Source organism: Rhizobium sp. NFACC06-2, assembly GCF_900101425.1.
GTDB lineage: Bacteria > Pseudomonadota > Alphaproteobacteria > Rhizobiales > Rhizobiaceae > Agrobacterium > Agrobacterium leguminum.
The window spans coordinates 55192-111064 of sequence record NZ_FMVA01000001.1 but is presented as its reverse complement, the minus strand read 5'-3'; the positions used below and the strand labels follow the sequence as shown (position 1 = coordinate 111064).

Below are 55873 nucleotides of genomic sequence, written 5' to 3'. Positions count from 1 at the left end.
TCCTCTACCAGGACTTTCTGGTGCGCGCCCGTATGCGCCGCATTCCCGGAACGCCGATGACGCTGCCGGAATTCCGCCGGCAGGTGGCGATTGCTCGCTCCGGCGTGGATGCGGAGATGGCGGCAAGCGAAGGCTGGCAAAAGGCGCTGCAGCTTTCGACCTCGGTTTCCGATGACCTGCAGGGTGTTTTCCTGTTGCTGGTCAAGGCGGCGCTTGGTGAAGAGCCTTGCCCGTCGGATGCCCGGATCGCCCGCGCCTATGGCACCCACTCCGCCCGCCGCGCGCGGCGTCTGCTCGGTTATTTCGAGGAGAAGGAGCTTGTGGTGGTCCATGCCGATTTCTCCGGCAAGCGCATCGTGGCATTTCCCGATCTCGACGCAAAAACCGCACCCGGTGATGCGGATGCGGTTGAGGATGATACGCGGCTTGCGGCGGAGTGAGGTTGCGGCAGGTTTGTTTGCGTCGATATCTTTACTCGTCATGCCGGACTTGATCCGGCATCCAGCCACGGCGCTTCTGCGCCGTGAGTAGGGTCTTTTGCGATCAAGGACTTGATCGCGCTGGACCCCGGATCAAGTCCGGGGTGACGGCGTATATATTATGTGGCGGTGGCAAATTTATCCGTCAGCGGAAACTCTGAAAGAGGTTAAGGAGGCGTTTCCGCCTCCTCCGTGCTCATCATTACTCAATGGCCTTTGCTTCCTTTCGCGTCGCAATCAGCGAACCGATGATGCCGGTTGCGAGGATGGCGACGGTGACGCCGAGAGAGACGGCAGGCGGGATCTTGGCGATGCCGAGCATGTCGGCGACGAAAATCTTCGAACCGACGAAGACCAGAACCGCAGCCAGCGCGTATTTCAGATAAGCGAAGCGGTGGATGAGGGCGGCGAGCGCAAAGTAAAGGGCGCGCAGACCGAGGATCGCGAAGATGTTCGAGGTGTAGACGATAAACGGATCGGTGGTGATCGCGAAGATCGCCGGGATCGAATCGACTGCGAAGATCAGGTCGGCGATTTCGACCATGATGAGCGCCAGGAAGAGCGGCGTGACGAAGGTCTTGAGTTTGCCGGTGGTCTCATCGGTTTCCTTGACGAAGAATTTCTCGCCATGCAGCCTGTTTGTCACCGGAAGGTGACTGCGCAGGAACTTCAGGATGCGGTTATTGCCGATATCGGACTCGTCATGGTCGGACGAGAACAGCATCTTGAGGCCGGTGAAGACGAGGAAGGCCGCGAAGAGATAAAGCACCCAGTGGAAGTTTTCGACGATGGCCGCGCCGCCCGCGATCATGATGCCACGCAGGACGATCACGCCGAGGATGCCCCAGAGCAGCACGCGGTGCTGATATTGGCGGGGAATGGCGAAATAGGAGAAAATCATTGCGATGATGAAGATATTGTCCATCGCCAGGCTTTTTTCGACCACGAAGCCGGTGACATATTCCATCGCCGACTGTTCGCCGGACTGGTACCAGATCCAGCCGCCGAAGGCCAAGCCGATGACAATATAGAAGCCCGACATCAGCAGGCTTTCACGAACGCCAATTTCCTTGGAGTTTTTATGCAGCACGCCTAGATCGAGCGCGAGAAGGCCAAGGACGAGGGAAATGAAGACCGCCCACATCCATGTGGGGGTGCCGAGAAAATCCGATAGAAGAAAGTCCATCAGTCAACCTTTAGCCGGACGAGGTTGGCTTTACGGATGGGGGACGTGAAACAGACATGTACGTGGCCCCAACCTTAACAAACTCGACATCACGTGTTGTCCGGTAACACGCCAGAGGGGCCCGAGTTCTGATCACGATGGAGAGATGGGTGGGCACTTTCGCTTTTCAAGAGGAGACTTCAGAAAAAAGCGAAAGGCCTTGTTTGACAAATTCGTGAAAGCTCTGTAGAAGCCGCCCCAACGCCGGGCAGTGATGTCCGGTGTGTTTTGTTGACTGCCCTGCAGTTTAAGAACTGACGTTCGGCGGTCAATATCACCGACATGTCCCGTGGTTTCTCCATTTGCATGTGAGAAGCCTGTCAGAGGCCCTGAAACGGGCTTCAGAGGAGGGCGTGTTTCCTTGAACCGGTTTGGTAACAGACCGGCATAACCTTTTGAGAAGGAAATACGATGAGCAAGCGCGAATCGGCTAAGTATAAAATTGACCGCCGCATGGGCGAAAACATCTGGGGCCGTCCGAAGTCCCCGGTTAACCGCCGCGAATACGGCCCGGGCCAGCACGGCCAGCGCCGCAAGGGCAAGATGAGCGACTTCGGCACGCAGCTGCGCGCCAAGCAGAAGCTCAAGGGCTACTACGGCGAACTGCGCGAAAAGCAGTTCCGCGCCACCTTCGACGAAGCAAACCGTCGCAAGGGTGACACTTCCGAAAACCTCATCGGCCTGCTCGAGTCGCGTCTGGACGCCATCGTCTACCGCGCCAAGTTCGTTCCGACCGTTTTCGCATCGCGCCAGTTCATCAACCATGGCCACGTCACGGTTAACGGCGTTCGCGTCAACATCGGTTCTTACCGCTGCAAGCCGGGCGACGTTATCGAAGTTCGCCAGAAGTCCAAGCAGCTCGTAACCGTTCTGGAAGCCGTTCAGCTCGCTGAGCGCGACGTTCCGGACTACATCGAAGTTGACCACAACAAGATGGTTGCGACCTACGCCCGCGTTCCGGCTCTCTCCGACGTTCCGTACCCGGTCGTCATGGAACCGCATCTGGTCGTCGAATTCTACTCGCGTTAATCGACGCGTTTCAGTATTCAGGAAGCCGCCCTTCGGGGCGGCTTTTTTGTTTGCGGGGAAGGCTTTGCATGCAGGACATTCAGGCGATCGTCGATTCCATTTACGACAGCATGGCGCCGAGGCTCGGCGAGGGGAAGGTTGCGGATTACATTCCCGAACTCGCCAAGGTCGATCCCAACCAGTTCGGCATCGCCATCACCACTGTCGATGGAACCACCTATACGGCCGGCAATGCGCTGACGCCGTTTTCGATCCAGAGCATCTCCAAGGTTTTCATGCTGACGCTCGCGCTCGGCAAGGCGGGGGAAACGGTGTGGAACCGGGTGGGGCGCGAGCCTTCGGGCTCCTCCTTCAACTCCATTGTCCAGCTGGAGCATGAGCACGGCATCCCACGCAATCCCTTCGTCAATGCCGGCGCGATCGTGGTCACCGATATCGTGCTTGCCGGCCATCAGCCGCGCGAGGCAATCGGTGAGCTTCTGCGTTTCGTGCGTTACCTCGCGGACGATGACACGATCAGCATCGACGACACGGTGGCGAAATCCGAGCAGGCGACGGGGTTCCGCAATTTCGCGCTCGCCAATTTCATGCGCTCCTTCGGCAATCTGCACCATCCCGTCGAATATACGCTCGGTGTTTATTTCCACCAGTGCGCGCTTTCCATGACCTGCGCCCAGCTTTCCCGTGCCGGGCTTTTCCTTGCCAATCGCGGCCGCAATCCGCTGACCGGCCACACGGTCGTTTCGGACCGGCGGGCGCGACGCATCAATGCGCTGATGCTGACCTGTGGCCATTATGACGGATCGGGTGATTTCGCCTATCATGTCGGCCTGCCGGGCAAGAGCGGCGTGGGCGGCGGCATTATGGCGGTGGCGCCAGGCAACGCGTCGATTGCGGTCTGGTCGCCGGGTCTCAACAAGGTCGGCAACTCGGCGCTCGGGTCACAGGCGCTGGAAATGCTGGCGACGAAAACCGGCTGGTCGGTATTCGGGGCTTGATATTGCCGGCGGATGGGGGCATTGCCTGCATGAAGAACGGCAGTCGTGCCGGAGCGAGCGGATGATGAACATTCTCACCAGGATCGATGACATCGCGGAGAAGGTCGGGGCAGATCAGGAACCGCCGGAAGAGAGCGGTAACTCGCACCCGCTGTTCGACAACGCGCCGCGCTCGGTCTCGTTCAACAAGCTGCGCAAACGGCTGCTGCGTAATGTGCGCCAGGCCTTTGAAGATTTTGACATGCTGAAGGGCCAGACGCGCTGGCTGGTCGGCCTTTCCGGCGGCAAGGACAGTTACGGTCTTCTGGCGCTGCTGCTCGATCTCAAATGGCGCGGCCTTTTGCCGGTGGAACTGGTCGCCTGCAATCTCGATCAGGGCCAGCCGAATTTTCCAAAGCATGTCCTGCCGGAGTATCTGGCGAAGATCGGTGTGCCCCATCGCATCGAATATCGCGACACCTATTCCGTGGTGAAGGAAAAGGTGCCGTCCGGCGGCACTTACTGTTCGCTCTGTTCGCGGCTCAGGCGCGGCAATCTCTACCGCATCGCGCGGGAGGAGGGCTGTGACGCGCTGCTGCTCGGCCATCACCGCGAGGATATTCTCGAAACCTTCTTCATGAACTTCTTCCATGGCGGCCGTCTGGCCGGCATGCCGGCGAAGCTTTTGAATGATGAGGGCGACCTGATGGTCATGCGCCCGCTCGCCTATTGCGCCGAGGAAGATATGGCGAAATTCGCGGCGGCGATGGAATTCCCGATCATTCCCTGCGACCTCTGCGGCTCGCAGGACGGGCTTCAGCGCAATGCCATGAAGGAGATGCTGGCCGACATCGAGCGGCGTATGCCGGGCCGCAAGGACGTGATGCTGAGGGCGCTTGCCCATGTCAATCCGTCGCATCTGCTCGATCCGAAGCTTTTTGATTTTTCGGCGCTTTCTGTCACCGGGGCGTCACCTGAAGAGCGTAGGGAGGCCAACTCCCCCTTATGAAGAAGTGCCCCGCCCGATGACCCTTTCCGACAAAGATATCGACTTTCTCGTTTCCACCGTTGCCGCTGCCGGCGCAAATGAAATTCTTCCCCGCTTCCGAAACCTGAGCGCCGGTGCGATCTCCGAAAAGACCTCTGCCGTCGATCTGGTCACCGAGGCCGATGTTCTGGCGGAAAAGGCGATCACCGCCGCTCTCCTTCAGCGATTTCCGAAGGCCCATATTGTCGGCGAAGAGGCCTATGAGGCGGACCAATCCGTCATTCCCGCACTTGCCGATGCGCCGCTTGCCTTCGTGATCGATCCCATCGACGGCACTTTCAATTACGCTTCCGGTTTTCCCGCTTTCGGCACGCTGCTTGCGGTCACCGTCAAGGGCGAGACGGTGGCGGGCATCATCCACGATCCGGTGATGGGCGATACCATCGTTGCCCTTAAAGGCGAGGGCGCGTTTCTCAACCGCAGGAACGGTTCGCAGGCGAAGCTCAGAGTCGCCGATCCCGCGCCATTGTCCGACATGGTCGGCATCTTTTCCTGGGGCCATAGCCATCAGGATCGCCGGCCGGTGATCGCCGCCAATATGGCGAAGATCAAGATGGCGCTGTCACTCAATTGCTCGGCACATGAATATTGGCTCGCCTCGGCCGGCAAGCTGCATTTCATCGGCCATGAAAAGCTGATGCCGTGGGATCATCTCGCCGGCGTGCTCATTCATCAGGAGGCGGGTGGTTACACGGCCCGTTTCGACAATACGCCCTATCGGCCGGGGCAGACGGAGGGCGGCATTCTGTCTGCTCCCGACAAGGAAAGCTGGAAGATGCTGCGACGGGAAATCGTCGCCTTATAACATCGCGCTCAAATAGAAGGATATCGCCCATGGCTCTCGAACTCGACATCGCCTCTCTTGCCAATGCGCTTCAGGAGGCGGCGGCAGTGGAAATCCTGCCGCGGTTCCGTAATCTGGGCGAAGGCGATGTGCGGATGAAGACCGAGGCGATCGACCTCGTCACCGAGGCCGACGAGGCCGCAGAGCGGCTGATCCGTGCGCGTGTGCAGGACATCATGCCTGATGCACTGTTCATCGGCGAAGAGGCGGTGGCGGCGGATGCCTCGCTGCTCGGCAAGCTTGCCGATGCCGATCTTGCCGTGGTGGTCGATCCTATCGACGGCACCTATAATTTCGCTTCCGGCCTGCCGCTCTTCGGCGTGATGATGAGCGTCATCTCCAAGGGTGAGACCGTTGCCGGCCTTGTCTTCGATCCGATGGGCAATGATTGGGCGATTGCCGAAAAGGGCTCCGGCGCGTGGCTTTGCAGCGCCGACGGTTCGCAGACGCAGATGTCGGTCGTGCCGGGCCCGGAATTGTCGCAGATGGTCGGCATCGCCAATACCGGCTATTTCGACGTGGAGACACGGCGCAAGATCCTGACGAACCTCGCCGATGTGCGGCTCTTCACCAGCTATCGCTGCGCGGCGCATGAATATCGCCTGTTCTGCGGCGGCCACATGCATTTCCTGATGTATAACAAGCTGATGCCCTGGGACCATCTGGCCGGCACGTTGCTGTCGCAGGAGGCGGGCGCCTATGCGGCACGCCTCGACGGTTCGCCCTATCTGCCGAGCCATGTGGATGGCGGGCTGCTGCTCGCGCCGGATCAGGAGACGTGGGAACTGCTGCGGGAGAAGATTTTTACGGTTTGAAGCTTCGGATTCGTGGGGACGGGCGCGCAACACCCTCCACCGTCATGCCGGACTTGATCCGGCATCCAGCCGCAGCGCGTCTGCGCGGCGGAAAGACTTTTCTCAGCCCAAGGACTTGGGCTGGCTGGACCCCGGATCAAGTCCGGGGTGACGGCGATGGGTGAGGGCAGTTCGCACCATAAAAAAGGGCGCGGAACAGAATTCCGCGCCCTCTTCTTTTTCAACCGTTGTTACCGTGTCGGCTTGTTATGCGCCTGAAACAACACGCCCTTTTCACCGATCAGCACGAAGATGAGGCCGACGATGGAGACGGCGAAGAAGCCCGCCACCATGGGCAGCGCCGTGCCGTCGAAAGACTGGCCGATGGCCGCGCCGATCAGCGAGCCGCCGACGGTTCCCATGAAGCCCATGACGGACGATGCGGTGCCGGCGACGTGGCCGAGCGGTTCCATCGCCAGCGAGTTGAAGTTCGAGCCGATCCAGCCGAACTGGAACATGGCGAGTGCAAAGAACACGATGAAGATGGCAAAGGGCATCGGTTCCGGCCCCAGCACCTGCACCAGCAGCCAGACGAAGGTGATGGCGATGAAGCCGAGCAGCGAGCCGTGCGACAGCTTGCGCATGCCGAACCGGCCGACCAGCCTTGCATTGACGAAGGACGAGAAGGCCATGAACAGCGCCACGCCCGCAAAGGCCGCCGCAAACCATGCGCCGAGCCCGTAAATGCCCTTATAGACCTGTTCGACCGAGTTGATGAAGCCGAACAGCGCCCCGAAGATGAAGGTGCTGGAGAGCGTATAGCAGAGCGCGATACGGTTGGTGAGCACGATCTTGAAACCGCCGAGGATGGAGCTTGCTGTCAGGGGGCGGATATCGTCCGGATGCAGGGTTTCCGGCAGGCGGAAATACATCCAGGCCGTCACCACGGCGGCAATGGCCGCCATGAAAGCGAAGATCAGGTGCCAGTCACCGAAAAACAGCACGATCTGGCCGGTGCCGGGCGCGATGACCGGCACGACCATGAAGACCATCATGATCAGCGACATGACTTCCGCCATCTGCCGTCCGCCATAGATGTCACGCACGATGGAGACCGTGATGACACGTGTGGCCGCCGAACCGATGCCCTGAATGAAGCGCAGCATCAGCAGCCCTGAGAAGGACGGTACGAAGACCACTGCGATGGCTGAAACGATGTAGATGGCAAGCCCGACGAACATCGGCTTGCGGCGTCCGAAACGGTCCGAAATCGGTCCGTACAGAAGCTGGGCGATGCCGAAGCCGAGAAGATAGGCGGAAATCACATATTGGCGGTGGTTTTCGTTCTCCACGCCCAGCGAGGCGCCGATTTCCTGAAGACCGGGCAGCATGATGTCGATGGCGAGCGCGTTCAGCGCCATCAGCATCGCGGCAAGCGCGATGAATTCCGTGCGCCCCATCGAGCCTGCTCGCGAAGCGGTGGATTGTGAAAGATTTGTCACAGGATTGCCCCAAAAAGAACGGCAAAGGCGTTGCATGAAGCAACGCCTGGCATAAATTTCTGACAATCAGGGTGGGCCGGATGAACCGGCCGAAATCAGGCCGCGCCGCGGACGCTGATACCCTGTTCTTGGAAGTGGTTCTGCAGTTCGCCGGACTGGAACATCTCTCTTACGATGTCACAGCCGCCGACGAATTCGCCCTTGACGTAGAGCTGCGGGATGGTCGGCCAGTTGGAGTAGTCTTTGATGCCCTGGCGGATATCTGCATCGGCAAGCACGTTGATGCCCTTGTAGTCGACGCCGAGATAATCGAGGATCTGTACCACCTGGCCGGAAAAACCGCACTGCGGAAATTGCGGGGTGCCCTTCATGAAAAGAACGATGTCGTTGCTCTTCACTTCGCTGTCGATCATGTCGTGAATGCCGCTCATAGGCCTATTCCTTTCACATGCGGTTCAAGGCCGCTGCTTTCTGTTAGCCTCTAAATAACATGTCGCGGCGCGATTTCCACCCGGAAAGCGTAAAAAATCCGTCCCTGATGCGGTGCACGACATGTCAAATATCGGCCTGTGGCGGTTCAGCGATATCTCTGCCGGCTGCGGGCGGCGGCTGTGCGCCTTTTACTCACCTGCTTCTTGGCTGGCTTGGGTTTAACTGCGGCGTTGATCGCGGCTTCCAGAACGGAGCCGACGATGCCGCCGGCCAGCGAGCCGGTGCTTTTCGTCCGACGCGTGCGGCGGGTCTTGCGGATGCCGGTCTTGGTGAGGATTTCAGACAGCGCGCCCTTGACGACGCCGTTGAGTACTTGATCGACGATGCCAGACAAATTTCCCTCACCGATAAATAAATCACATTTCCGTCGCGATTTTTACTATACGTGCATCGCCCGCTGTATCAAGCGATCCTTTCGGGTGTCTCTAGCGCGCATTTGCTTTTCTCCGAAACGCAAAAGCGCGCTATCTCTTTGTTTTTACGCATTGTCCTGACGTAAAAGCGATTGCGCTTTTACTGGAAATGCTCCGGCCGAAGGTTCATGCATGCCAGCCGTCAAGTCACGACTTGTTCTTTATTTCCCCGGTTTCGATCCGCTCGATGCGGCCGCCCATCATCTGCGTTACCAGCGGGCGGCGGCGCTCTCCGGCAAGACATGGGATGTCGATTATGCCGTGGGACCGCTGGAGAATGCACCCGGGGGCGAAACATTCACGGTTGAGGCCTCGGCGGGCGACTGGCGGACCCGCTCCGACATTTTCGTCTACGACCATAATGCCGTGATATCGCAATTGCGGGATGAGCCCGTCTGGCGGCAGATCTGGCTCGGTTTCAAGGCCGGAGCCGGCATCATCGCCGAGGGCGGTGCGGCGCGTTACTTCCGCCACGCCTGGCGTTTTGGGCTGTTCTTCATCTTTCCGTTCCTGCTGATGCTTGTCGGCGGCGCCGTTGCGGCGGCTATTGCCTTGGTGCCCCTAATTTTCGCTCTACCTCTCTGGTTCTTGGCGATCAGCCTTCCCGTCGCCGCCCTGTTTTTCGTGAAGGCGTTCCTGCCGTTTGCGGAGCGGTTTCACACCCTGCATCTTTATGCGGACTGGCGGTTCGCGCTCGCAGTCGGCCGCGATGAACCGATTGCCCGTGACTGGATCGAGGAGAGGGCAGCACTCGTTCTGACGGCGCTGGAGCAGCCCGCGGACGAGGTTCTGGTGGTTTCCCACAGCATGGGCGCCAGCCTTGCGCTCGCCGTGATCGGCCGCGTGCTGGAGCTGAAGCCGAATGCGCTGGATGGCCGAAAACTGTCCTTTGCGACCTTGGGCGGGGCGGCGCTGCAATGTGCGTTCCTGTCGAGTGCCGACCGGCTTCGCCAAAGCGTCGGCACGATCGCGCGTCACCCAGAGGTGACATGGTTCGATATCCAGTGCCTGACCGATCCTATTCATCTCTACCGGTGCAATACCGTTGGCCTGACTGGTCACAGGGATGCGCCGCAGCCGAAGATCGTGCCGATCCGTTTCAAGCATTCGCTCTCGCCGGACCGTTATAAGAAGAACAAGCGCAACTTCCTGCGCATGCACCGGCAATATGTTCTGGGGCCGGACCGCAGATCCGGTTACGATTTTACCCTGCTGACGGCGGGGCCTTTGCCTGCGGCCTCTTTCGCCGCTCTGGATTCACAGACGCCGCCCGTTTTGTAAGCGGCGACGACCCATTCGGCCGGACATGAAAAAGGCCCGCGTGAGAGTATCACGCGGGCCTTGATTTATTCCGCAGGTTTCACGCTCTGCCGCAGGCGGGACAGAGACGGTCTGTTGCCGGAACCGCTTTCACGGGCGTTATCATTCGGGAGCCGAGGTCTGCAGGGCAAGAGCATGCAGAACGCCGCCCATATTGCCCTTCAGCGCGTCATAGACCATTTGGTGCTGCTGCACGCGGGTCTTGCCCTTGAATGCTTCCGCAACGACTTCCGCCGCGTAATGATCGCCGTCACCGGCCAGATCGCGGATCGTGACCTTTGCCCCGGGAATTCCCGCCTTAATCATGTCTTCAATGTCGCCGGGTTTCATGGGCATGGTGTTTCTCCTTAATTCATTCTGCGGCGAGCAAAGTTTCGCCGTCCATGAATTGAGGGAACCACGATTCATAGGCCAAGTGCAATTCTTTAATCTCGACAGCCCGCGCCGTGCCCAGCTTTACGGTGGAACCGCCGGTAACGCCGATGACCGGGCAGGAAACGCCCGCCGCCTTCGCCGCAGTCTGCACCTCGTCGAGATCGGCCTTTTTGACCGTCAGAACGTAACGGCCCTGATCTTCGCCGTAGAAGGTGAGGACCGGGTTGTGGCCTTCGACCGCGTCGATGGTCGCGCCGATGCCCGACGAAATCGCCATTTCGGCGACTGCAAGCGCCAGACCGCCCGAGGAGCAATCGTGAACGGCAGTGGCAAGACCGTCGGTGATGAGGCTGCGGACGAAATCGCCGTTGTTCTTTTCAGCGGCCAGATCGACATGCGGCGCCGGACCATCGATGCGGCCATGAATGTCACGCATGTAAACCGACTGGGCGATATGTGTGCCGAGACCGGCAGGGGCGCCGACGAGCAGCACCACTTCGTCAGCGGCGGCGAAACGGATGCGCGCCATGCGGCCCCAATCCTTCAGCAGGCCGACGCCGCCGATGGTGGGGGTGGGCAGGATCGCCTGGCCGTTGGTCTCGTTATACAGCGAGACGTTGCCGGAAACGATCGGGAATTCCAGCACGCGGCAGGCTTCGCCGATGCCCTTGATGGCATGGACGAGCTGGCTCATGATCTCGGGCTTTTCCGGATTGCCGAAATTGAGGTTGTCGGTGGCCGCCAGCGGCAGAGCGCCGGTTGCTGTGATGTTGCGCCAGCATTCGGCCACGGCCTGCTTGCCGCCTTCGAAGGGATCGGCCTCGACATAACGCGGTGTGACGTCGGAGGAGAAGGCGAGCGCCTTCTTGTCATGGCCTTCAACGCGCACCACACCGGCATCGCCGCCCGGCAGCTGCAGGGAGTTGCCCTGGATCAGCGTGTCATACTGTTCGTAGACCCAGCGGCGCGAGGAGTTGTTGGCCGAACCGACCAGCGATACCAGCGCATCGGCGATATCGGCGGCGGGGACGTCGTTTTCCGAAAGCGGTGCGGGCACCTTGGCGGGCGTCCACGGGCGGTCATATTCCGGGGCCTGATCGCCCAGTTCCTTGATCGGCAGGTTGGCGACCTCCTCGCCATTGTGCAGCACGCGGAAACGCAGATCGTCGGTGGTCTTGCCGACGATGGCGAAATCCAGACCCCATTTGACGAAGATCGCCTTGGCGACTTCCTCCTTGGAAGGTTCGAGAACCATGAGCATGCGCTCCTGGCTTTCCGACAGCATCATTTCATAAGCCGTCATGCGTTCCTCGCGCACCGGCACGGCATTGAGGTCAAGCTCGATGCCGAGGTCGCCCTTGGCGCCCATTTCAACGGCCGAGCAGGTGAGGCCGGCCGCGCCCATGTCCTGAATGGCGATGACCGCACCTGTTTTCATCAGTTCAAGGCAGGCTTCCAGCAGGCACTTTTCGGTGAAGGGGTCGCCGACTTGAACGGTCGGGCGCTTTTCCTCGATGGATTCGTCGAATTCGGCAGATGCCATGGTCGCGCCGCCGACGCCGTCGCGGCCGGTCTTTGCGCCGAGATAAACCACCGGCAGGCCCACACCCTTGGCTTCCGAGAGGAAGATCGCGTCTGACTTGGCAAGACCGGCGGCGAAGGCGTTAACAAGGATGTTGCCGTTATAACGCGGATCGAATTCCACTTCGCCCCCGACCGTCGGCACGCCGAAGGAGTTGCCGTAGCCGCCAACACCGGCAACGACGCCAGCCACGAGGTGGCGGGTCTTCGGATGGTCGGGCGCGCCGAAACGCAGCGCGTTCATGGCGGCGATCGGGCGTGCACCCATGGTGAAGACGTCGCGCAGAATGCCGCCGACTCCAGTCGCCGCACCCTGATAGGGCTCGATATAGGAGGGGTGGTTGTGGCTCTCCATCTTGAAGACGACGCAGTCACCATCGTCGATATCGACAACGCCGGCGTTTTCGCCGGGGCCCTGAATGACGCGTGGTCCCTTGGTCGGCAGGGTCTTCAGCCACTTCTTGGACGACTTGTAGGAGCAGTGCTCGTTCCACATGGCCGAGAATATGCCAAGCTCGGTAAAGCTCGGCTCCCGTCCGATCAGGTCGAGGATACGCTGGTATTCGTCGGGCTTCAGCCCGTGGGATGCAACGAGTTCCGGGGTGATCTTGATGGAGTTTGAAATCGACATAGGTCTCACGCGGTTCGAGCCGAGGAAAGTTTCCGGTTCTTTAGCGCAAGAGGCTCGATGGTGCGACAGGAAAATGCGCGGTTTTACCCGCAAAACGCTGCTTTCTTGGCTTCTTCAGAACCTGTAGCCGACCATAAGGCCTACGCGCGTGAGCCCGTCATTCGGGCCGTTGCACAGATTGGCGTGTGATGCATGCTCGATCTGGGTCGAAATATTCCAGTTATTATCGAAACGATAGCCGATCGCCGCATATTCGTGGAAAAGCAACCGGCAGCCAAATTCCGCACCGGTTTCGCCGGCGCTGTTTCTCAGCTTGCCATCGTGCCAGAGGCCGCCAAAACCGAAATCGAGAAAGATCTTCGGGTTGAGATCGAAGGTCCAGTTTACGCCGCCGTAAATGGTATTCGCCGAGCCCTCAGTGCCGATCTCGCCACCGATATGCAGCCGGGGGCGGGAGAGTTTCTGGCCGAGCGTCACCGCAGATGCACTGGCGAAGGGATCAAAATAGGCGGTGAAGGCCGGGAAGACGCCATCCTCGCCGCCATTGTCGTGATTGGAAATCGAGGTGATTGCGCCGAAGCGCAATTCGTCGAAGACGGTGCCTTCCGCAGCAGTGGCGGGCATGATGCCGATGAAGACACATGCCGCGAGGAGGATCGCCAGCGCGAAACACGCCCTCATACACGTGGAATCGAATGCTGCCATCGAATCATTCCCCACCTCGAATTGCGGAAAGGATGGCAGGTTTGTCGGCGTGGTAAATGATAAGTTACTGAATTAGGCCGGGTGTTGCAGGAAAGAGTCTCTGCCCTCTAGGCAACGCTTTCGTAACCGGCGGAGCCGTTGTCGAGAAGGTGGCGCAGGATGCCGAGGGCATGGGTCAACTCTTGCTGGTTCGATGGACCAGAAAGGCTGACGCGCACCCGATGGAAAACCTTGTCGGTGCGGCCGGCCTTGAACTCATCCTCGTCATCTATCAGCACGCCTTCTTTCATCGCCGCATTTCGGAACGTGCCGGAAAGCCAGGGTTCGGGCAGTCTCAGCCACAGGAAGGCGATATCGGGCAGCGAATTGAAATCCAGTCCGGCGAAGGCCCGCCGGGCAATCGCCTCCCGCTCATTGATCTCGGCGATACAATCCTTGCGAATGGCGTCGGCGTCGCCACTATTGACGAGGCGCGCATTCAGTTCGGCCAGCATGAAGGGCAGGCCGCCCGTCATCATCGAGTGGGAAATACGGATGCGCGAGGAATATTGCGCCGGACAGGCGACCCAGCCGCCGCGCACGCCGGCGGCGACGGATTTCGACAGGCCGCCGACGACGAAGGTAATGTCGGGCGCAAATTCTGCGATCAGCGGGATCGCATCGCGCGTCATCGCGCCATAAAGATTGTCCTCGACAATCCACACGCCGTAACGACGGGCGATATCGGCAATCGCGCGGCGGCGCTCTTCCGGCAGGGTGGCGCAGGTCGGGTTCTGGCCGGCCGACATCAGGAAGATCATCTTGGGGTGCTGCTGGGCGCAGACGCGTTCGAAATCATCCGGGACAATGCCGTTCTCATCCGCCTCCACAAGCGTCACCCGCCGTCCGGCAAGTGTGGCGCTGCGGCTGATGTGGGAATAGGTGACGGGTTCGAAGACGATGCGGTCGCCCGGCGCGGTCATCGCGGACATCACGCTCATCACCGCCGCATGCGCACCAAGCGTCGAAACGATGTTTTCCGGCTTCGGCGACCAGCCGTTCTGGGAAAGCCAGCGAACGCCAGCCATGCACCAGTTGTCGGGAAAAGAGCGGGCATAATTGGTAATGTCCTGGGGATGCTCTCTGGTCACCGCCTCGATGTGCCTGGCGATCAGCACGCTCTGGCCGACATCCGGCGCAGCAGTGGTGTTCAACCGGAATTCGGCGATGGTATCGACGGCGTGGCGCGTGCTGCCGAAGGCGGCCGTTGCCGGCTCCATGGGCAATGACGGGGCAGGGGTCTTGCGCTCATTGACATAGGTGCCGCGCCCGACCTCACCGCTGACGAGGCCGCGCTCATGGATGAGCGCATAGGCCCGGCTGATTGTGCCGATTGTCACACCGAGATCGTAAGCAAGATTGCGCTGCGGCGGCAGTTTCGAGCCGGCCTGCAGGGTGCCGTCGGAAATCGCGCCTTCGATACTGTCGGCGAGGCGCAGGTAAATCGGGCCGTCGCCCTCGGTAATGTCGGGAAGCCAATTTGTCATGGTGACAATTTATGCATTGTATCCATCCCCAAGTCAATTGTATTTATTGTCTGCATTGAATGAGGCTAAACGCACGGAGACAATAGGTGCAATATGCGCAAGATGGATCAATACCTTTCGACAGCGGATACACTCTATCCTGATGGCTACGAACGGGAACGCGTGTTCCGCGATGCCGGCGACATGGTCGCACCGGCGCCCTTTCCGGCCAAGATCGCCCGCACGCTTATTGGTCGCCTGATTGCGGGCATATCCTCATGGCAGCGGAAACGTCAGGGGCGCTTCGCCCTGCGGGAGCTTTCGGACGATCTGCTGGACGATATCGGCGTTACGCGGGATGAAGCCTTGAGGGAGGCGGCAAAATCCCGGCTCTTTTCCTGGCCGCCGCGGCCGCTTTGATTTTTTGTCGGAGAGCGGCGCCTTCTTTCCCCGGCGCCAAGCAGCCATTCGGCAACCCGCCACGCTAATCCCAACCGGCGCTGGCGGGTTTTTTTATGCCGACCGCGTTCTCACGGGGTGCCGGTACCTGTCGATCAGCAGCCCTTGCCGCCGTTCGCCCAGCGCTTGACGTCGGTTGCGATGCGGCCGGAAAGGGCTTCGTTCATCACGGGGCCGAAAGCATCGAGCTTTGCCGGGTTGCCTTCTGCCTGAACCACCAGCATGGGGCGCGATTCCGGGCTGTTGCGCGGCACGAGCAGGATGCGCGGACGGCCGGAGAAGGAGTTGAGTTCCGGCGCCAGGCGATAGGCCTTGAACGCCGCGTCGCCCGATTTGAACCAGCAGGCATTCGCGCCAAGCGCGATCCGTTCCATGGTCGGCAGGGCTGCGCGGGAGACGGAGGAGGAAGGCTGCGGTTTCGGCTGGCAGGCCGCGAGTGCGGCGGCAGCGAGGATCAGTCCAGTGGCTTTAAAGGCATCGTATCGAAGAATGCGGGGCATCAGGTCATCCAGAAGAAAAGCCGAAACATAGCCGGAAGCCGGCATCAAAAAAGGCGGGCTTGAAACCCGCCTTGGTCTATCAGGCTGCGATGACGCCAAGCGCCGAAGCGAAGAGGCCGCGGCCGTCATTGCCGCCATGGGCGGCTTCGATCAGGTTTTCCGGGTGTGGCATCATGCCGAGAACGTTGCCCTTGGTGTTGATGACGCCGGCAATGTCGTTCAGCGAGCCGTTGGGATTGGTGCCCTCGGCATAACGGAACACCACCTGTCCGTTGCCTTCAACCGACTTCAGCTCATCCGCATCAAGGAAGTAGTTGCCGTCGTGATGGGCGACGGGGCAGCGCAGGATCTGGCCCTTGTCATAGGCGCGAGTGAAGTCCGTGTCGTTGTTGGCGACTTCGAGCTTCACTTCACGGCAGACGAATTTCAGCGAGGCGTTGCGCATCAAGGCACCCGGCAGCATGCCCGCCTCGACCAGAATCTGGAAGCCGTTGCAGACGCCGAGAACCTTGACGCCCTTTTCGGCCTTTTCACGAATGGCCTGCATGACCGGCATGCGGGCGGCAATGGCGCCGCAACGCAGATAGTCACCATAGGAGAAGCCGCCCGGGATGACGATCAGGTCGACGTCGGGAATATCCGTTTCCGTCTGCCAGATGGTGACGGGCGCGCTTCCGGAGATTTTCGTCAGCGCCGCGATCATGTCGCGGTCGCGGTTGAGGCCGGGAAGTTGGACGACAGCGGATTTCATCGGAGCGGCTCCTGGGCTTCAGAGGATGGCTATGGCGTAGTTTTCGATGACCGTATTGGCCAGAAGCTTTTCGCACATTGCCTTCAGGTCGGTCTCGGCCTTGGCCTTGTCTGCGCCTTCCAGCTCCAGATCGAAGACCTTGCCCTGACGGACATGGCCGACGCCACCGAAACCGAGGCTGCCGAGCGCGCCTTCGATTGCCTTGCCCTGCGGATCGAGAACGCCGTTCTTCAGCGTAACAGTCACCCGTGCCTTGATCACCTGATCTTCTCCTGATTTTACCTTGTTAGGCCAATATTACTTCACGAGGCCGATATTACTTTACCAGGACTGGACCGGTGCCGCGGATCGGTTCGTTTTCATTGATGATGCCGAGACGGCGCGCGACTTCGGAATAGGCTTCGAGAAGCCCGCCCATGTCGCGGCGGAACAGGTCCTTGTCCATCTTTTTCTGGGTCTCGATGTCCCACAGGCGGCAGCTATCGGGCGAAATCTCGTCGGCGAGGATGATGCGCATCATGTCGCCTTCGAAAAGGCGGCCGCATTCGATCTTGAAATCGACGAGCTGGATGCCGACACCGAGGAACAGGCCGGACAGGAAGTCGTTGACGCGGATGGCGAGCGCCATGATGTCGTCAAGCTCGGCGGGGTTGGCCCAGCCGAAAGCCGTGATGTGCTCTTCGGAGACCATCGGGTCTTCGAGCTCATCCGACTTGTAATAGAATTCGATGATGGAGCGCGGCAGAACCACGCCTTCCTCGATGCCGAGGCGCTTCGACAGCGAGCCGGCAGCGACATTGCGCACGACGACTTCGAGCGGGATCATCTCCACTTCCTTGATCAACTGCTCGCGCATGTTGAGGCGGCGGATGAAGTGCGTGGGAATGCCGATCTTGTTCAGATGCGTGAAGACGTATTCGCAGATACGGTTGTTCAGCACGCCCTTGCCGTCAATAACTTCATGCTTCTTCTTGTTGAAGGCGGTCGCATCGTCCTTGAAGAACTGGATAAGCGTGCCTGGCTCCGGACCCTCGTAGAGGATCTTGGCCTTGCCTTCGTAAATACGGCGGCGACGGTTCATAATTGCAGGTCTCTTGGTTGACGCCGATTCTGGTGGCGTTGCGTTTGGTCTTTGAAGCGGTCCCATAAAGGAAAAGAGTGCATTCTACAATGCGGCTCGCATATTTCCCTTCAATTCTTGTGACAGGCCGGGGAAACCGCTGCGCCCCGAAATCAGGCTTCCGGGGCCGATCGAAGGGGAGGCGGTCCGCAGGGCCGGTGCCGTCAGGGCTCGACAGCCTTCAGCCGGCTCAAAAACTGCGCGAAGACCATACCGCCTTCCGGCCACGGACCATGGCCCGACTCGGTGTTGATATGGCCGGACATGCCGGCGTCGATCAAAAGCGAGCCCCAGGCGGCGGCAATGTCATCGGCATGTTCATAAGAGCCGAAAGGATCGTTGCGGCTGGCGATGGTGATCGCCGGGAAAGGCAGCGGATCGCGCGGGTAAGGCCCGAACGTCATCAGGTGCTTCGGCCGGATATCGGGATTGGCGACATCGGGCGGCGCGACGAGCAGCGCGCCGGACACTTTCCTGCCGATTTCCGGCAGGGCATGGATGACGGTCGGCACACCGAGCGAATGGGCGACGAGGACGATGGGCCTGGTGGAGGCATTGACCTCTTCCACCAGCCGGGCGACCCAGTCTTCCTTCACGGGTTTGGACCATTCGGCCTGCTCGACGCGGCGTGCGGTGGAAAGCTTGCGCTCCCAGCGGCTCTGCCAGTGGTCGGGGCCGGAATTGGTATAACCGGGGACGATCAGGATATCTGCTTCTGAAACTTTCATGCGCCCATATCTGTGTTGCGATGCCGCCGCGATCAAGGTCGCGGCGGCATTAACTTCAAGGTCTCAAACTTAGCTCAAGTCTCAGGCGTTGCCGAAGACGCGGGTGAAGATCGTGTCGACATGCTTGGTGTGGTAACCGAGGTCGAACTTTTCGCGGATCACCTCTTCGGGAAGTGCGGCGCGCACTTCCTCGTCGCCCAGCAGTTCCTCAAGGAAATCGGCGCCCTGTTCCCAGACCTTCATGGCGTTGCGCTGTACCAGACGATAAGCGTCCTCGCGGGAGACGCCGGCCTGCGTCAGTGCCAGGAGAACGCGCTGCGAATGCACGAGGCCGCGGAACTTGTTCATGTTCTTCAACATGTTGTCCGGGTAGATCACCAGCTTCTCGATGACGCCGGCCAGACGGTTCAGCGCGAAATCCAGCGTGACAGTGGTGTCGGGGCCGATGGCGCGTTCGACGGAGGAGTGGCTGATATCGCGCTCGTGCCACAGCGCTACGTTTTCCATAGCCGGGACGACGGACATGCGTACCAGACGGGCAAGGCCGGTCAGGTTTTCGGTCAGAACCGGGTTGCGCTTGTGCGGCATGGCGGACGAGCCCTTCTGGCCCGGCGAGAAGAATTCTTCCGCTTCCAGAACCTCGGTGCGCTGCATGTGGCGGATTTCGATGGCGACGTTTTCAATCGACGAAGCGATGACGCCGAGGGTTGCGAAGAACATGGCGTGGCGGTCACGCGGGATGACCTGCGTGGAGACCGGCTCGGGGATGAGGCCGAGCTTGGCACAGACATGTTCTTCGACGCGCGGGTCGATATTGGCGAAGGTGCCGACGGCGCCGGAGATCGCGCCCGTGGCGATTTCCGCACGGGCATTGACGAGGCGCTCGCGGTTGCGGTGCATCTCGGCATAGAAGCGGGCGAAGGTCAGGCCCATGGTGGTCGGCTCGGCATGGATGCCGTGGCTGCGTCCGATGCGCACCGTGTTCTTGTGTTCGAAGGCGCGGGTCTTCAGCGCGGCGAGCACCCGGTCCATATCGGCGAGCAGCAGATCGGCGGCGCGCACGAGCTGGATGTTGAGCGTGGTATCGAGCACGTCCGACGAGGTCATGCCCTGATGCACGAAACGGCTGTCGGGACCGACAAATTCGGCAAGATGGGTGAGGAAGGCGATGACGTCATGCTTGGTGACGGCTTCGATCTCGTCGATGCGGGCGACGTCGAAGGTGGCGCTGCCGCCCTTTTCCCAGATGGTCTGGGCAGCGGACTTCGGGATAACGCCGAGTTCGGCAAGCGCGTCACAGGCATATGCCTCGATCTCGAACCAGATGCGGAACTTTGTTTCCGGCGACCAGATGGCGACCATTTCCGGCCGGGAATAACGAGGGATCATGGCAATGACTTTCTTTGTGGAGGAATTTTGCTGCCCGTTTAGCAAAGTGTTCCGGTAATCTCAATCTATCAAGCTACATGCCTCTGTTGCTCGTTGCGCACGTCGGCAGAGGATCGCGCCCGCAGGCAGGAGCGGAACGATGGCAAAGGGAAAATATAAGCCAGGGCCGAGAATGCAGAACTGGTAAATCGCGCCGAGCGATGTGAAGAGCTGCTGAAAAAACCAGATGCGGGAGAATGCCGGCGCGTGCCATTGCGCATAAAAAATACGGTACTCGAAAGCGAAAAACGCCGCCGCAACTGCCAGCGTGAAAAAAGCGATGGCAAGACAGGCCGCCACGAAACGCAGCGGCAGGGCGGCGGAAGCAGGGAGAAGGTGCAGCGCCGCCATGGCCAGCAGCCAGCCGAAGAGGCCGCCCGCGAAGAAAAGCATGATGATGTCGGCGGCATGATCGGTTTCCAGCCGGTTCCTGACATAGAGGCCGATAGCGGCGGCGGCGCTGGAACAGGCGGCCCAGACAAGCGCGCCGAGCAGCGGAAACAGCGCTGCCGAAGCCGTGTCACGGAAACCCCGCCTGTCGCTTTCCATGCCGATCCCCCAACGCCTTGCGTGCGCCCTTCGGCGGCGGCGGTTATGTCCGCGCGGCTTCCGCTGCGTGGCGCAGTTGCGCGACCGTCTTGCGGTAGTCGGCGACGCCGTCGCCCTTGAAGATGGCCGAGCCGGCCACCAGCGCATTTGCACCGGCGGCAACGATCGCGCCTGCGGTTTCCGCCGTCACGCCGCCATCCACTTCGAGTTCTATCGGCCGGTCGCCGATCATGGCCTTTGCCGCGCGGATCTTGTCCAGCATGGCCGGAATGAACTTCTGCCCGCCAAAACCGGGGTTGACGCTCATGATCAGGACGAGATCGACGTCATCAAGCACGTTTTCGATAACTGAAAGCGGTGTTGCGGGGTTGAGCGTCACGCCGGCCTTTCTGCCGAGCCCGCGGATCGTCTGCAGCGAGCGGTGCAGATGAGGCCCGGCTTCGGCATGCACGGTGATGCTGTCGCAGCCCGCCTTGGCGAAGGCTTCGAGATAGGGATCGACGGGTGCGATCATCAGATGGCAATCGAAGAAGGCCATGCTGTGCGGCCGCAGCGCCTTGATGACATCCGGCCCGAAGGAGATGTTGGGGACGAAATGGCCATCCATCACATCGAGATGAATCCAGTCCGCGCCCGCTTCCGTGACATCGGCGACTTCCTGTCCGAGCTTGGCGAAATCGGCAGCCAGAATGGACGGGGCTATGCGGATGGGCAGGGACATGGGGCAAACTCCTCTCGACGCGTTGCGTAAGCTGCCTTTAACACCAAGTATCGGGGTTTGAAACGGCCGGTCGCGCGGTTGCCGGCGGTTTTCAGCTGCGTTTCCTCGAATTTTCGGCGGCGCGGGTTTCGCCTATTGTCTTTCAGCCTTATCCGCCGGTTCGAAGCGCTGGCCGTTCCATCGCTGCAGGCGATAGGGATTGTCCGAAAGGTCATGCGACGGGTTGAAGCCGAGATCGCCGAGAACGGTTTTGAAAAGGGTGCCGCCCGCCAGTATCTCCGGCGCGGGTTTCGACTGCGCCTGTGTGGCTTCCGCGAGGGCGGCGGTGAGTTCCGTTGCCGCATAGGCCGGCAGGACGTAACCTTCCGGCTCGATGCCGGCGGCGCGCAGTTCGCCGGCAACGGCCTGGGCCGATGGCAGGGTATCATAGGCCGGGCGGGTGACCGCCAGCACATTCGCGGCCAAGGGGACCGGATTGTTGGCCGCATTCATGGCATCGCCGCCCATGACGGTGAGGGGAATGTTCTCCGACCCGGCGTCTCTGGCAATGATGGCGACGTCGTTGCGTTCCGCGCCGACGAAGACATGGGAAATGCCGGTGCGCGCCAGCCGGCGCACCAGCGCCACCTGCTGTTCCTGGTTGGGACGCATCGTATCGGCAAGGGTGGGCTTCAGACCATTTTCCTCGAGCGACGAGCGGATGCGGTCGACCAGCTCGCGGCTGTAGATCGTGCCGTCATCCACAAGTCCGATGGAATGTCCCTTCCAGTCGCGCAGGATGATCTCCGCGATCCTGTCCGATTCGGCCCTGTCTGACGGGGCGAGGCGAAAGAGTGGCCAGCCATATTTCAGGGCGTCTTCCATCAGGATCGGCGCGCGGCTGGAAAGCGTGATGGCGGGAATGGCGGCCGCTTTCAGCGGCGGCAGAACATCCTGAAGCGTTTCGGTGCACAAGAAACCGATTGCGGCGCTGACCTTGGCGGCCACGAGGCCATCGGCAATGGCGCCGCCGCTGCCATCTTCGCAGCTTTCATGGATTTCGACGACATCCAGTCCGAGCTTTGCCGCCGCCGCCTTCGCACCCTGCCGTACCTGCTGCCCCAGGAGTTCGTAAGGACCGCTCTGGGGCGCAACAATGCCAATCGATGCCGCGCTTGCTGAGCCCGCGAGGGCAAAACCGGCGATGATCGTTAGCAGGCGAAGTGAAAGCATGACGTGATAGAAATCCTGTTGTCCCGGCTTGATGTTTATCGGCAACAACCGGTTTTCCAAAGGAAAAATACGCGCGCTTCACGGACATTCCCGCAAAACCATCATATTGCCCCGTGTGTCTGCATTGTTTGTGAGGATCAGCTTGCCGATCTTTTGCTGGTTTCCGGGCTTGTGCGCCTGGAGAGCAACTCCTCTCCAAGGCTTTGCTCCACCCACGGCAACTGGGACATAAGATCGTTCCAATCGAAGGATGAGCCGGCGCGGCGGGTCAAATTATTATGCCATCTGGTCAACTCCGCGAAGCGCTGATCGTCGGTTATCCTCACCTCATGGTCACGGTAAACTTTGTTTATCAATCTTCCGAGCGGATTGATCAGATCCACTAAAAGCTGATGTGAGCTATAGTCTGCGCTGGCCGATTGCCCACCTTCGAACATATCTCCATGTCCCGTCACCAGCCATGATATGTTCACGCCAAATTCCCTGTGGTACGCGGAAAGCAGTTCGGCATCGGGCACGCGTTCGCCCCGCTCATAATGCGCCAGCCCGCTTTTGCTGATTGCCAGTCGGTTGGCGAAGACATCCCGGTCATCGATATCGAACGCCGCCCTCACAGCTCGAAGGCGTTTTCCTAGGGCTGTCTTGGGCTCGACTTCTTTCCTGGCCAAATTCCTTTAAATTAAATCACAAATGGAGTTTACAAAAATCCAAATGTAATTTAATCCTCTCTGTGTTCGCATGTCATTCATTGGGAGCGCGTCTGCCAGGACGCACTTGTTTTAATAGGTTATTTAGCACTGTGTTAAAGGCATCAGCAAGATAGAGAGCACGCTTCGTGCCATTGCATAGAATCAAATATCTCGCCGTTGAATGCTTGATGAGTAGTTCGCGGTCTTCAAGACGATTCGATTGTGAAGCGGTGATGACAATTTCTGGAGACACAGATCTCTAAAAAGGCGGCCACGATGCGCGTTGAAAGGTCAGGGTTGCTACGCAAAGTATTCAGTTCTGCGGCTAAGGGCCTTGCTGTGCTCGTTTTGTGCCCATTTATTTTGTTGTTCGCGATTGTCGTGATGGCGATGGTCGTGATTTCCCCCGCGATAAAGCCAAGGGAAGAAAGACACCACTGATCGGAATTTCTTCCACGCCAAATGTATTTGGCAGCAAATGGCGTACCATCATGGAAAGAAAATGGAGAATATTGCAAAAAAAATCATACTTTATTTTAGGTGCAGGTTTTTATTATTGGTTTTAATCGTCTCCATTTTTATGTGGGGGCTTATCATTCTTGGCATCCGACTGATTATATCGAAGCTGTAAGTGCATGAATTCGTGGATTTAACGTCGCCAGGGAATGTTGCCTCCTTGCGGCCTCGAGTCTGCATCGGAAAAAACGCCAGATGCGTCAATTTTAAGTTGTTTTTACCGTCACAGGCTGAAGATGATCGTTGTCGTTGATTTTCCAAGGAATCTTAGCCATCTACCCTTTTCCAAGGCGGGAAGGCGTCAGCGAGGTTGAACGACTGTATTGCTTTATAAAACTATTATATTTGTGGAGTAGAGATGCAATTTGGGAAACGTGCGCTATTAAGTCTGCCTTCTAGAGTGCAGCCCACAAAAATGCACATTTTATTCCCACTTTCCTAACTTGCTGATATATATTCGAAATATATAAACCTTCATGGCGCACACAAGTTTTTCCTCGCGGTTTTTTCGCATTTGCGAGAAGATTTGCTTGACGGAAAGTAAATGATTAGCTTAGATGTAACTGTTTCAGGGGACGACTGAAATTGGCTGTAACAGGCCTCGGAAAGTGTTCCGATTATAAGCACTGCCAGACTATATTGCGTTTCATATTCTATTTTTTTCATTACGCATAAACCGCTTCGGGAAACTGGGGCGGTTTTTTACGTGGAGCTAATTTAATCAATTTAAAATTGAATTAAAAAACTCCTGCGCAAAGACGTTCTTTCATTTTCGAATTGATGGAAAAGATATCGCGCGGAGAGGGTGAGGCCGGCTCCGACGTACACATCAACATAACTGCTTGAAAATGCCCGTTGACGGCCATTGTTGCCGGCAATCGGGTTCTGTCGGCCGCCGGTGCGGCTTTATTTCAGGGCGGCCAGGGCGTCCCTGGCAAAGGCGGAGATGGGTTCGGGAAGCTTATCCGGATCGAACCAGCCGATGGCGGAAAGCTTGTCGGGTTCGGTCAGTGCCGGCTCACCCTGCGCATCGTGGGTGACGAAGATCAGCGAAACCCAGTGGTGGCGATCGTCCGTATCGATGAATTCGCTATGGCAGAGAAATTCGACGTTGCCGATCTTGAGCCCGGTTTCTTCTTCGGCCTCGCGGCGTGCCGCGGCGAGGGAGGTTTCAAGGTGATCGACCTTGCCGCCCGGAATGCTCCAGTATCCGGCTTCCGGCGCCTTCAGGCGCCGGCATAAAAGCACGCGGCCGTCACGCATGATGGCGAGGCCGACGCCGACACCCGGAAAATCGAGACCTGGCCTCGCGGTCGGCTTCATGCTGTCCATTCCCGCGGTCAGGCCTTGGCGTTGGCCACAATCAGCATGAAAGCGGGGATGTCGTCGCCGAAACCAACCGGTGTCGGGCCATCGTCATGGTCGCGATAATGGCGGCGGCGGTCGCGGTTGTCGTCATTGGCGTGCAACGGATTGCGGCTGTTGCGGTCGGAATTGCGCGGGGTCTTTTCCTGCTTGCGTTCTGCTTTCACCTTGTCGTCTCCATGAGCCGCGATGTCCGTGTCCGCAGCGGATTGTGCACCCTGATTGATGTTTTCGACCGGCGCTGCGTCGCGACGGTTGCGGTCGCGGCCCCTGCCGCCCCGTTCCTTGCCCCGGCGGCCGGAATTGCTTTCAAAGCTTTCCATGGGCGCGGGAAGGGTGGAGAGGTCACCGTTCTGCCACTCGATCTTTTCGCCGATCAGCTTTTCGATCGCGTCGAGATACTTCGTGTCGCTCCTGGTGACGATGGTGAAAGCCTTGCCCGAGCGGCCGGCACGACCGGTACGGCCGATGCGGTGGACATAGTCTTCCGAGTGAATGGGAATATCGAAGTTGAAGACGTGGCTGACATCGGGGATGTCCAGGCCGCGTGCGGCAACGTCGGAGGCGACGAGCAGCTTCAGATTGCCGTCCTTGAAGTTCTGCAGCATCGTGGTGCGCGAACGCTGGTCCATGTCGCCATGCAGCGCGCCGACGGAAAAACCGTGACGGTCGAGCGAGCGGAACAGGTCGGCCACATCTTTCTTGCGGTTGCAGAAGATGATGGCGTTCTTCAGTTCGGCTTCTTCGGCGCGGACGAGATCGCGCAGCACGGCGCGCTTTTCATAGTCCTTGTTATGCGCGGCAACGATGCGCTGGGCAACGGTCTTTGCCGTGGAGGAGGGCTTGGCGACCTCGACACGCACGGGGTTCTGCAGGAAGCGATCAGCAAGCTTCTGGATTTCCGGCGGCATGGTGGCCGAGAAGAACAGCGTCTGCCGGGTGAACGGAATCATCTTGGCGATACGCTCGATATCGGGAATGAAGCCCATATCCAGCATACGGTCGGCTTCGTCGATGACGAGGATTTCCACGCCGGTCATCAAAAGCTTGCCGCGCTCGCAATGGTCGAGAAGGCGGCCGGGGGTGCAGATCAGCACATCGGCGCCGCGCTCAAGCTTGCGGTCCTGGTCTTCGAAGGAAACGCCGCCGATGAGAAGGGCGACGTTCAGCTTGTGATTCTTGCCGTATTTCTCGAAGTTCTCCGCCACCTGCGCTGCCAGCTCACGGGTCGGCTCAAGGATCAGCGTGCGCGGCATTCTGGCGCGAGCGCGGCCCTTCTCAAGCAGGGTGAGCATCGGCAGAACGAAGGACGCGGTTTTGCCCGTGCCGGTCTGTGCGATACCGCAGATATCACGCTTTTCCAGCGCCGGCGGAATGGCGCCAGCCTGAATGGGTGTCGGCGTCGTGTAGCCGGCATCTGCAATAGCGGAAAGAACTTTTTGGCTCAGGCCAAGATCAGAGAATGTTGTCAAAGGAAGAACTTTTTCCGTTCTGGTTCGGTAAGAACACCTGCGTGCCGCGACGGCACTTGCAAAGACTTGGCGCGGGGATATGCCCAAATTGCCGGAAAGTCAAGGAAACAACGGGAAAAGCGCGCGAAACAGCGGGGTTCGGGCGGGGCTTCTGGGCCTTGGGCGCGGATTTCAGCGATTTATCGTAAAAAGCGCAAAAAAAGCATTAAAATCGGGCTGCTATTTTAAGTAGGTTTTGAGTTCCGTTCCGGCGATCAGGAACCGCATCGGATCGACTGGCGTATCGTTGCGGCGCACCTCGTAATGCACATGCGGACCGGTGGAGCGGCCGGTGCTGCCGGCGCGGCCGATGACGTCGCCGGCCTCGACCCTGTCGCCGGCTTTCACCAGAATGGCGGAGAGATGGCCGAATCGCGTCGACACGCCCTGGCCGTGATCGATTTCGACCATATTGCCGTAGCCGCCGGAATTCTCTGCCACCGTCACCTTGCCCGCGCCGGTGGATTTGACGTCGGCACCGGTTTCGGCGCGAAAATCGATACCGGTATGCAGGGCCGGGCGGCCGAGAAACGGATCCATCCGGTTGCCGAATCGGCTGGTGATCGCCCGGCCGGGGGCCGGGTTGCCGAAGGGCAGGGTGGTCGCGGTTTCCTTGACGATGTCGAGCCGGTTCAGCGCATTGTCGAGATTGGTGAGCGACAGGTTGAAAGGATCGGTATCCCCGCGCTCGGGGTCGGCATAGGGGCCGCCTATGTCGTCATTACCGTTCTCTTCGATTTTCAAGCCCGCCTGCCGGATGATGTCCTGCATCGCATTCGCCTTGTCCTCGGCGTCGCTGGTCAGTCTGGCGATGCGCGATATCTGCTGGCGTTCGATGTCCTTCAGCGACAGGGTCACCTTGGAAAACACCCGGTCGGCCCGGTCGGATGGTGTTTCGCCGGCTTCGGGCACATAGGCGGCGCGTCTGTCCGATGTGGCGCGCTTTTCCGCCTGCGGCCTGCGGGGTGTCATCAGCTTTTCAACGGCCGAAAGGCCGCCGGAGAGGTCAGCGCGTTTTTCCGGCGCCAAGGCGTTCGAAAGAGACGAGGGCGCGGCCGGGGAGGCGGCGATGCCGGAGTTCTCGGCGCGCTCAAGCAATTCGCTCATGCGGCCGTGCCGCGAGGTCAGCGCCGCCTGCTGTTCCAGCAGCTTTTCCACTTTCTTTTCAACAACCTGCTGATCGAGCAATTGCCGGGAGGTGACCCGGTCCACCTGGGCTCTCAGCGCTGCGATGCGGTCTTCATAGTCGTTCTGCATGCGGGTCTGGCGGGCCATGGTCGCGCCGATCAGGTCGTCACGCAAAATGAGATAGCCTGTGGCTCCGAGATAACCGAGCGAGAAAAGGCCGATCGTGCAGCCGGCAAGCGCCGCCATCCACGGACGGATGGTCATGTGCCGCACCCTGTCGCCGCGCGCGAGAATGAGCACGTGCGGCTCACGCTTTTTGCCGAATACCCGGTTTTCCGCCGTATCAGTCACAATCTCTCTCCGGACTGGCCGATTTCTTAGGGGAAATCATAATTCGTTAAGGTTAACGAAGTTTTGCCGGAGAGGCCTTTTGGCGGTGTCGGCTATTGGCTGACGGATGTGAGCGAGCGGTAAAAGGAAGGCGTCAGGCCGGCCTCGGCGCGGGCAATATCGTTGAACGGCGGTTTCAAAGGACCGCGGAAATTCGCGCGCACGAGTTGCCTGAAGGTCGCGGCCGGGTCCTTCTTTTCACGCGCGCACAGGAACCGGAACCATTTCGCGCCGATGGCGACATGGCCCTTTTCGTCATTATAGATGACATCGAGAACGGCGGCGCTTTCAAGATCGCCCGTCTCACGCATCTTCGCCTGCAGGGAAGGGGTGACGTCTAGCCCGCGCGCTTCAAGGATGAGCGGCACGACGGCGAGCCGTGCGGTGAGATCGTTGCGGGTGGAATGCGCGGCCTGCCAGAGCCCGTCATGGGCCGGCAGATCGCCATAGTCGGCGCCGAGGCTTCTCAGCCTGTCCCGCACCAGCCGGAAATGTTTCGCCTCCTCGAAGGCGACCTGCATCCAACCGTCGAAAAAGGAATGCGGCACCGGCTCGCTGGCATAACGCGCGACGATATCGAGCGCGAGATCGACGGCATTGAGCTCGATATGGGCGATGGCGTGCAGCAGCGCGATGCGGCCCTTGATGCTGTGAAGGGAGCGGCGTTCCACGGCGGTTGGCGGCACGAGTTCCGGCTTCTGCGGCCTGCCCGGCCGCTCAGGCAGCGGCGGGTCGAGAGGTGAGCGCAGCGACAGGCGGCGCTCGAACCAGCGTGTCGCCGTTTCCTGCGCGAGTGCGGTCTTTCTGTCGAGATCGGCGCTCACGATGGCATCCGTCGCGCCGCCTCGCAGCGAGATGATTTTGAACGGGGGCGTCACGACGGGTTGGTCCCTCAGAGCTTCTTCACAGCCTCGAGAACGGCCTGGGCGTGGCCCGCGACCTTCACCTTGTTCCAGATTTCCGCGATTTTTCCATCCGGGGCAACGAGGACGGTCGTGCGTTCGACGCCCATGTATTTTTTGCCATACATGCTTTTTTCCTTCCAGACGCCATAGGCTTCCAGAACCTTCCTCTCCTCGTCGGAAGCGAGCATGACGGAAAGGGAATGTTTTGCTGCAAACTTGTCGTGGCTTTTGACGCTGTCGGGCGAAATGCCGATGACGACGGCGTTGGCTGCCTCGAATTCGCCGCCCAGCGCGCTGAAGTCGATGGCTTCTGCGGTGCAGCCGGAAGTATCGTCCTTCGGATAGAAATAGAGGATGACGGCCTTGCCTTGCAGTTTGGACAATGTCACCGTCCCTTCACCGTTGCGGGGCAAAGTAAAATCGGGAGCCGGGCCGCCAATCGTCAAGTCTGTCATAATCTACCTTTCTTTCGCCGGGATGTTGAGGAAAAGTCGCCACATTCGATATATAGCGAAACCGCGCGTCGTCCAGATCACTATTTAGATTTCAGGTCGAAACGATCTTAAATCTCAATCGTTATCCGGGCTAAAGAATTAGAGCGGGATTCCGGACGAAAACCGCTTACACTTTTCGCCATCCCGCTTCGGTGTTGCGGCGAAACAAAGCTATTCAAGGGCAAACACGGGCGTATGGCTGAAGTCAGGGGTGAAAAGGTCAAGTTCGGCAGACGCGATATCATTGCGCTGCACGATCTTCCTTCGGCGCAGGCCGAAGATCCCATCATCGTGCATTGCCCGGCGCCGCGCTCCATGGTGCGTGCCTTCATCAAGATTTTCGCAGCCCTTTTCGTGCTGGCCTTCCTGTCCATCGGCGGCATCATTCTTTCCGTCGAGACGGGATCGATCGACGCGACGCTTTCCAGCCAGGCGCAGCAGGCGCTGGAAAGGGCGCTCGGCCCCCATTACAGCGCGCGGATCGGTTCTTCGGCGATCAGGTTTTCCACCGGGCTGCGCCTTGCGCTGGTGGCGGAGGACGTGGATATCATCGAGAAGGAATCCGGCCAGCACATGAGCCGGGCGCGGGCAATCGGCATGGCGCTCGATCCGCTTGCGCTTCTGACCGGCCGTGTCTCGGTGGAGAGCCTCGAGGCGGACGGGATGGAGCTCGATACGGCGCTTTTGCCCAAGGGTAACGGGTTCGATCCCGCCAGTGTCAAGCTCGACGCCGTGCCGCAGCAATTGCAGGAAGCCTTCGGGCAGCTCGACAAGCTCGCTCAGGCTTTTCTGAGCAGCGGAACCGAGGAAATCGATATTTCCAGCGTTTCGGTTCACCTGCCGCCCGGAGAGTTGGGCAAGCCGCGCACCGTCGAAGTGCGTGAACTGTCGCTGACGCCCGATCAGCAGGGCGGATATTCGCTCGATGGAGAAACGCTGTTTAACGGTGAAATTGCCAGCGTGTCGCTGCAGACTTCGGGATCTGGTGGCCGGATAGACGGTTTTGAAGCCCGCATCGACGGTTTCGATATCGGCCCGTTTCTTGAGAAATACGATCCCGACGGAAATCTCCATGAAGGCCTGAACGTCAAGACGGGTATCAATATTGTCGCTCGGCGCGCCATGGAAGGGCAGGAGCCGCAGCTGGAGATTGCGCTCGGCCTCGGCAATGGAACGCTGATGATCGGCGGTGAGTCCCAGACCTTTACGGCTGGCAACGTCCACGCGCGTTATGACTTTGCCAAAAGCACCCTTGTCATCGACAATTCGCGGCTGGAGCTCGGGCGGACAATTCTTCCGGTCGCCGGTGAAATCAGCGATACGGAAGACGGTTTCGGCCTTTCGCTGCGGATCGACAACGCCGTTGCTTCGTCCGAAGCTTCGGGCGAGGCCCCGGTTCCTTTCAGCCTGAAGGCGGACGGGCATTTTACGGCGGCGACGAAGCAGCTCGACGTTCCCTCGCTTTATGTGACAGGCCCGCTCGGAGACATGGCGGGATCGCTGAAAATCCGGTTCGGCCAGGGGTCGCCGGAAATCAGCTTCGGCGGGCAGATTCCGAAGATGGAGGCCACGGCGGTCAAGCAGCTCTGGCCGTTCTGGATGGCGCACAAGCCGCGCGACTGGGTGGTCTCCAATCTCTACGGCGGCACCGTGACCAATGGTTCAATCGCGATCTTCATCCCGCAGGGGCGGATGTGCGGCCCCGGCTGCCCGCTGGTGCTCGGCGAAAGCGAAATGCAGATCCGTTTCGATATAGACGATACGCGTCTCAATACCACCGGCGACATTCCGCCGCTGCGCGATGTCGACGCCCATTTCGATCTCGTCGGCGGCAAGATGGCCGTCGATATCAAACGGGGGACATCCTATTTCCCGTCGAACCGGTCGCTTGCGCTGGAGAACAGCCGTTTCCTCATTTCCGCTGTTTACGACAAGCCGCTGCTCGGAAATCTCGAACTGAACGTTTCGGGCTCGGCCGATGCCGTGGCCGAGCTTGCGGCGCTCAAACCCATCAATGCGCTCAAGAATACGCAGTTCAAGCCGGAGGATTTCACCGGCGATGTCAAAGCCCATGCTAACCTGACCGTTGGCCTGCTTTCCAGCCACAACCCGCCTCCGCCAGTGTGGACGGCCGATCTCGATCTGAAGAACCTGTCGCTGACCAAGCCATTTGCGGGCCACAAGGTGACTGCGCTCGACGGTTTCATGACGCTGGACGACCGCCAGCTCAAACTGGAGGGCAGGGGCCGCGTGGACGACGTGCCGATGGACATCGTGATGACGGAGCCGGTGAGCAAGAACAGCGATATCGCGCCGACGCTGTCGCTGAAGGCAAGCCTGAACGAAACGCAGGTTGCCAAGCTCGCTCCGGAACTTTCCACGGTCCTCGGCGGCACGACGGCGATTGAAATCGACGGCGCCGACCCGAAACGCCAGGATATCCGGCTCGATCTGACCAAGGCGTCGATCATTCTGCCGGGGCTCGGCTGGAGCAAGGGCATCGGCATTCCCGCCAGCGCCGCCTTCACCATGGAAATGGGAGACGGGCGCACGACGATCAGCGACTTTTCGCTCGACGGTGACGGCTTCGGCGCTGCCGGCGATATCGCCTTCAGCAAGAACGGGCTGATTTCAGCCGATCTCAGCCGCGTGCAGCTTTCGCCCTCCGATAATTACGCCGTTTCGGTCGCCGCTTCGAAGAACGGCTATATCATCAATGCATCGGGGAAATCCGCCGATGTCAGGCCTTTCCTCTCGAAGCTTCGCAGCTCTTCCGGCAGCGGCGACGGGACGTCGCGTTCGCAGCCATCCCTTGCCATCAAGACGCAATTCGACAAGGTCTACGGGTTCAACGATGAAATCCTTGCCAATGTCAGTTCCGATGTCAGCGTGCGGGATGGCAAGGTTCGCTCCATCGATTTCCGTGGCGTCACCGGCAACGGCCAGGCGGTGGTGGCGCAGACCGTCAATCGCGGGGCGACGGGAACCGTGACGCTGACCAGCAGTGATGCGGGTTCGCTCGCCCGTTTCGCCAATATCTACAGCCGCATTCGTGGCGGCCTTCTCAATCTTGCGCTGACGACCTCCAATGGCAGCGACTGGAGCGGATCGCTCGACCTGCGCAATTTTGCCGTCGTCAACGAAGCCAAGCTGCAGGACATCGTCGCCACGCCGACGGGCGAGGACGGCAGGAGCCTCAACAATGCGGTGCGCCGCAATATCGATGTCAGCTCGGAAAAATTCCAGCGCGGTTTTGCCCGGGTCGTTTACGTCAACGGTTCGGTGGCGGTGGAAAACGGCGTCGTGCGCGGCGAGCAGATCGGCGCGACCTTCCAGGGGCTTTTGAAGGACCAGAGCGGCCGCATGGACATGACCGGCACCTTCATGCCCGCCTATGGCCTGAACCGGCTGTTCGGCGAATTGCCCTTCATCGGCATCTTCCTCGGCAATGGCCGCGACCGCGGCTTGCTCGGCATCACCTTCAAGCTCTCCGGCCAGACGGACCAGCCGAAGCTGACGATCAATCCGCTGTCGCTGATCGCGCCGGGCGTCTTCCGGCAGATTTTCGAATTTCAGTGAATGGAGCGTCGCAAAGCTTGACGCAAGCGGCTGTTTGGCGGGAATGGGTGCACCCCGCACTCCGTCACCCCGGACCTGATCCGGGGTCCAGTGCGATCAAGTCCTTGATCGCGCGAGAGCCCTTTCACGGCGCAGACGCGCCGTGGCTGGATGCCGGATCTAGTCCGGCATGACGGAAGTGGGGGTATCGGCGCATCGAGGACCGCGTTCGCAGTCCTCGACACGATGTTTTTGTAAGTCTTACGCCGGGCGAACCAGAACGTGCTTCTTCTTGCCGACCGACAGCTTGATGACGCCATCGCGGGTGATTTCGCTGGAACCGACCGTCTGGCGCTCATCCGAAACGCCAATGTCGTTGATCTTTACCGCACCGCCCTGAACGTGGCGGCGGGCCTCGCCGTTCGAGCCGGCGAGACCGGCGCGGACGATGAGCGAGAGAACGCCGAGGCCGGCTTCGAGTTCGGATGCCGGAACCTCGATGGAGGGCAGGTTTTCGGCGAGCGCACCTTCTTCGAAGGTCTTGCGCGCCGTCTCCGCTGCTTCTTCCGCCGCTGCGCGGCCGTGCAGGATGGCCGTCACTTCGGTCGCGAGGATCTTCTTCGCCTCGTTGATTTCCGATCCGCCAAGGGCGGAGAGACGGGCGATCTCATCCATCGGCAGCGTGGTGAAGAGTTTCGCAAAGCGAACCACGTCCGCATCTTCCGTGTTGCGCCAGTATTGCCAGAAATCATAGACCGGCAGCAGGTCCTTGTTCAGCCACACGGCGCCGGAAGCCGACTTGCCCATTTTCGCACCGGAGGAGGTGGTGAGCAGCGGCGAGGTCAGCGCGTAAAGTTGCGGTGTCCCCATGCGGTGACCGAGATCGATACCGTTGATGATGTTGCCCCACTGGTCGGAACCGCCCATCTGCAGGCGGCAGCCGGTGCGCTGGTTCAGCTCCACGAAATCGTAGGCCTGCAGGATCATGTAGTTGAATTCGAGGAAGGACAGTGACTGTTCGCGGTCGAGGCGCGTTTTGACGCTGTCGAAGGACAGCATGCGGTTGACCGAGAAATGGCGGCCGACATCGCGCAGGAATTCGAGGTAGTTCAGACCACGCAGCCAGTCGGCATTGTTGATCATCAGCGCCGGGTTATTGGCGCGGTCGTAATCGAGGTAGTTGGCGAAGACATGCTTGAGCGAGGTGATGTTGTCCTCGATCATGTCGATCGTCATGAGCTTGCGGGCTTCTTCCTTGAAGGAGGGATCGCCGACCATGCCGGTGCCGCCGCCCATCAGCGAGATTGGCTGGTGGCCGGTCTTCTGCATCCAGTGCAGCATCATGATCTGGGTGAGGTGGCCGACATGCAAACTCGAAGCCGTCGGGTCATAGCCGATATAGGCGGTCACGGTTTCCTTGGCGAACAGTTCGTCGAGACCTGCCTCATCGGAGATCTGGTGAATGAAGCCGCGCTCATCGAGCGTGCGGAGGAAATCGGACTTGAACCTGGACATAACCTTTTACTTTCTGGTTTGATCTTTGCGGCCATCGAAAACCAATGACCGTCGCGGCTTTATCATTGTTTTTTGAAATGTGCACCCGTTTCGGCCATGAATGTCAGGATTCACTCCATGATGATTCGTGATTGCAGGGGAGCGGCAGGTGGGCGAGGTCAAAACGGCAATCGGGCTGATGAGCGGCACATCGATGGACGGCATCGATATCGCCCTGTTGCGCACGGATGGCGAAAGCGTGGTGCGGCATGGGCCGAGCGGGTATTTCCCCTATGATCCGGGCCTGCGCGCCATCTGGCAAAACGCATTGGTCACAGCCAAAGCCATTCGTGAACGACGCGAACGTCCCGGCGATCTGGGTGAGGCCGAGCGCAAGCTGACGCTTGCCCATGCGGCGGCGGTCAAATCCTTCCTCCATCGTCACCGGCTCCAGCCCGGCGATATCGATGTGATCGGCTTTCACGGTCAGACGGTGCTGCACCGGCCGGACGAGGCGCTGACCGTGCAGATCGGCGACGGCGCGCTTCTGGCATCCGAAACCGGCATCGATGTGGTTTACGACATGCGGGCAAACGACATGGTGCATGGCGGGCAGGGCGCGCCGCTGATCCCGGCCTATCACATGGCGCTTTCCGCCAATCTGCCCGATGGGTTCGAAACGCCGGCCGTCTTCGTCAATATCGGCGGCATCTCCAATCTCACCTATATCGGTGAGGCGGGGCGGCTTGCCGCTTTCGACAGCGGCCCCGGCAATATGCTGATCGACCAGTGGATCGAGGCGCATACGGGCAAGGCTTTCGACAAGGGCGGCAAGATGGCGGCGGGCGGCAGCGTCGTCGCGTCGCTGGTGGCGCGTTATATGGAAAGCCCGTTTTTTTCAGCCAATATCCGTCGGTCGCTGGACCGCAGCGATTTCGTGCCGCCGAAAAAGGGGGAGGTCTCGCTGGCGGATGGGGCGCGGACGCTGGCGCATCTGACGGGGGCGGCGATTCTGAAGTCGGCAAGTTATCTGCCCGAAGCGGCGAAGACCTACGTGGTCTGTGGTGGCGGGCGGCTCAATCCGGTGATCATGGCGGAGTTTGCAGACCTTGCCGCACGGTCCGGAGCGCAGGTGATCGCGGCGGAAGAGGCGGGTTTCGATGGCGGGGCGATGGAGGCGGAGGCCTGGGCCTATCTGGCCGTGCGCTCGCTGAATGGGCTGCCGCTAACCTATCCCGGTACGACGGGGGTGAAGGAGCCGGTGACGGGTGGGGTTTTGGTGCGATGCTGATGACGAAGGAGGGTGTGGCTTACCCCCCTCTGCCCTGCCGGGCATCTCCCCCACAAGGAGGGAGATCGAATCGCGGCGACCGTCCGGTTATCTTTAACGCAGAGGCTCAGGCGAGGAGCAGTCGTCTAGCTGATCTCCCCCCTTGAGGGGGAGATGCCCGGCAGGGCAGAGGGGGGTAAGCCGCACCCTCTGGCGATAATTGTAGAAAAATCGAGCCGCCCGCCAGGAGGTGCAGCCAATCACCGAATGCGCTTGGCCGCCGGTTCCGGCACGAGTTCGCCATTGAGGCGGCGGTCGAGATAGTCCTCGCATTCGCCCATCAGGTCGTCCACCTTGCCGTTGAAGAAGTGGTTGGCGCCGGGAACGGTGCGGTGGGTGATGAGGATGCCCTTCTGGGTCTTCAGCTTCTCCACCAGGCCGTTCACATCCTTTTCAGGCGCGACCTTGTCGGAATCGCCGTTGATGATGAGGCCCGACGACGGGCAGGGGGCGAGGAAGGAGAAGTCGTAGGTGTTGGGCTGCGGCGCAATCGACATGAAACCTTCGATTTCCGGGCGGCGCATCAGGAGCTGCATGCCGATCCAGGCGCCAAAGGAATAACCGGCGACCCAGCAGCTCTTCGAATCGGGATGCAGGCTCTGCACCCAGTCGAGTGCGGAAGCGGCATCGGAAAGCTCGCCCGCGCCGTGGTCGAATTCGCCCTGGCTGCGGCCGATGGAGCGGAAATTGAACCGGAGCGTCGTGAAACCGCGCTTCTGGAAAAGATAGAAGAGCTGATAGACGATCTGGTTGTTCATCGTGCCGCCAAACTGCGGGTGCGGATGAAGGATGATCGCGATCGGCGCGCTCTTTTCCTTGGAGGGTTGATAACGGCCTTCGAGGCGACCCGCAGGGCCGTTAAAGATGACTTCGGGCATTGGTACTCCGGTCGTGTTTTTTCATTCTCCAACCGCATTCTTCCGATGAGAAGACTTGACGAACTGTGTCATCTTTTCTAGAACGCAGTTTAGAATAATTCGAAACTTTGCGTGTGCTAAAGCACTCGGGTGGTGTCATAAGGCAAGCGCAACTGTAATTTCAAGAAAAATGCGTTTTGGCGCATTGAAGATTGGATGAAGCCTCATCGTTATGACGGTTTTGACGCGGACATATATGGACTGGAACGCGACGGCGCCGCTTTTGCCCGCCGTGCGCGATGTTCTCGTCTCCGCGCTCGATCTTGCCGGCAATCCATCTTCCGTCCACCGGGAAGGGCGTGCCGCCCGCGCCGCCGTTGAGGGCGCCCGCCGCGAGGTTGCGGCACTTGTTGGCGCAGAGGCTGCTCATGTCACCTTTACCAGCGGCGCGACGGAGGCCGCCAATCTGGTGCTGACACCGGATTTCAGGATGGGGCGCGCTCCCGTGCGCTATGGCCATCTTTATGTTTCAGCCATCGAGCATCCTGCCTTTCGCGAAGGCGGCCGGTTCGGCAAGGCTGACGTTACGGAAATTCCCGTTACGTCAGCGGGTGTCATCGATCTTGCGGCACTTCAGACGCTTCTGTCGTCGCACGATGCTTCCGCCGGCCTGCCGATGGTTGCCTGCATGCTGGTAAACAATGAGACCGGCATCCTCCAGCCGGTGGCGGAAGCGGCGCGGCTGGTGCATGCGGCGGGTGGATTGATGGTGGTTGATGCCGTTCAAGGGGCTGGCCGGGTTCCGCTCGATATCAATGCGCTCGATGCCGATTTCCTTGTTGTCTCGTCCCACAAGCTCGGTGGCCCAAAGGGGGCTGGCGCTCTCATCTCGCGCGGCGAGGTGATGATGCCGAAGCCGCTCATCCATGGCGGCGGGCAGGAGAAGGGGCATCGTTCCGGCACGGAAAATACCCTGTCGGTTATCGGTTTTGGTGCCGCTGCCGCTGTTGCTGCCAAGAATCTCGAGATTGAAGCGGCGCGTCTTGCCGCTCTGCGGGCGCGGCTGGAAGACGGCATGCGGGCGAGTGCGCCGGATGTGATCATCCACGGCGAGGATGTCGCTCGCGTCGGCAATACGACGTTTTTCACCCTGCCTGGCCTGAAGGCGGAAACGGGGCAGATCGCCTTCGATATCGAAGGCATTGCGCTGTCGGCCGGTTCGGCCTGCTCATCCGGCAAGGTGGGGGAAAGCCATGTGCTGACGGCTATGGGGCGTGATCCCAAGCTTGGCGCACTCCGGATTTCCCTTGGCCATGCGACGGACGAGGCGGACATAGACAGGACGCTTGCAGCGTTTGCGAAAATTGCCGGGCGGCGCAAGCTTTCCGGTCAGGCCGCGTAAAATGCGGCAAAGAATTGCGGATTAGCAATTTTCCGCTTGCCGGGATGTGTGAAAAGCGCCATCCCGCACTTACATGGGTATAAGCTCCGCCCCGCTTAACGGCGCGGTGACACTGCCCGAAGATGGATAAGGCGGCTTTCCGCCTTGATACGTTGACAAGCCACCGGACCTTGGCTCCGGCGAGATTGGAGAACGACATGGCAGCGGTTCAGGAAACGATCGATCAGGTCCGCCAGATCGATGTGGACCAGTATAAATACGGCTTCGAGACAAACATCGAAGTCGACAAGGCCCCGAAGGGCCTTTCGGAAGAGGTGATCCGTTTCATCTCGGCCAAGAAGCAGGAGCCGGAATGGATGCTGGAATGGCGTCTTGAGGCTTACAAGCGCTGGCTGACGATGGAAGAGCCGACCTGGGCGCGCGTCAGCTACCCCAAGATCGATTTCAATGATCTCTATTATTATGCCGCGCCGAAGACCGCGCCCGGCCCGAAGTCTCTGGACGAAGTCGACCCGGAGCTTTTGAAGGTCTATGAGAAGCTCGGTATTCCGCTGAAAGAACAGGAAATCCTCGCCGGTGTTGAAAAGCGCCAGGTCGCCGTGGATGCCGTGTTCGACAGCGTCTCGGTCGTCACCACCTTCAAGGCGGAACTGGCGAAAGCCGGCGTTATCTTCATGTCGATTTCGGAAGCCGTGCGCGAGCATCCGGAACTGGTGAAGAAATATCTGGGCTCTGTCGTTCCGACGACGGACAATTTCTACGCGACGCTGAACTCGGCCGTCTTCACCGACGGTTCCTTCGTCTTCGTGCCGAAGGGCGTGCGGTGCCCGATGGAGCTTTCCACCTATTTCCGCATTAACGAGAAGAACACCGGCCAGTTCGAGCGCACGCTGATCATCGCCGAAGAGGGTGCTTACGTCTCCTATCTGGAAGGCTGCACCGCGCCGCAGCGCGACGAGAACCAGCTTCACGCCGCCGTTGTCGAACTGGTGGCGCTTGATGATGCCGAAATCAAATATTCCACCGTCCAGAACTGGTATCCGGGCGACAAGGAAGGCAAGGGCGGCATCTACAACTTCGTGACCAAGCGTGGCGATTGCCGCGGCAACCGTTCGAAGATTTCGTGGACGCAGGTGGAAACCGGCTCGGCCATCACCTGGAAATACCCGTCCTGCATTCTGCGCGGTGACGACAGCCGCGGCGAGTTCTATTCGATCGCGGTTTCCAATGGCCATCAGCAGATCGATAGCGGCACCAAGATGATCCATCTCGGCAAGAACACGTCGAGCCGCATCATCGCCAAGGGCATCGCCGCCGGCTTTTCGGAAAACGTCTATCGCGGCCAGGTGTCGGCCCACCGCAAGGCGACCAACACGCGCAACTTCACGCAGTGCGACTCGCTCCTGATCGGCGACAAGTGCGGCGCGCATACCGTGCCCTATATCGAGGCGAAGAACTCCTCTGCGCATTTCGAGCACGAGGCGACGACGTCGAAGATTTCCGAAGACCAGCTGTTCTATTGCCTGCAGCGCGGCATCCCGGAAGAAGCGGCTATCGCGCTGATCGTCAACGGCTTCGTGAAGGAAGTCATTCAGGAACTGCCGATGGAATTTGCCGTGGAAGCGCAGAAGCTGATCGGCATTTCGCTGGAAGGTTCGGTCGGCTGATCGTCACCCAAACACGCATTTGAGTGCGCGATGTTCGCGCACCTTCGCTCACACAATTCTTAGGATACATCCATGCTTGAAATCATCGACCTGCACGCAAAGATCGCCGATACCGAAACCGAGATCATCAAGGGCCTCAACCTGAAGGTTGCCGCCGGTGAAGTTGCCGCCATCATGGGGCCGAACGGTTCCGGTAAGTCGACACTGTCCTACATCCTGTCGGGCCGCGAAGATTACGAAGTCACCTCCGGTGACATTCTCTATAACGGCGAAAGCATTCTGGAACTGGATGCTGCCGAGCGTGCGGCCAAGGGCATTTTCCTTGCTTTCCAGTATCCGGTCGAAATTCCCGGCGTCGCCACCATGCAGTTCCTGAAGGTTGCGATGAACGAGCAGCGCAAGGCGCGTGGCGAGTCCGAGCTGACGACGCCGGACTTTATCCGTCGCGTCAAGGAAGCTGCCGGCGATCTGAAGATCGACATGGAGATGCTGAAGCGTCCGCTGAATGTCGGTTTCTCCGGCGGTGAGAAGAAGCGTGCTGAAATCCTGCAGATGGCGCTTCTGGAGCCCAAACTCTGCGTTCTCGACGAAACCGATAGCGGTCTCGACATCGACGCGCTGAAGATCGTGGCTGACGGCGTCAACGCGCTGAAGTCGCCGGATCGCGCTACCGTCGTCATCACCCACTATCAGCGCCTGCTGGATTACATCGTGCCTGACAGCGTTCACGTTCTTTACAAGGGCAAGATCATCCGCTCGGGTGACAAGGCTCTGGCGCTGGAACTGGAAAACAACGGTTACGCCGACATCATCGGTGAAGCGGCCTAAGTCAAAGGCCAGGAGGTGATGTCCATGAACATTCAAGCTACCAACCGGCTGACGCCAGCGGAAACCGCGCTGGTCGACGCTTACACCGCCAAGTTCAGCGAATTGCCGGGCGACGGCGCTGTTGTTGCCGCCCGTGACGTGCTGTTCGACGATCTGAAGACCGGCGGTCTTCCGACGCGACGCATCGAGGCGTGGCACTATACCGATCTGAAAAGCCTGCTGCGCGCCCTTCCGGAAGACCGGCCCGCGCCGGTTATCGAGAAGCAGGCGCCGACGGTTGCCGGCTCTCTGGTTGCCTATGTGCAGCATGGCGCGGCCGATATCGGCAAGATCGAGGACGTCCGTGTTTCGCGCTTTGCAGAAAGCCTGCTCGACGGTTCGGCTGCCGCCGGCCTCGCTGAAGCCAGCAAGGATGACGCGATTGGCCGCATCAATGGCAGCTTCGTGCGCGATGGTCTGGTGCTCGAAATCCCGGCCGATGCCGAGATCGAGAAGCCGATCGAATTGCAGGCGATCCATGGCGCAGGCCAGGTTCACAGCCGCTTCCCGGTCCGTTTCGGCAAGGGTTCCAAGGCAACCGTCATCGAACGTCACCTTTCGGTGACTTCGGATGCGGCCTTCGTTTCCTCCGTCAGCGACATCGTTGTCGAGGATGGCGCGGAAGTGACCTGGATCATCCTGCAGCAACAGGGGGCCGCCGATATCCATCTTGGCCAGCTGCGCATGAAAATCGGCGCGGATGCCAAGATTCGCCTGTTCATTGTCAATGCCGGCGGCAAGCTGGTGCGGCAGGAACTGCGCATCGACGTGGAAGGTGAGGGCACGGACCTCATCGTTCGCGGCGTCAACCTTCTGGGTGGCGAAACCCATACCGACGTGACGATGGTTCTCGGCCACAACGTGCCGAACACGACCTCGACGGAAGTTTTCCGCAACGTGGTGTTCGACCGCGCGAAGGGCATTTTCCAGGGCATGATCCGGGTCGCACCGGATGCGCAGAAGACCGATGCGAAGATGGCGTGCAACACGCTTCTGATGTCTGACGATGGCGAGTTCTCGGCAAAGCCGGAACTGGAAATCTTCGCCGACGACGTTCAGTGCGGCCATGGTGCAACGGTTGCCGATATCAGCGACAACCATCTCTATTACCTGATGGCACGCGGCGTTCCGCGGGCGAAGGCACGGGCGATGCTCGTCAACGCCTTCGTCGCCGAGATCGTCGAGGAACTGGAAGAAGAAAATCTGGTAGAGGCGCTGGAGACGATCATCTCCGGCTGGCTGGAACATCATGCCTGAGAGCGAACGCGCCGCATTGGCGGCTCCTTATGACATCGAAGCAGTGCGCCGGGATTTCCCGATCCTGTCGCGCGAGGTCTATGGCAAGCCGCTGGTCTATCTCGACAACGGCGCGTCCGCTCAAAAACCGCAGGTGGTGATCGACGCCGTTTCGCATGCCTATGCCAATGAGTATGCGAATGTGCATCGCGGCCTGCATTTCCTCTCCAATGCCGCAACCGACGCCTATGAGGCGGCGCGCGAAAAGGTGCGCCGTTTCCTGAATGCCGGTTCGGTGGACGAAATCGTCTTCACCAAATCCTCAACGGAAGCGATCAATACGGTCGCTTACGGTTATGGCATGCCGAAGATCGGCGAGGGCGACGAGATCGTCATTTCGATCATGGAGCATCATTCCAACATCGTGCCGTGGCACTTCATCCGCGAGCGGCAGGGCGCCAAGCTCGTCTGGGTGCCCGTCGATGATGACGGCGCGTTCCACATCGAGGCTTTCGAAAAGAGCCTGACGGAGCGCACCAAGCTCGTTGCCATCACCCACATGTCGAATGCGCTCGGCACCATCGTGCCGGTCAAGGAAATCTGCCGCATCGCGCATGAGCGCGGCATTCCGGTGCTGATCGATGGCTCGCAGGGCGCTGTTCATATGCCGGTCGATGTGCGCGATATCGATTGCGACTGGTATGTGATGACCGGCCATAAGCTCTACGGTCCTTCGGGCATCGGCGTGCTCTATGGCAAGGCCGACCGGTTGCGCGAGATGCAGCCGTTTCAGGGCGGCGGCGAGATGATCCTCGACGTTACCGAAGACAATGTGACCTATAACGAGCCGCCGCACCGCTTCGAAGCCGGCACACCGCCCATCGTGCAAGCCATCGGTCTCGGTTACGCGCTTGATTACATGGACAATCTCGGCCGCGCCGCGATTGCAGCACACGAGGCTGATCTTGCCGCTTACGCCGCCGAGCGTCTGCGCGAGATCAATTCGCTGCGCATCATCGGCAATGCGCCTGACAAGGGCGGCATCTTCTCTTTCGAGCTTGCGGGCATCCATGCCCATGACGTCTCGATGGTGATCGACCGGCGCGGCGTTGCCGTGCGGGCCGGCACCCATTGCGCCATGCCGCTCTTGAAACGCTTCGGCGTCACCTCCACATGCCGGGCATCGTTCGGCCTTTACAATACCCGCGCTGAAGTAGACTCTCTTGTTGAGGCGCTGGAATATGCGCGCAAATTTTTCGCCTGATATCGGGATTTGAGAGATCAGGATTGAGGTTTAAGACCATGACTGCCGATGCCACTGCGAAGACCCAGGATGCGACCGAAGCTCAGGAAAAGGTGTCCACCATTCCGCCGGATGAGCTGGCGCGCCTCAGCGACGACGTGATTGCGGCGCTGAAGACCGTCTACGACCCGGAAATTCCGGCCGATATCTTCGAACTCGGTCTCGTCTACAAGATCGATATCGAGGATGACCGGATGGTCAAGATCGTCATGACGCTGACGGCCCCCGGTTGCCCGGTGGCGGGCGAAATGCCGGGCTGGGTGGAAAATGCCGTGGGCGCCGTCGAGGGTGTTTCCGGTGTCACCGTCGAAATGACCTTCGATCCGCCGTGGACGCCGGACCGTATGTCGGAAGAAGCACAGGTCGCCGTCGGCTGGTACTGACGTGATTTTGACAGGTGTCATCCCTTGATGACACTCTCTGGCGCTATTAGATTGAAATCCATAAGCATCGAGCCTTGAACTCGATTGTCGAAGGAGAATGGGCCCATGGGCTTTGCAATCATGACCATGACCGGGGCTGCGGCCTCCCGCGTTAAAGCGATCGTCGAAAATTCCGGACCGGGCGCCAAGGGCGTGCGTGTCGGCATCAAGAAGGGCGGCTGCGCGGGCATGGAATATACCATCGACCTCGTGACCGAGCCTGATCCGAAGGACGATCTGGTGGAATTCGAAGGCGCGAAAGTCTGGGTTCAGCCTTCCGCCGTACTTTATCTGCTCGGTACGCAGATGGATTTCGAAGTAACCAAGATGCGCTCCGGTTTCACCTTCAACAATCCGAACCAGACTTCGGCCTGCGGCTGCGGCGAATCGGTCGAGCTGAAGCCTGCTGATCTCGCGGCGCTGGCAAAGCAGCGTGAGGCGGAAGCAAGCGTCTGATTGCTAACGCGATCTCTGCGATGGAGAGGCAGATCTTCTTTTTCCAAGGATCATGACTGCTGTTTTTTGAACGCTTCGATAAAATCCGCCAGCGGATGGATTGATGGCGTTGTTTTCAACAGCGGCTCGAGAGCCGCCGCGATCATTGCGCAATCCTGGTCGGCAAGCGGCCGAAGGCTCGAAGTGACCTTGTTGTAGACAGGCGTTCCGCGTGCCGCTAAAGAGCGATGGATCACAAACTGCTCTGTCTGCCCGTCCTGTCGTTCCACAAAGAGCGCAAGCGATCCGCCGTCAGCGGCAGCGGCGCTATCGGATACCGATTTGAACATCGAGGTTCTCTCCCGCTACGATTTGTGCTCACTCGTGTCTAAGCGCTTCGATCGGGCTCAAACTCGCCGCCCGCCGTGCCGGAAAATATCCAAAAATCACCCCAATAGCCGCTGAAAAAGCAAAGGCGAGGAAGATGATCGACGGGCTGGTGACGAAGGGCACGTTAAGGAAGCTGACGACGGCATAAGCAAGGCCGAGGCCGGTGAGGATGCCGACGATGCCGCCGAAGGCCGAGAGCATCACCGCCTCCACCAGAAACTGCGTGAGCACCTGTTTTTCCAGCGCGCCGATCGCCAGTCGAATGCCGATCTCGCGGGTGCGTTCCGTTACCGAAACCAGCATGATGTTCATGATGCCGATACCGCCCACGAGAAGGCTGACGGCGGCAACCGCGCCGAGAAGTCCGGTGAGAAGCGTCGTCGTGCCGGTCATGGCGGACGCGATCTGCGTCATGTCGTTGACGGTAAAATCATCCTCACGGCCGATGCCGATGCGGCGGCGCTCGCGCAGCAGGTTCTGCAGGTCGCTCTGCACCTTGGCGGTGGAGACGCCGTCCTGCGCCGAGACCATGATCGAGGAAATGGTGGTGGTGCCGCCAATGCGCCGCTGGTGGATTTTCAGCGGCATGATGATGGTGTCGTCCTGATCGTCACCGAGGCCGGACTGGCCTTTTCTGGCGAGAACACCGATGACGGGGCAGGAGATGTTGCTGACGCGGATTGTCTGTCCGACAGGGTTCTCCGCCCCGAAGAGCTCCTGTCGCACGGTTTCGCCGATGATGCAGCCGATCTGGCCGCCGCGATCTTCGGCAGGCTGGAAGTCACGGCCGAGCGCGATGGTCCAGTCCTGCGCGATCAGATAGTCGTTCGTAGTGCCGATGACGCTCGTCTGGTGGTTCTTGCCGCCGAAAATGACGGTTGCCGCAGCGCTGCGGTTTTGCGGCGCGACAGCGCGGATGCCCGAGATTTGGTTGCGGATGGCCTCGACATCGCGGTCATCGAAGCGCTTGGCTTCGGTGCTGGCGCGGCCGGGTCCGAACTGGCCGGGACGCACGAACAGCATGTTGGTGCCGAGCCGTGACAGTTCCGATTTTACCTGCTCTGTCGTGCCATTGCCGATGGTGACCATGGCGATGACGGCGGCCACACCAATGACGACGCCAAGCACGGTAAGGAAGGAGCGCAAAAGGTTGCGACTGATGGCACGCAGCGCAAGACGCGACGTTTCAAAGAACATCCGATGTCTCCTTTTCATCCGCGGCGCTATCGGAGGCGAGGTGGCCGTCCACAAAACGCAGCAGACGCCCGGCATAAGCGGCGATATCCTCCTCATGCGTCACCATGACGACCGTAATGCCCTTGTCGCGATTGAGCGAGGTTATCAGTTCCATGATTTCGACGCTCGTCTTCGTGTCGAGATTGCCGGTCGGCTCGTCGGCCAGAAGCAGGGCGGGGCGGGTAACGATGGCGCGGGCAATGGCCACACGCTGCTGCTGGCCGCCGGAAAGCTCCTGCGTGGTGTGATCTTCGCGGCCTTTGAGCCCCACCTGCGCCAGCGCCTCCATGGCGCGCTCCCGACGCTCCGAGGCCTTCATGCCGCGATAGATCAGCGGCAACTCGACATTTTCGACGGCCGATGTCCGGGAGAGAAGATTGAAGCCCTGAAAGACGAAACCGAGCATGTGCCGGCGCAGCAGCGTCAGGTGCTCATTGTCGAAGCCGCTGGTCGGCACGCCCTGGAAGAGATACTCGCCTGCCGATGGCACATCCAGACAGCCGATGATGTTCATCGAGGTGGATTTGCCGGAGCCTGACGGCCCCATGATGGCGACGAATTCCTTTTCACGAATTGAAAAGCTGACGCCATCGAGCGCGCGGATCGTCGCTTCGCCGCGGCCATATTGCTTGACGACGTCACGAAATTCGATGAGCGGCGGCTGTTCCAAACGGATGCCCTCCCTCAGCCGGCGTTGCGCGCGGTGGCGTCGGTAATCACCTGGTCGTCGGCCTTCAGCTCTCCCGATTTTACGACGGTATGCTGGCCGTCGGTGGAGCCGGTTTCGATGGCGACGGAGACTGGCGTATTGTTACGCAGCACCCAGACCGTCCTTTTGGCCTGCGCGGCTTGGCCGGCATCGCGGTTCTGCGAGCGGCCCATGCGCGGCGGGCGAAACAGGCTCATCAGCCCGCCGCCACGAGAGGCGGATTCGCGCGGCGGCGTATAACGAAGCGCGGAATTCGGCACCAGCAGCGTATCCTTGATTTCTTCAACGATGATATTGGCGGTTGCCGTCATGCCGGGGCGCAGCAGCAGCTCTTCATTGTCGACGGTTAATATGCCCTTGTAGGTGACCACATTCGACACGGTCTCGGAAGCGAAACGCACGGTCTCGATCTCGGCCGGGAAACTGCGGTCGGGATAGGCATCGACATTAAAAGTGGCCTTCTGCCCTGTCTCGACCTTGCCGACATCGGCCTCATCCACGGACACCTGCAATTCCATATGGCGCAGATCGCCGGCGATGGTGAACAGCACCGGGGCGTTGAGCGAGGAGGCGACGGTGGCGCCCGGATCGACGCTGCGGGTAAGGATGACGCCATCGATGGGCGAGACGATCTTGGCCTTGCCGAGATTGACCTCGGCGAGCCTTAAATCCGCTTCCGCCGAAAGCACGGTCGCCTCGTTGACTTCAAGCGTCGCGGCAGCCGCATCATGGGTGAACTGCGCGGCGTCCAGATCCTGCTGGCTGGAGACCCGGTTCTGCACCAGCGATTTCAGGCGCTCCATGGAGGTTTTGGCCGAGCCGAGATCGGCGCGCGCCTTCAGCACATTGGCCTTGGCGGAAGCAAGCTTGGCGCGGGCGCTCTGGACATCGGCTTCGAGCTTGTTGGTATCCAGTTCCGCCAATACGTCCCCGGCCTTGACCGGGCTATTATAGGTGACGTTGACCTTGCGCACGGTGCCGGACAATTCGCTCGATATATCGACCTGATCCGTCGGCTGAACCGAACCGGTGGAGGTGACGATGACCGAGAGATCGCCCTGACGCGCCGCTTCCGTGGTGTAGCTATAAGCGACGCCTGCCGCCCGTGACTGGTAATAATAACCAAGGCCTCCGCCAATCAGCACAATGGCTGCTGCGGCGTAGAGATACCGACGCGACTTTTTCTTGCGGCTGTTTCTGTTCGTTCCCAGAATCTCGCGCAGATCGGGCTGGCTGTTTTCGGTATCGCTGCCACTCATATTGGCGTCATTCATTCTCGTCACCCGCAAAGTCCAAATTACCACAGAGGGTTGTCGCCGCTCTCCGGTTTGTCCGTCCATCTGTCGCCGTTGTATTCCTCTGATTGTGGGAAGTGACATAGCTTGCCCCAAGGGTGAAGTGAAAACTTGGTAATATTTATGATAGTTCTGGTCTGCTAGAGATAAATCCGGGAAGATCGATGCCATAAACGCGGCGGAGCTTTCAGCAGCGATAGTCAGGACGAAGATAGAATGAACGACAATGTGGTGAAGTTCCGCAAACCGGTGCCGCCGAAAAAGCCACGCGAACCGCTGGGACCGAGAGCGAAGAAGGCTCTCACAATTGCGGCTGTCATTGCGTTTTTCGTGGCGGTGTGGGGGTATTTCACGTTGATGGGGCAGGGGTGACGCGATCCCGCGTGCGACGGAATCCGGACGTGATGTATGACGGCGATATTGGGAATTGACGCTGCCTGGACGGCGACCGAGCCGAGCGGCGTCGCGCTGGTTGTCAAGGATGGCTCATGCTGGCGGCTGCGCGCGGTTGCCCCCTCTTACGATCATTTTCTTGCACGACAATACGAGGCATCAGCCCGTAGTGACCGCCCTCGTGGTTCGATTGCACAGGCGACAGAACTTCTAGATGCCGCCGAAGCGCTTGGCGGATGCAAGGTCAACCTCGTCGCGGTTGATATGCCGCTTTCACATGGCCCGATAACGGCTCGACGCGTTTCGGACAACAGGGTTTCCTCGGCTTACGGTGCCCGCCATTGCGGCACGCACACCCCGAATGCTCTTAGGCCGGGCAAGATAAGCGACGACCTCAAAATCTCCTTCGAACACGCAGGATATCCACTCCTGACGACGGAGGTCTGCGAGCGCGGTCTGCTTGAGGTCTATCCCCACCCCGCATTGGTCGAGCTGACGCAATCGGAGAAGCGGCTCCCCTATAAACACTCGAAGATCGGCAGCTATTGGCGATCAGACACCATTCCCGTTCGGCGAACGAAACTGGTTGAAGTCTGGCGTTCGATTGTGGCGCATCTCGATGCCCGCATTGGCAATGTCGCGGATGCTCTCACGATTCCCCCGATCGACGCGCGAACATGGGAAATGAAGGCCTTTGAAGACATGATGGATGCGGTTGTTTGCGCCTGGATTGGCATCTGCGTTCTGGAGTGCGATGCCATCTCTTATGGCGACGAGACGTCCGCAATCTGGATTCCGGCAGTGAAGTGAAGGTTTGCGCCTCGGAGGGAAGGTGGAAGGTGGCGACCCCTGCAGGACTCGAACCTGCGACCTACTGCTTAGAAGGCAGTTGCTCTATCCAGTTGAGCTAAGGGGCCGTCATGCCGGGCAATCGATGCTCCGGCAAAAACTTTGATCGTCGTGTTTCAGTGCGTCCAGGGCTGGGTGCGGTTGAAACGGAAATTGTCGGTGTAGGAAACCACCTTGCGGGTCGCTTCCTTCGGCTGGATGACGCGGTATTCGATGCCCTTGCGCTGGGCATAGGCTTCGGCCTGTTCCTGCGTCTCGAATGTCAGCTTGAGCTGCTGCTTCATGTCGGAACTGGAGGTGTAGCCCATGATCGGATCGATCTTGCGCGGAACCTCGGCGTCGAATTCCAGAACCCAGACATTGGTCTTCGCCTTGCCGGATTGCATGGCGGTTTTTGCAGGGCGGTAAATCTTCGCAGACATGTCGAAACTGCTCCGGTTGGACAGCGGGGCGAAACGCCCCGAATTATTCATCACGTACCTGAATAGAATAACCAAATCGTGTCAGGAACGTTGAATTTGAAATGGACTGACTTCAGGTGAGAGTCAAGACGATTATCCCCTTGCCGTCCGATCCTGCGCCATCGTTTCGAGGTTACATTTTGCTCATCGGGGCCGTGGCTGAACAAAGATGAATTTCCCTGTTGCGGACTGCGGGTGAACCGTGTATTCCCCAGCCATCGCCTCGGCGGAGTGTAGCGCAGTCTGGTAGCGCATCTGGTTTGGGACCAGAGGGTCGGGAGTTCGAATCTCTCCACTCCGACCATTTTAAAGCAAAACATCAGCTTTCCGGCGTAACTTCTTCCAAACAGCTGTGATTTATTCTGCGGATGGACCGGCCAGGGTGCTCTCTGCCGTGCCTATCGTCATGACATTGCCGCGCCATGCCACCGCGCTGCCGATCCAGCTTCGCGCCCAGACGACGGGCATGATCATGTCGCGGGCGATCATCGCCGGCAGCGTATGGAGCGATACCGGCCAGCGGTTGAGGGCTGCAAGCGCAAGTTCCGGCATATACATGAGGGCGAGGACGGCAAAGGCGGTTGCGGGGAGGTTCACATCCATCATGGCGGCGGCGGCGAGCGCGAAGAGAAGCGGGGGAAGCGCGCCGGTGAGGATTTCGGGCGCGAAATATTGCGGGAAGGTCACGCGTCGCAGCCGCGCCCAGCGGGTCTGGCGCGACCAGATCTCGCCGGCATGGCGCTGGCCGAGCGGCTGTTCGAAGGGGGCGCTGACCAGATGCACCTTGCGCCCGGTGCTTCGCACCAGCTTCGTCGAAGCGGCGTCTTCGGCGATTTCAGCGGCCAGCGCGCGAATGCCGCCATTGTCTTCCAGAAACGGCTTGTTCCACAACATCGACTTGCCCTGTGCGAAACCCATGCCGATGGCTTCCGCCGCATATTGCCAGCGTCCCTGCGAGCCGTTGAGGAAGGCGCATTCCACATGCGCCCAGAAACCCGCAGGCCGGGAGCCAAGCGGCGGCGAGCAGACGAGCCCGCTATCCTGCCGCCAGGCCGACATCATGGTCGCTATATAGGATTTCGGCATCAGCACGTTCGAATCGGCCAGGATCACCCAGTCATGCCGGGCGGCCCGCCAGCCCTTGACGCAATTGTTCAGTTTCGGATTGGCGCTGATGCGGTCATCGCCGATGAGCAATTGCATGGAAACTAAGGGGAAGGCGGCTTGCGCTTTGCGAACTTCCTCGATCACCGGATCGAATTCATCGGCGACGCAGAACAGCAGCTCATAATCGGGCCAGTTGAGCTCGAAGGCGCGCGACAGCGTCAGAGGCGTGAAGTTCTCCACGCCGCGCAGCGGTACCACAAGCGAGACAGGCGGCTTTTGCCGGACGAGATCGTTTTCCGTGTCCCGTCTCGTCAGTCGCCAGCCGGCCAGAACGATGCCGAGAAGATTGAAGCTAAGGAGCAGAATTGCGCAAAGGGCAAAGACAGTTTCCATGCTGGCCAGTTCCACTCCCAAGCTTTTGGCGGTCTGCGCGCCAATCGATTCCATGGAATTCGTCTCTGCCGATTATAACGTTTGCGTGACAGTTACATGTCATTATCGGCCGGTGTGCAGGCTGCGCCGTGCATGGAGGCGTCGCAGAGGCCGCGCGCAAAAGAAAAAGCCCTCCGCATGGAAGGGCCCAATCGTCACGACGGTCGATGAATTTTAGTGGACGTTCAGGATGTGGGCATGACTGCTTGCGATGAGAAACGATTCCCGTGCTTTCTCGATGTCGCATCTGCCGGCGATGGCATCGAGGCAGTTCCTGCGCGCCTCTTCATATTCCGGCCCGTGTTCCTCGGGCCAACGATACATCAGCATGTCCAGCGCCACCAGCGGGCTGTAGATTTCCACCGCGACGCACAGCGGCAGGTGGATTGCCACCGGCTTCATCCACGAGGCGTGGTGACACGGCTCCGTTCTGTTAATCAGCATGTCATTCTCCTCCCTGTTTTACCTGCCTTGAAGGCCTTTCACACTCCCATGCGCGAAATGCCCGCCTCACGAAATGGTTCCCGATCACCTAAAATGTGATCGATCAGGGGGTTCCAATTTTCCAAGATGAATGGAAGATGAACAAATAGATGAACCGGAGATGAACAAAACCGCCCTCAGGGCGTTGTTATGTCCATAAGAAGGAGAACGCATATGTTCAATTTGTCAGGCATTCAGGAAAGCTTCTTTGGAGACCGCATGGCCGGCGTATGCCAGGCAATCACGTCGGCTCTGGCCTTCGAATCGGGTCTCGAAAAGTCGCGCATTTCCGCAACTGTCGAAAATGACGTGATCTATCTGGAAGGCACGGCCGATTCGGTCGAAGCGATCGACATCGCCATCAACCTTGCCGCTTCCATTTCCAATTGCCGGATTCTGAGCCATATCGAGCCGGTCTACTGAATATTGCGTCTGAATGAGCCGGGCGAAACCTCGTCCGGCTCATTCAGACGCAATAACGCGGCAACGTTATTTCCGGTTGCCGATTTGCGCGCTGCGAACCACATCGCCCGGCTTGATGCCATAGCGCTTCGCAGTGCCGCCATTCAGTTCAAGCACAAATTTTACTGGCCCGCGGGAGCTGATGATCGCTTCCGAATGCGGAACCGCGTTTTCGTGAATATGGGTAATGCGGCCGTCACGGCCAATGAAAAGCATGTCGAGCGGAATAAGCGTGTTCCGCATCCACATGGCGACGTCACGCGGCTCACCGAAATCGAACAGCATGCCGTTTTCAAGCGGCATGCTCTTGCGGAACATCAGGCCCTGTTCGCGCTGGGCGTTGTTCAGCGCCAGTTCGGCAGTGAAATCGTGGCTCTTTCCCCCGGCGGTTTCAATCTGCAGCGGTTCAGAGGTGAATGTCTGCTGTTGCTGGGCCTGGGCGGCTCCGGCGAGCGTGAAAAAAAGAAGCGCCATAACGGCGCTTTTCACCATATGGGGCAGGGCGGACATCAATGCGACATCCCGATGGAAACCGGGTTGTCGGGGTGGATTTCCGCCGCCATCAGGCCCTTGTCGCCATCGCCGTAACGCACCAGCACCACCTGGCCGGGGCGAAGCTCCGTCAGGCCGAAACGGCGCAGGGTTTCCATATGCACGAAGATATCTTCCGTTCCTTCGCCGCGCGTCAGGAAGCCGAAACCCTTGGTGCGGTTGAACCACTTGACGATGGCGCGCTCGAGCCCGCTCGAAGGCGTTACCTGCACATGGGTGCGCACCGGCGGCAGCTGCGAGGGGTGAACGGCGGTCGACTGGTCCATCGACAGGATGCGGAATGCCTGGAAACCGCGGTCGCGCCGCTGGATGAGGGCGACGATGCGCGTGCCTTCGAGAATTGTCTGGTAACCGTCGCGGCGCAGGCAGGAGACGTGCAGCAGCACATCCTGCGTGCCGTTGTCGGGCACGATGAAGCCGAAACCCTTGGCGACATCGAACCACTTCACGACGCCGGTAATTTCGGTCAGGTCCACGGCATCGCCCGAAAGGTCCTCGACATCGACTATCGTTTTCGATGACATCCTATCAGCCATATCCTGCCAACCCCTCGATTACGCGCCATACACCGGTCAACTGATTCCTGTGCGCCAGATTAACATCTTGGTAACGGTTTCACGCAAGCCCTAGTTTTTGATTTACGCAGCTGCTTTTATGTCGCCGTCCTTGTCCGGGGCTTGCCATCATGCGTTTAACGGCTCCGGACCCGTGTAATGGAGAGGAAGAACATGCGGTATCTGCACACAATGGTTCGCGTCAAAGACCTTGGCGAATCACTGAAATTCTATAGCGACCTGCTGGGTCTTGAGGAAATACGCCGAATCGAGAACGAAAAAGGCCGATTCACTCTGGTGTTTCTTGCGGCGCGAGACGACATTGCTGCGGCGAAGGAAAACAAGGCGCCGTGCCTCGAACTCACCTATAACTGGGATACCGAGGATTATACCGGCGGCCGCAACTTCGGCCATCTGGCTTACGAGGTCGACAATATCTACGATTTCTGCGCCCGGCTTCAGCAGAACGGCATCGTCATCAACCGGCCGCCGCGTGACGGGCACATGGCCTTCGTGCGCTCGCCGGATGGTATTTCCTTCGAAATTTTGCAGAAGGGCGAAAGCCTCGCACCAGCCGAACCGTGGATATCTATGCAGAATACCGGTTCCTGGTAGGGATTTTCCGGTGAGCAGCGGCGTTTTCGGGTGCTCTTGCCTTGTCCCGAGGGGATGAGGCATAGTCCGCGAATCGAAACGGCCAGTCCCGTTTTGGGGAAGCACACGCGCCCGTTCCCGTGCTGCTGTTGGAAATGCAAGATACGGAGGCCACCCATGACAACTGTCGAGAGAGCGAAAGGACGTCTGGTCCGTCAGCGTCTTGTCATCGCGGTTTCGCTGCTCGGGCTTTCCGGATGCGTTTCGGCAGTGACCGACGATGAGATGGCCGCCGCGACCAAAAAGCCGGAAATCTCCGCACAACAGAAGCCGCAGACCGCGGCTTCAACTGCTGCGGCGGGTGCGCAACAGGGACATTATGTGGATCCGGCCGTGGCATCGGCGGCCGGAGCGGCCGCACCAGCCCAGCCGCAGGCGTCGGGCGGCCCGGCGCAGGCCTATGGCGCTGCCCCTGATATCGGCGGATTGACGACGCAGCCAACGGCGATTTCCGCAGGAACGACAAGCATTTATTCCACCGCATCCGCAGCGGCAGCGCCCGCCGTTACCGCAGGGGCGCCGGGCACGGCCGCCGCTGCGGGCGCTCCTACCCAGAGAATCGTTCCTGCCGTCAGCAGCGTTTATTCTGCGCCGGTGCAGGCGGCGCAGCCGCAACCGGTGGCAGCGCCGGCTCAGGTCCCGCCAGCCGCACAGGTGCCGGCGGAACAGCACAGCGAAAATCGTCAGCCGGCATCCGTACCCGTGCCGCAGTCGGCATCGGAACAGCTTGCGGCCGTTGCCGCGCAACCAGCCGTGGACGCCAGGGCGGCGGGCGAGGGGCAGGAAAGCGAGGGTAAGGGCGTGACGCTTGCGGCGTTTTTCGCCGGTGCGGCCAAAAAGCGCCTGCCGAAAATGATTGAAAGCGGCACGGCCGGCAATACGCAGGTCGCCGCATTGCCCGGCGTTTCGGACGGGACGATGGGCATTGCCCTTTCCGGCCGCTCGATGATGTCAGACGAATTCGATGACGCCCATCTCGATGAAGAAGATGACCAGCCGACCGGCCTGATGAAGCTCGCTTCGCTCTCCGGCCTCACCCGCGTTGCTCCGAACGGGCTTTTCCTGCAGACGGACCGTGTCGAAGTCGGCTGTTTCAAGCCGGAACTGGTGCGGATGATCAAGGATGTGGAGCGCCACTATAACAGCCCGGCGATCGTCACCTCGGGCTATCGTCCGCCAAAGGGCATAAGGCAGGGTTCCAAGCACTACACCTGCGATGCCGCCGACATCCAGATCAAGGGCGTCTCCAAATGGGAGCTTGCCACCTATCTGCGTTCCCTGCCGGAACGCGGTGGCGTCGGCACCTATTGCCACACCGAGTCGGTCCATATGGACACGGGTGAGCCAAGAGACTGGAACTGGCGCTGCCGCCGTACTGCCGCGCGCAAATGATCCCCTGATTGGATTTGCCGGAATATTAAATCCGGCGATTTCTGGGGCCGAGACTTCGGCCTGAGGAACTATCACGAGCGATTGAAACGATTGCCCGGTCATGCAGGGGCGTTGGTGCCGAGCCGGTGATCCTTATTGCAGCGGCTGTTCTAAAACCCGGGCTTGCGGTGGATATCGTTATTTTGCGCTCGGAGACTGCGGCCGAATCTTTTCCATTCCCGCCGGAGTTCGGCCACCTTCGGCGCTAACTCTTTGTGAAATATCAGAAAATTGTATTTGAAGGTGGTGAGAGCGCAGGGATTCGAACCCTGGACCTACTGATTAAAAGTCAGTTGCTCTACCGGCTGAGCTACGCTCTCCCGTGTCGGGGCTTGGCTGCCCTTCGGAAGTGCGCGGAACATATGTAGAGCGATCCGTTCGGTCAACCCAAAAAAAGCGGTTTCGACAATCAATCCGGTTTTTTTTGTCGCACCCCCGAAAAGGTGATTGGAGAGAGGGGGCGGCTGGGGATAAAACCGGCTTCAGACATGTCGGCCGGACGGGTGAAATCCTTTTGCAGCAATGACATGCACGAAAATGAAGCGTGAAGTGCCGGCGAAGCTTGAGAATCGCGGCGGCTTTGCGGAATGCGGAGTTCTTTCTTGTCGATTGCCGATATTTCCCTGTTCAGCGCGCTTCTGGCCGGCGCTCTTTCGTTTCTGTCGCCCTGCGTTCTGCCGCTGGTGCCGCCTTATCTCTGTTATATGGCGGGTGTTTCGGTCGAGCAGTTCAGGACGGAAGATACCGCGCCGCGGCCGGAGATTCGCAGGGCCGTGCTGTTTTCGGCCTTCTTCTTCACGCTCGGTTTCGCCACGGTCTTCGTGGCGCTGGGGGCAGGCGCCTCGACGATCGGCACGCTTCTGCGCCAGAATCTCGACATTCTCGCCAAGATCGGCGGTTTCATCATC

Annotated in this window: 58 protein-coding genes and 3 tRNA genes (2 of these 61 running past the window's edge); 25 read left to right on the top strand and 36 right to left on the bottom strand. The window is 59.7% G+C overall.

Annotation, left to right across the window (positions count from 1 at the left end):
* Positions 1–440 carry the 3' end of a helicase HerA domain-containing protein gene (locus F3H58_RS00615; RefSeq protein ID WP_149740888.1) on the top strand. The gene continues 1105 nt to the left of window position 1, outside the view, so the window shows 440 of its 1545 coding nt (coding positions 1106–1545); its start codon lies beyond the left edge, outside the window; it ends in the stop codon at positions 438–440.
* Between the two features lie 241 nt (positions 441–681).
* Here the strand turns inward: F3H58_RS00615 and F3H58_RS00610 are convergent, their stop codons facing one another.
* Complete coding sequence (locus F3H58_RS00610; RefSeq protein ID WP_078052773.1) at positions 682–1665, bottom strand: TerC family protein; 984 nt, start codon at positions 1663–1665, stop codon at positions 682–684.
* Positions 1666–2115: 450 nt separating this feature from the next.
* On the opposite strand from F3H58_RS00610, the gene rpsD reads away from it, so the two are divergent.
* From rpsD to F3H58_RS00585, 5 genes are all read left to right on the top strand, one after another.
* Entirely contained in the window at positions 2116–2733 is a 618-nt protein-coding gene (gene rpsD, locus F3H58_RS00605) for a 30S ribosomal protein S4 (protein WP_003520423.1), read from the top strand.
* Between the two features lie 68 nt (positions 2734–2801).
* Positions 2802–3731, top strand: a complete 930-nt coding sequence (locus tag F3H58_RS00600; RefSeq protein WP_003520424.1) for a glutaminase — start codon at positions 2802–2804, stop codon at positions 3729–3731.
* 61 nt (positions 3732–3792) lie between these two features.
* On the top strand, positions 3793–4719 hold the full coding sequence (ttcA, locus tag F3H58_RS00595; RefSeq protein WP_406568440.1) for a tRNA 2-thiocytidine(32) synthetase TtcA: 927 nt from the start codon (positions 3793–3795) through the stop codon (positions 4717–4719).
* A 16-nt stretch (positions 4720–4735) separates the two neighbouring features.
* The gene (locus F3H58_RS00590; protein ID WP_035263086.1) at positions 4736–5563 is read left to right on the top strand and encodes an inositol monophosphatase family protein; all 828 of its coding nucleotides are present in this window, start codon (positions 4736–4738) and stop codon (positions 5561–5563) included.
* A 29-nt stretch (positions 5564–5592) separates the two neighbouring features.
* Positions 5593–6417, top strand: a complete 825-nt coding sequence (locus F3H58_RS00585; RefSeq protein WP_149740887.1) for an inositol monophosphatase family protein — start codon at positions 5593–5595, stop codon at positions 6415–6417.
* A gap of 230 nt (positions 6418–6647) precedes the next feature.
* Here the strand turns inward: F3H58_RS00585 and F3H58_RS00580 are convergent, their stop codons facing one another.
* The 3 genes from F3H58_RS00580 to F3H58_RS00570 all read right to left on the bottom strand — a co-directional run bounded on the left by F3H58_RS00580 (position 6648) and on the right by F3H58_RS00570 (position 8724).
* The gene (locus tag F3H58_RS00580; RefSeq protein WP_065655211.1) at positions 6648–7856 is read right to left on the bottom strand and encodes a multidrug effflux MFS transporter; all 1209 of its coding nucleotides are present in this window, start codon (positions 7854–7856) and stop codon (positions 6648–6650) included.
* 137 nt (positions 7857–7993) lie between these two features.
* The gene (gene grxD, locus F3H58_RS00575) at positions 7994–8329 is read right to left on the bottom strand and encodes a Grx4 family monothiol glutaredoxin (protein WP_003520429.1); all 336 of its coding nucleotides are present in this window, start codon (positions 8327–8329) and stop codon (positions 7994–7996) included.
* Between the two features lie 146 nt (positions 8330–8475).
* Complete coding sequence (locus F3H58_RS00570; RefSeq protein WP_137003692.1) at positions 8476–8724, bottom strand: hypothetical protein; 249 nt, start codon at positions 8722–8724, stop codon at positions 8476–8478.
* Positions 8725–8935: 211 nt separating this feature from the next.
* On the opposite strand from F3H58_RS00570, the gene F3H58_RS00565 reads away from it, so the two are divergent.
* On the top strand, positions 8936–10084 hold the full coding sequence (locus tag F3H58_RS00565; protein ID WP_149740886.1) for a hypothetical protein: 1149 nt from the start codon (positions 8936–8938) through the stop codon (positions 10082–10084).
* Positions 10085–10225: 141 nt separating this feature from the next.
* Here F3H58_RS00565 and F3H58_RS00560 read toward each other — a convergent pair whose 3' ends face one another.
* The 4 genes from F3H58_RS00560 to F3H58_RS00545 form a co-directional block, all read right to left on the bottom strand.
* The gene (locus tag F3H58_RS00560) at positions 10226–10459 is read right to left on the bottom strand and encodes a BolA/IbaG family iron-sulfur metabolism protein (protein ID WP_003507909.1); all 234 of its coding nucleotides are present in this window, start codon (positions 10457–10459) and stop codon (positions 10226–10228) included.
* Between the two features lie 16 nt (positions 10460–10475).
* Entirely contained in the window at positions 10476–12710 is a 2235-nt protein-coding gene (gene purL / locus F3H58_RS00555) for a phosphoribosylformylglycinamidine synthase subunit PurL (protein WP_149740885.1), read from the bottom strand.
* Between the two features lie 114 nt (positions 12711–12824).
* Positions 12825–13415: an acyloxyacyl hydrolase gene (locus F3H58_RS00550; RefSeq protein ID WP_149740884.1), complete on the bottom strand. Its 591-nt coding sequence runs from the start codon at positions 13413–13415 to the stop codon at positions 12825–12827.
* 107 nt (positions 13416–13522) lie between these two features.
* Positions 13523–14941, bottom strand: a complete 1419-nt coding sequence (locus F3H58_RS00545) for an aminotransferase-like domain-containing protein (RefSeq protein ID WP_149740883.1) — start codon at positions 14939–14941, stop codon at positions 13523–13525.
* A gap of 93 nt (positions 14942–15034) precedes the next feature.
* Here F3H58_RS00545 and F3H58_RS00540 point away from each other — a divergent pair, with 93 nt between their 5' ends.
* The gene (locus F3H58_RS00540; protein WP_065655204.1) at positions 15035–15340 is read left to right on the top strand and encodes a DUF1127 domain-containing protein; all 306 of its coding nucleotides are present in this window, start codon (positions 15035–15037) and stop codon (positions 15338–15340) included.
* Positions 15341–15474: 134 nt separating this feature from the next.
* Here F3H58_RS00540 and F3H58_RS00535 read toward each other — a convergent pair whose 3' ends face one another.
* The 10 genes from F3H58_RS00535 to F3H58_RS00490 all read right to left on the bottom strand — a co-directional run bounded on the left by F3H58_RS00535 (position 15475) and on the right by F3H58_RS00490 (position 23056).
* Entirely contained in the window at positions 15475–15879 is a 405-nt protein-coding gene (locus F3H58_RS00535) for a hypothetical protein (protein WP_149740882.1), read from the bottom strand.
* Between the two features lie 79 nt (positions 15880–15958).
* Positions 15959–16630, bottom strand: coding sequence for a phosphoribosylformylglycinamidine synthase subunit PurQ (gene purQ, locus F3H58_RS00530; protein ID WP_065655203.1), 672 nt, complete (start codon positions 16628–16630; stop codon positions 15959–15961).
* 18 nt (positions 16631–16648) lie between these two features.
* Positions 16649–16891 (bottom strand): phosphoribosylformylglycinamidine synthase subunit PurS, encoded by a 243-nt coding sequence (purS, locus tag F3H58_RS00525; RefSeq protein WP_003507918.1) that lies wholly within the window; start codon positions 16889–16891, stop codon positions 16649–16651.
* A gap of 55 nt (positions 16892–16946) precedes the next feature.
* The gene (gene purC / locus F3H58_RS00520; protein ID WP_003520440.1) at positions 16947–17711 is read right to left on the bottom strand and encodes a phosphoribosylaminoimidazolesuccinocarboxamide synthase; all 765 of its coding nucleotides are present in this window, start codon (positions 17709–17711) and stop codon (positions 16947–16949) included.
* Positions 17712–17914: 203 nt separating this feature from the next.
* A complete protein-coding gene (locus F3H58_RS00515; protein ID WP_080856489.1) occupies positions 17915–18478 on the bottom strand; it encodes an alpha/beta hydrolase in 564 nt (187 codons plus the stop codon).
* Positions 18479–18559: 81 nt separating this feature from the next.
* Positions 18560–19867 (bottom strand): adenylosuccinate lyase, encoded by a 1308-nt coding sequence (purB, locus tag F3H58_RS00510; protein ID WP_020810926.1) that lies wholly within the window; start codon positions 19865–19867, stop codon positions 18560–18562.
* 60 nt (positions 19868–19927) lie between these two features.
* Entirely contained in the window at positions 19928–20455 is a 528-nt protein-coding gene (locus tag F3H58_RS00505; protein WP_149740881.1) for a hypothetical protein, read from the bottom strand.
* A gap of 43 nt (positions 20456–20498) precedes the next feature.
* Positions 20499–21176 (bottom strand): ribulose-phosphate 3-epimerase, encoded by a 678-nt coding sequence (rpe, locus tag F3H58_RS00500; protein WP_003520447.1) that lies wholly within the window; start codon positions 21174–21176, stop codon positions 20499–20501.
* Positions 21177–21308: 132 nt separating this feature from the next.
* On the bottom strand, positions 21309–22436 hold the full coding sequence (locus F3H58_RS00495) for a branched-chain amino acid ABC transporter substrate-binding protein (RefSeq protein ID WP_188128724.1): 1128 nt from the start codon (positions 22434–22436) through the stop codon (positions 21309–21311).
* Positions 22437–22525: 89 nt separating this feature from the next.
* A complete protein-coding gene (locus tag F3H58_RS00490) occupies positions 22526–23056 on the bottom strand; it encodes a helix-turn-helix domain-containing protein (protein WP_078052784.1) in 531 nt (176 codons plus the stop codon).
* Positions 23057–23427: 371 nt separating this feature from the next.
* Here F3H58_RS00490 and F3H58_RS00485 point away from each other — a divergent pair, with 371 nt between their 5' ends.
* Positions 23428–23643 (top strand): hypothetical protein, encoded by a 216-nt coding sequence (locus tag F3H58_RS00485; RefSeq protein ID WP_149740880.1) that lies wholly within the window; start codon positions 23428–23430, stop codon positions 23641–23643.
* A gap of 856 nt (positions 23644–24499) precedes the next feature.
* On the opposite strand, the gene F3H58_RS00480 is transcribed toward F3H58_RS00485, so the two are convergent.
* The 5 genes from F3H58_RS00480 to F3H58_RS00460 form a co-directional block, all read right to left on the bottom strand.
* Positions 24500–24916 carry an NUDIX domain-containing protein gene (locus F3H58_RS00480; RefSeq protein WP_502706407.1) on the bottom strand — a complete coding sequence of 139 codons (417 nt, stop codon included), beginning with the start codon at positions 24914–24916 and terminating at the stop codon, positions 24500–24502.
* 17 nt (positions 24917–24933) lie between these two features.
* Positions 24934–26430, bottom strand: coding sequence for a DEAD/DEAH box helicase (locus tag F3H58_RS00475; protein ID WP_003520451.1), 1497 nt, complete (start codon positions 26428–26430; stop codon positions 24934–24936).
* Positions 26431–26649: 219 nt separating this feature from the next.
* The gene (locus tag F3H58_RS00470) at positions 26650–27948 is read right to left on the bottom strand and encodes a M23 family metallopeptidase (RefSeq protein WP_149740878.1); all 1299 of its coding nucleotides are present in this window, start codon (positions 27946–27948) and stop codon (positions 26650–26652) included.
* Positions 27949–28040: 92 nt separating this feature from the next.
* Positions 28041–28865 carry a ferritin-like domain-containing protein gene (locus tag F3H58_RS00465; RefSeq protein WP_149740877.1) on the bottom strand — a complete coding sequence of 275 codons (825 nt, stop codon included), beginning with the start codon at positions 28863–28865 and terminating at the stop codon, positions 28041–28043.
* Positions 28866–28879: 14 nt separating this feature from the next.
* A complete protein-coding gene (locus tag F3H58_RS00460) occupies positions 28880–29347 on the bottom strand; it encodes a peroxiredoxin (RefSeq protein WP_020810868.1) in 468 nt (155 codons plus the stop codon).
* Between the two features lie 234 nt (positions 29348–29581).
* Here F3H58_RS00460 and F3H58_RS00455 point away from each other — a divergent pair, with 234 nt between their 5' ends.
* On the top strand, positions 29582–32965 hold the full coding sequence (locus F3H58_RS00455; RefSeq protein WP_149740876.1) for a YhdP family protein: 3384 nt from the start codon (positions 29582–29584) through the stop codon (positions 32963–32965).
* 240 nt (positions 32966–33205) lie between these two features.
* Here F3H58_RS00455 and tyrS read toward each other — a convergent pair whose 3' ends face one another.
* Positions 33206–34459, bottom strand: a complete 1254-nt coding sequence (tyrS, locus tag F3H58_RS00450; protein ID WP_149740875.1) for a tyrosine--tRNA ligase — start codon at positions 34457–34459, stop codon at positions 33206–33208.
* Between the two features lie 148 nt (positions 34460–34607).
* On the opposite strand from tyrS, the gene F3H58_RS00445 reads away from it, so the two are divergent.
* Positions 34608–35729 (top strand): anhydro-N-acetylmuramic acid kinase, encoded by a 1122-nt coding sequence (locus tag F3H58_RS00445; RefSeq protein WP_149740874.1) that lies wholly within the window; start codon positions 34608–34610, stop codon positions 35727–35729.
* A gap of 239 nt (positions 35730–35968) precedes the next feature.
* Here F3H58_RS00445 and F3H58_RS00435 read toward each other — a convergent pair whose 3' ends face one another.
* Positions 35969–36646, bottom strand: coding sequence for an alpha/beta hydrolase (locus F3H58_RS00435; protein ID WP_035263309.1), 678 nt, complete (start codon positions 36644–36646; stop codon positions 35969–35971).
* 211 nt (positions 36647–36857) lie between these two features.
* On the opposite strand from F3H58_RS00435, the gene F3H58_RS00430 reads away from it, so the two are divergent.
* The 7 genes from F3H58_RS00430 (at position 36858) to sufA (ending at position 43978) form a co-directional block, all read left to right on the top strand.
* On the top strand, positions 36858–38027 hold the full coding sequence (locus F3H58_RS00430; RefSeq protein WP_149740873.1) for a cysteine desulfurase family protein: 1170 nt from the start codon (positions 36858–36860) through the stop codon (positions 38025–38027).
* 197 nt (positions 38028–38224) lie between these two features.
* Complete coding sequence (sufB, locus tag F3H58_RS00425; protein ID WP_065655190.1) at positions 38225–39694, top strand: Fe-S cluster assembly protein SufB; 1470 nt, start codon at positions 38225–38227, stop codon at positions 39692–39694.
* Between the two features lie 72 nt (positions 39695–39766).
* The gene (gene sufC / locus F3H58_RS00420) at positions 39767–40522 is read left to right on the top strand and encodes a Fe-S cluster assembly ATPase SufC (RefSeq protein ID WP_003522658.1); all 756 of its coding nucleotides are present in this window, start codon (positions 39767–39769) and stop codon (positions 40520–40522) included.
* 24 nt (positions 40523–40546) lie between these two features.
* Positions 40547–41818, top strand: a complete 1272-nt coding sequence (gene sufD, locus F3H58_RS00415) for a Fe-S cluster assembly protein SufD (protein ID WP_149740872.1) — start codon at positions 40547–40549, stop codon at positions 41816–41818.
* Complete coding sequence (locus tag F3H58_RS00410; protein ID WP_149740871.1) at positions 41811–43061, top strand: cysteine desulfurase; 1251 nt, start codon at positions 41811–41813, stop codon at positions 43059–43061. The genes sufD and F3H58_RS00410 overlap by 8 nt, the downstream gene beginning before the upstream one ends.
* A gap of 38 nt (positions 43062–43099) precedes the next feature.
* Positions 43100–43483, top strand: a complete 384-nt coding sequence (locus F3H58_RS00405; RefSeq protein ID WP_004442386.1) for an SUF system Fe-S cluster assembly protein — start codon at positions 43100–43102, stop codon at positions 43481–43483.
* A 105-nt stretch (positions 43484–43588) separates the two neighbouring features.
* Positions 43589–43978 carry a Fe-S cluster assembly scaffold SufA gene (gene sufA, locus F3H58_RS00400; protein WP_149740870.1) on the top strand — a complete coding sequence of 130 codons (390 nt, stop codon included), beginning with the start codon at positions 43589–43591 and terminating at the stop codon, positions 43976–43978.
* A 50-nt stretch (positions 43979–44028) separates the two neighbouring features.
* On the opposite strand, the gene F3H58_RS00395 is transcribed toward sufA, so the two are convergent.
* The 4 genes from F3H58_RS00395 to F3H58_RS00380 are packed head-to-tail and all read right to left on the bottom strand — an operon-like array spanning position 44029 to position 47566.
* Positions 44029–44307 (bottom strand): hypothetical protein, encoded by a 279-nt coding sequence (locus F3H58_RS00395; protein ID WP_149740869.1) that lies wholly within the window; start codon positions 44305–44307, stop codon positions 44029–44031.
* 28 nt (positions 44308–44335) lie between these two features.
* Positions 44336–45544, bottom strand: a complete 1209-nt coding sequence (locus F3H58_RS00390; protein ID WP_063948758.1) for an ABC transporter permease — start codon at positions 45542–45544, stop codon at positions 44336–44338.
* Positions 45534–46253, bottom strand: coding sequence for an ABC transporter ATP-binding protein (locus F3H58_RS00385; protein WP_144576277.1), 720 nt, complete (start codon positions 46251–46253; stop codon positions 45534–45536). The genes F3H58_RS00390 and F3H58_RS00385 overlap by 11 nt, the downstream gene beginning before the upstream one ends.
* A gap of 14 nt (positions 46254–46267) precedes the next feature.
* The gene (locus F3H58_RS00380; protein ID WP_149740868.1) at positions 46268–47566 is read right to left on the bottom strand and encodes an efflux RND transporter periplasmic adaptor subunit; all 1299 of its coding nucleotides are present in this window, start codon (positions 47564–47566) and stop codon (positions 46268–46270) included.
* A gap of 237 nt (positions 47567–47803) precedes the next feature.
* Here F3H58_RS00380 and F3H58_RS00375 point away from each other — a divergent pair, with 237 nt between their 5' ends.
* Both F3H58_RS00375 and F3H58_RS00370 read left to right on the top strand, forming a co-directional pair.
* The gene (locus F3H58_RS00375) at positions 47804–47959 is read left to right on the top strand and encodes a hypothetical protein (protein WP_149740867.1); all 156 of its coding nucleotides are present in this window, start codon (positions 47804–47806) and stop codon (positions 47957–47959) included.
* A gap of 36 nt (positions 47960–47995) precedes the next feature.
* Positions 47996–48790 (top strand): DUF429 domain-containing protein, encoded by a 795-nt coding sequence (locus F3H58_RS00370; protein ID WP_188128723.1) that lies wholly within the window; start codon positions 47996–47998, stop codon positions 48788–48790.
* A 30-nt stretch (positions 48791–48820) separates the two neighbouring features.
* Here F3H58_RS00370 and F3H58_RS00365 read toward each other — a convergent pair.
* Together F3H58_RS00365 and F3H58_RS00360 are read right to left on the bottom strand one after the other, a co-directional pair.
* Positions 48821–48897: transfer RNA gene (locus F3H58_RS00365), tRNA-Arg, on the bottom strand.
* Positions 48898–48945: 48 nt separating this feature from the next.
* Positions 48946–49251, bottom strand: a complete 306-nt coding sequence (locus tag F3H58_RS00360) for an ETC complex I subunit (RefSeq protein ID WP_003507982.1) — start codon at positions 49249–49251, stop codon at positions 48946–48948.
* A gap of 266 nt (positions 49252–49517) precedes the next feature.
* On the opposite strand from F3H58_RS00360, the gene F3H58_RS00355 reads away from it, so the two are divergent.
* Positions 49518–49594: transfer RNA gene (locus F3H58_RS00355), tRNA-Pro, on the top strand.
* Positions 49595–49647: 53 nt separating this feature from the next.
* Here the strand turns inward: F3H58_RS00355 and F3H58_RS00350 are convergent.
* Together F3H58_RS00350 and F3H58_RS00340 are read right to left on the bottom strand one after the other, a co-directional pair.
* Positions 49648–50790, bottom strand: coding sequence for a ceramide glucosyltransferase (locus tag F3H58_RS00350; protein ID WP_149740866.1), 1143 nt, complete (start codon positions 50788–50790; stop codon positions 49648–49650).
* A gap of 213 nt (positions 50791–51003) precedes the next feature.
* Entirely contained in the window at positions 51004–51273 is a 270-nt protein-coding gene (locus tag F3H58_RS00340; protein WP_003522644.1) for a DUF982 domain-containing protein, read from the bottom strand.
* Positions 51274–51486: 213 nt separating this feature from the next.
* Here F3H58_RS00340 and F3H58_RS00335 point away from each other — a divergent pair, with 213 nt between their 5' ends.
* The gene (locus F3H58_RS00335) at positions 51487–51735 is read left to right on the top strand and encodes a BON domain-containing protein (RefSeq protein ID WP_003522642.1); all 249 of its coding nucleotides are present in this window, start codon (positions 51487–51489) and stop codon (positions 51733–51735) included.
* 66 nt (positions 51736–51801) lie between these two features.
* On the opposite strand, the gene F3H58_RS00330 is transcribed toward F3H58_RS00335, so the two are convergent.
* Positions 51802–52284: a DUF192 domain-containing protein gene (locus F3H58_RS00330; protein WP_188128722.1), complete on the bottom strand. Its 483-nt coding sequence runs from the start codon at positions 52282–52284 to the stop codon at positions 51802–51804.
* A complete protein-coding gene (locus F3H58_RS00325) occupies positions 52284–52862 on the bottom strand; it encodes a cold-shock protein (RefSeq protein ID WP_004442353.1) in 579 nt (192 codons plus the stop codon). Before F3H58_RS00325 ends, F3H58_RS00330 begins: the two co-directional genes overlap by 1 nt.
* A 192-nt stretch (positions 52863–53054) precedes the next feature.
* On the opposite strand from F3H58_RS00325, the gene F3H58_RS00320 reads away from it, so the two are divergent.
* Positions 53055–53495 (top strand): VOC family protein, encoded by a 441-nt coding sequence (locus F3H58_RS00320; RefSeq protein ID WP_065655178.1) that lies wholly within the window; start codon positions 53055–53057, stop codon positions 53493–53495.
* Positions 53496–53651: 156 nt separating this feature from the next.
* Positions 53652–54926, top strand: a complete 1275-nt coding sequence (locus F3H58_RS00310; RefSeq protein WP_188128721.1) for a YcbK family protein — start codon at positions 53652–53654, stop codon at positions 54924–54926.
* A gap of 283 nt (positions 54927–55209) precedes the next feature.
* On the opposite strand, the gene F3H58_RS00305 is transcribed toward F3H58_RS00310, so the two are convergent.
* Positions 55210–55285: transfer RNA gene (locus F3H58_RS00305), tRNA-Lys, on the bottom strand.
* 282 nt (positions 55286–55567) lie between these two features.
* Here F3H58_RS00305 and F3H58_RS00300 point away from each other — a divergent pair.
* Positions 55568–55873 carry the start of a cytochrome c biogenesis CcdA family protein gene (locus F3H58_RS00300; RefSeq protein WP_149740864.1) on the top strand. The gene runs 441 nt beyond the window's last position, so 306 of the gene's 747 nt are visible here — the first part of the coding sequence; it begins with the start codon at positions 55568–55570; its stop codon lies off the right edge, out of view.

Coding starts and splice junctions, on each gene's coding strand:
- F3H58_RS00375 (WP_149740867.1), top strand. CDS start 47,804: ATGAACGACAATGTGGTGAAGTTCCGCAAACCGGTGCCGCCGAAAAAG.
- F3H58_RS00360 (WP_003507982.1), bottom strand. CDS start 49,251: ATGTCTGCGAAGATTTACCGCCCTGCAAAAACCGCCATGCAATCCGGC.
- F3H58_RS00560 (WP_003507909.1), bottom strand. CDS start 10,459: ATGCCCATGAAACCCGGCGACATTGAAGACATGATTAAGGCGGGAATT.
- grxD (WP_003520429.1), bottom strand. CDS start 8,329: ATGAGCGGCATTCACGACATGATCGACAGCGAAGTGAAGAGCAACGAC.
- purQ (WP_065655203.1), bottom strand. CDS start 16,630: ATGAAATCCGCTGTCGTCCAACTTCCCGGCCTCAACCGCGACCGCGAC.
- F3H58_RS00435 (WP_035263309.1), bottom strand. CDS start 36,646: ATGCCCGAAGTCATCTTTAACGGCCCTGCGGGTCGCCTCGAAGGCCGT.
- F3H58_RS00590 (WP_035263086.1), top strand. CDS start 4,736: ATGACCCTTTCCGACAAAGATATCGACTTTCTCGTTTCCACCGTTGCC.
- sufD (WP_149740872.1), top strand. CDS start 40,547: ATGAACATTCAAGCTACCAACCGGCTGACGCCAGCGGAAACCGCGCTG.
- ttcA (WP_406568440.1), top strand. CDS start 3,793: ATGATGAACATTCTCACCAGGATCGATGACATCGCGGAGAAGGTCGGG.
- F3H58_RS00545 (WP_149740883.1), bottom strand. CDS start 14,941: ATGACAAATTGGCTTCCCGACATTACCGAGGGCGACGGCCCGATTTAC.
- rpe (WP_003520447.1), bottom strand. CDS start 21,176: ATGTCCCTGCCCATCCGCATAGCCCCGTCCATTCTGGCTGCCGATTTC.
- F3H58_RS00535 (WP_149740882.1), bottom strand. CDS start 15,879: ATGCCCCGCATTCTTCGATACGATGCCTTTAAAGCCACTGGACTGATC.
- rpsD (WP_003520423.1), top strand. CDS start 2,116: ATGAGCAAGCGCGAATCGGCTAAGTATAAAATTGACCGCCGCATGGGC.
- F3H58_RS00585 (WP_149740887.1), top strand. CDS start 5,593: ATGGCTCTCGAACTCGACATCGCCTCTCTTGCCAATGCGCTTCAGGAG.
- F3H58_RS00410 (WP_149740871.1), top strand. CDS start 41,811: ATGCCTGAGAGCGAACGCGCCGCATTGGCGGCTCCTTATGACATCGAA.
- F3H58_RS00460 (WP_020810868.1), bottom strand. CDS start 29,347: ATGACAGACTTGACGATTGGCGGCCCGGCTCCCGATTTTACTTTGCCC.
- F3H58_RS00340 (WP_003522644.1), bottom strand. CDS start 51,273: ATGCTGATTAACAGAACGGAGCCGTGTCACCACGCCTCGTGGATGAAG.
- F3H58_RS00320 (WP_065655178.1), top strand. CDS start 53,055: ATGCGGTATCTGCACACAATGGTTCGCGTCAAAGACCTTGGCGAATCA.
- F3H58_RS00565 (WP_149740886.1), top strand. CDS start 8,936: ATGCCAGCCGTCAAGTCACGACTTGTTCTTTATTTCCCCGGTTTCGAT.
- F3H58_RS00380 (WP_149740868.1), bottom strand. CDS start 47,566: ATGAATGACGCCAATATGAGTGGCAGCGATACCGAAAACAGCCAGCCC.
- F3H58_RS00330 (WP_188128722.1), bottom strand. CDS start 52,284: ATGTCCGCCCTGCCCCATATGGTGAAAAGCGCCGTTATGGCGCTTCTT.
- F3H58_RS00370 (WP_188128723.1), top strand. CDS start 47,996: ATGACGGCGATATTGGGAATTGACGCTGCCTGGACGGCGACCGAGCCG.
- F3H58_RS00600 (WP_003520424.1), top strand. CDS start 2,802: ATGCAGGACATTCAGGCGATCGTCGATTCCATTTACGACAGCATGGCG.
- tyrS (WP_149740875.1), bottom strand. CDS start 34,459: ATGTCCAGGTTCAAGTCCGATTTCCTCCGCACGCTCGATGAGCGCGGC.
- F3H58_RS00505 (WP_149740881.1), bottom strand. CDS start 20,455: ATGGAAAGCGACAGGCGGGGTTTCCGTGACACGGCTTCGGCAGCGCTG.
- F3H58_RS00515 (WP_080856489.1), bottom strand. CDS start 18,478: ATGAAAGTTTCAGAAGCAGATATCCTGATCGTCCCCGGTTATACCAAT.
- F3H58_RS00325 (WP_004442353.1), bottom strand. CDS start 52,862: ATGGCTGATAGGATGTCATCGAAAACGATAGTCGATGTCGAGGACCTT.
- sufB (WP_065655190.1), top strand. CDS start 38,225: ATGGCAGCGGTTCAGGAAACGATCGATCAGGTCCGCCAGATCGATGTG.
- F3H58_RS00395 (WP_149740869.1), bottom strand. CDS start 44,307: ATGTTCAAATCGGTATCCGATAGCGCCGCTGCCGCTGACGGCGGATCG.
- F3H58_RS00335 (WP_003522642.1), top strand. CDS start 51,487: ATGTTCAATTTGTCAGGCATTCAGGAAAGCTTCTTTGGAGACCGCATG.
- F3H58_RS00540 (WP_065655204.1), top strand. CDS start 15,035: ATGCGCAAGATGGATCAATACCTTTCGACAGCGGATACACTCTATCCT.
- F3H58_RS00610 (WP_078052773.1), bottom strand. CDS start 1,665: ATGGACTTTCTTCTATCGGATTTTCTCGGCACCCCCACATGGATGTGG.
- purB (WP_020810926.1), bottom strand. CDS start 19,867: ATGATCCCTCGTTATTCCCGGCCGGAAATGGTCGCCATCTGGTCGCCG.
- F3H58_RS00455 (WP_149740876.1), top strand. CDS start 29,582: ATGGCTGAAGTCAGGGGTGAAAAGGTCAAGTTCGGCAGACGCGATATC.
- F3H58_RS00580 (WP_065655211.1), bottom strand. CDS start 7,856: ATGGGGCGCACGGAATTCATCGCGCTTGCCGCGATGCTGATGGCGCTG.
- F3H58_RS00350 (WP_149740866.1), bottom strand. CDS start 50,790: ATGGAAACTGTCTTTGCCCTTTGCGCAATTCTGCTCCTTAGCTTCAAT.
- F3H58_RS00405 (WP_004442386.1), top strand. CDS start 43,100: ATGACTGCCGATGCCACTGCGAAGACCCAGGATGCGACCGAAGCTCAG.
- F3H58_RS00430 (WP_149740873.1), top strand. CDS start 36,858: ATGACGGTTTTGACGCGGACATATATGGACTGGAACGCGACGGCGCCG.
- F3H58_RS00310 (WP_188128721.1), top strand. CDS start 53,652: ATGACAACTGTCGAGAGAGCGAAAGGACGTCTGGTCCGTCAGCGTCTT.
- F3H58_RS00550 (WP_149740884.1), bottom strand. CDS start 13,415: ATGGCAGCATTCGATTCCACGTGTATGAGGGCGTGTTTCGCGCTGGCG.
- purC (WP_003520440.1), bottom strand. CDS start 17,711: ATGAACCGTCGCCGCCGTATTTACGAAGGCAAGGCCAAGATCCTCTAC.
- F3H58_RS00480 (WP_502706407.1), bottom strand. CDS start 24,916: ATGAAGCCGACCGCGAGGCCAGGTCTCGATTTTCCGGGTGTCGGCGTC.
- sufC (WP_003522658.1), top strand. CDS start 39,767: ATGCTTGAAATCATCGACCTGCACGCAAAGATCGCCGATACCGAAACC.
- purL (WP_149740885.1), bottom strand. CDS start 12,710: ATGTCGATTTCAAACTCCATCAAGATCACCCCGGAACTCGTTGCATCC.
- F3H58_RS00390 (WP_063948758.1), bottom strand. CDS start 45,544: ATGTTCTTTGAAACGTCGCGTCTTGCGCTGCGTGCCATCAGTCGCAAC.
- sufA (WP_149740870.1), top strand. CDS start 43,589: ATGGGCTTTGCAATCATGACCATGACCGGGGCTGCGGCCTCCCGCGTT.